Raw genomic sequence first — 57,671 nt, forward strand, 5'->3', positions numbered from 1 at the left:
CCCACGACGGTGTCCGCTCCCCGGACGGCCCGGGAACGAGCCCGGCCGGATGCCGCTCCCCGGCACCCGTTCCGCCCGCGCCGCCCGTTCCGCTTCCGTCGCGCGCGCCGTCCCTGTCGCCGTCGAAGGCCAGCAGCGACTCCGGCCGGAACAGCGCCTCCGGCAGCGAACCGGACCGGAACAGCGACTCGGGGAGCGACTCCGGACCGAACATCGCCCTGCACCCCGGCGACTCCGGCCCCGCCGACGCCCCACGCCCCGACCCCGTGCCCGATCCCGACCCCGCCCCGGGCCCCTTCCGCGCCGCCGGCGGCACCCGCCGCACCGGCCCGGCCGGGCCCGGCACCGCAGCTCCACCCCCGCCACCCCCGGAACCGCCCTCCGCGCCTTCCGCGCCCTCCGCGCCTTCCGCGGCACCCCCACCGCCTGCGGCAGCACCCTCGCGATCCGCCGGGCCGCCTGCGCCGCTCGTCTCCACGCTTCCGCCGTCTTCGGCAGCACCCTGGCGGTCGGCCGGGTCGTCCTCGCGGTCCACCGGGTCGCCTGCGCGGTCCGCCGCCGTGGCTCCGCCGTCTGCCTCGGCGCCCTCGCGGTCCGCGGCGCCCGCCTCGCCGTCCGCCTCGGCGTTCGCCGCCGCGTCGGCCTCCGGCGGCGTCCCGACGGCGGCGACCGACGCCGAACCGGAAGCCGGGCCGGACACCGAGCCGTGCCCGGAGCCGGACGTGGTGCTGTGCCCGGAGCCCTGCACGGAGTCGGGCGCGGAGCCGGGTGCCGCCGAGTCGGGCGCGGAGTCGTGCGCGGGATCCGGCGGGGGGTCGGGTGCCGGGGTGGTGTCCGGGCCGGGGTGGGCCGGTCCGGGTTCGGGCTGTTGCCGGGGGCGGCGGTTGCGGCAGGCAGCGGAGCGGGGCTGCTTGCCGCCCTTCCCGGTGCGCTTGGCCCGCGGCAGCTTCCCGACGGGCTGCTTGCGCGTGCGCCGGGGTCCGCCCCCGCGCGCGCCCCCGCCCCCGCCGGGCTCCGGGTGCGCGTGCCCGCCCCGGACGGGCGCGGACGGGGCCGAGGGGGTGTCACCGGCCGTACCGGATCCGGGCGCGTACCCGGTCGCGGGGCCGGTGGCGGGGCCGGATGCGGACGCGGATCGGGCGCCCTTCCCCGGGCGCTGAGGGCGGGCGGTGGGCCTGGTCATCGGAGCGCCATGAAACTGAAGGAAAGGTGCATAACGCCTAGCTTGGGCGACACAACGATGATTCGCCTGCTACTAGGGCAAAACGGGTGTTCTTGGCAGCATGACGACGTGAGCCAATTGACGCACCGTGGCCCGATGTTGTCCGCCCGCCGAGGCACCCGCCGGCACCTCCCCCTCACCAGCGGATGGCTGGTGGGCGGCGCGTGTGCCGCGGGCGTCGGCCTCGGCGTGATCGCGGCGGTCGTCCTGCTGCTGTGGACGGTCTCGCCGTATCCGGACGGCGGTGCCGGGAGCGCGCTCCATCTGGCCGCCGATCTGTGGCTGCTGGCGCACGGGGCGCAACTCGTCCGGCACGAGACACTTTCGGGGATCCCGGCACCCGTGGGTGTGACCCCCCTGATGCTGACCGCGCTCGCCGTCTGGCTGCTGTGCCGGGCGACCCGGGAGGGGCTCGACGCCCGGGTGGAGGCCGGGTCGGGGCCGGGCGCCGCGGCCGTCGCCGGCTGGGTCTCGGGCGGCTATCTGCTGGTGGGCGGGTTGGTGACCGGTTACGCCGCCGAGGGGCCGATCCGGGTCGACGTCCTCAGCGCCGTCTGGCACCTGCCGCTCCTGGCCGGGCTGGTCACCGGCGTGTGCGTCCTCGTCTGCGGGGGAGTGGGCCCGATGCCGCTGGCACCCGGACGGCGCGGCGGCCGGCTGCTCGCCCGGCTGGCCGCCCTCCCGCCCAAGCTGCTCGCCGTCCGCCTGCCGCGGGACACCGGCCACGGTGGCGCGGGGGAGACGGCGGCGGACATCGCGCCCGAACTGCTGCTGCGGGCCCGCGTCCGGGAGCGCCTGGCCGCCGCGGCCGGCGCAGCCAGCGCCGCCACCGTCGTGCTGTGCGGTGGCGGCGCGCTGCTGCTCACCGGGGCGGTGCTGTGGCACGCGCCCGCCGTGGGCGAGGCGTTCCCCCGGCTCTCCCCGGGCCCTTCCGGACAGTTCGCGCTGCTCATGCTCTCGGTGGTGCTGCTGCCCAACGCGGTGGTGTGGGCGCTCGCGTGGGCGCTCGGGCCGGGGTTCGTGCTGGACGGCAGCGTGCTCGGGCCGGTGCTGGGACCGGACGGGCCGCTCGCCTCGCTCGGGCTGCGGGCGAGCCCCGGAGCGGGCGCGGAGCTGCCGCCGTTTCCGCTGCTGGCCGCCGTGCCGGGGCAGGACGGCGGCACCGTGCCGTGGTGGCTGGCGGGCGCGGCGCCGCTGGTGGCCGGGCTGGTGTGCGGACGGTGGGTGGGCAGGGCGGGGGTGCCGGCCGACGGCGGCGGGGCGCGGTGCCGGGCGCCCGTGCCGAGGGATCTGCGCGGCGTTCTGGTCACCGTCCCGCTGGCGGCCCTGCTGTGCGGGGCCGTCCTCTCCCTGTTCGCCGCGTACGCGGGGGGCGCGCTCGGCAGCGGCACGCTGCGGTACCTCGGTCCGCGCTGGTGGGAGACGGGTGGTGCGGCCTGCCTCTGGGTGCTGGTCGGCGGGCTGCCCGTCGGTCTGGTCGTGCGGTGGCGCACGGTCCGCCGTGCCCGCCGGGCCGCGGCGACGGCCGCGCTGATGAACCGTGCGCCCACGCCGGTCTCCGAGGTGCGCGGCCCGGACTCCGGCTGGCACACGGAGGAGGTGCGCCGGGTCCGCTGGTCGGTGATGAAGGCCGCGTCCGGCGGCCTCATGGCCGAGTTCCCGCCCGAACCCCCCGTCGGCAGGTCGTACTTCGCCGCCCGGGACACCGGCGCGCCCGCCCCGGGGCCCGCCGGTGCGCCCGGCCCGTCCGGGGACGACGAAGCCGATACGGATCCCCGGCACCCGGCGCCCGACGCCCCGTCCGGACCCTCGCCCCGTCCCTCGTCCGGACCGTCGGAGCCCGCCGGTGCGGAGCAGGGGAGCGGTGGAGCCGGGCGCACCGGCGGCGCCGCGGGGGAGAGCGGGAAGGGCGGGAGCGGTGGCGCCGACGGTGGTGCGGGCGCGCAGGGAGACGGCGGGCGGGCCGCACCCGGGACGGACTGAGCCGCAGCCCGCAGTCCTCAGCCCGCAGGTCAGGAAACGGCGGCCAGGGAACGGCGGTCAGGGAGCGGCGGTCAGGGAGCGGTGGTCCGGGTGGTGGCGGCCCGGGGCGCGGTGGTCCGGGCGGTGACGGTAGCGGGGGCGCCGGTCACAGTGCCCGGTTCTCCAGGAACGGGCGCAGATCCTCGGGCAGATGCTTCTTGCAGTCGGCGCGGGAGGACTGGGTCAGCGCATCGTCCCGGCAGGTGTAGTACTCGCTGTAGACGGAGCGGAACGTGAACGTCGCCGCGACGAGGGCCAGCGTGAGGCCCGCGGTGACCAGCCCGCCGATGGCCGCCGTCCGCTTGGCCTTGGCCGCCTGCTCGGGGGTGACGGCGAGCGGGATCTTCGGCGCACCGGCCGCCGTGCTGCCGGGCTCGTCCGCCCCCGCGGCACGCGAGGTGCCCGCGACGTCCTCGGCCGTCGCGCGTGCGCCGCGCTTCCCGCCCTTGCCCGGCTTGCCGCCCTCGCCCGCCCCGGACGCCGATTTGGGCGGCTTGTTCCGCAGGGCGCTGATGCCCCAGTACACCGAGAGCGCGCCGAGCAGCAGCCCGGCCTGCGGAACGCCGAGGAGGACGAAGAACAGGCCCCAGATCCCGGCGTGCAGCGCGTAGCGCGCATGCCGCTGGAGGGGGTCGGTCGGATCCCAGCGCATCCCGCGCGGGCCCTGCGGCTCCTGGCCGTCGCCCTGGCCGCCCGGGCGCGAGGGGCCGCCGAAGCCGCCGCTCTGCCGACCGGGCTGCTGCCGGGACCAGCGGCCGCCCCAGGGATCCTGGCCCCGACCGCCCTCGCCCGAGCCGGACTGCGAGCCGTCGCCCGAGTCGTCGCCGGGGCGCGGTACCGCGTGCCGGTCCGGACCGGCGTGCTCGTCCGAGCCGGGGTGGTGGCGGTCGGGGCCCGCGTGCTCGTCCGACCCCGGGTGGTGGCGGTCCGGGCCCGCCCACGCCGGTGTGCCCGGGCGCGGGTGACGCGGCTGCCACGGCTGGTCCGGCTGCCCCTCCGGCGGCGGCGCGAAGGGATTGTCCTCGCGGGAGGAGCTGTCGGAGGCAGCCGCACGGCGGCGTCGGTCGGTCATCAGGTGTGTGTCTTCCTCGTCGCTTCCGCGTCGCTTCCTCGGTCTCCGGCCTGTCGGGCGGCCCCTGTCACGGCCCCGCCGGGACCGTGCACTCGACGCTACCTGGCCCATCGGCCCCCGTCCCGTGGGGGCCGTTCGCGCTGCCGGTATCGTTGCCGACGGTCGGACGCTTCGTAGAGTTCCCCGGAAATCGCCGGATCACGTCCTCGTACGACCGCACAAGACCGTCCCCACGCAACAATCCGTCTCCCGCGAAGAGAGAACCCGTCGTGGCCGCGCAGTCCTTCCGTCCCGCCCGTCCCGCGCGCCTCGTGGTCCTGGTCTCCGGATCGGGCACCAACCTCCAGGCGCTGCTCGACGCCGTGGCCCCCGGGCGGGAGGCGCGCCCCGGGGACGCGGACCCGCCGTACGAGATCGTCGCCGTCGGCGCCGACCGGCGCGGCATCACCGGCCCGGAGCGTGCCGAGCGGGCGGGGATTCCCACGTTCGTGTGCCGTGTGCAGGACCACGCCACCCGCGAGGAGTGGGACAGGGCGCTCACGGAGGCGACGGCGGCGTACGCGCCGGATCTGATCGTCTCGGCCGGCTTCATGAAGATCCTCGGCCGTAGGTTCCTGGAGCGGTTCGGGGGACGGGTGGTCAACACCCATCCCGCGCTGCTCCCCAGCTTTCCCGGTGCCCACGGCGTCCGCGACGCGCTCGCGTACGGCGCCAAGGTCACCGGGTGCACCGTCCACTTCGTCGACGACGGTGTCGACACCGGGCCCGTGATCGCGCAGCGCGCCGTCGAGGTCCTGGACGAGGACGACGAGTCCGCACTGCACGAGCGGATCAAGGAAGTCGAGCGAGGGCTGCTCGTCGAGGTCGTGGGCCGGCTCGCCCGCGACGGCTATTCCCTAGAGGGGCCCGAGATGAGAAGGGTACGACTCGGATCATGACCGAAACCGCCGACAACGGGCAGGGCGCCGAGGGCGCGCAGGGGGCACAGGCCGGTGGGGGCGAACGGCGGCCCGTCCGGCGCGCGCTGATCAGCGTGTACGACAAGACAGGTCTGCCCGAGCTGGCGCGCGGGCTGCACGAGGCCGGCGTCCAGCTGGTGTCGACCGGATCGACGGCCCGGCAGATCGCGGACGCCGGGGTCCCGGTGACGCCGGTCGAGGAGCTGACCGGTTTCCCGGAGTGCCTGGACGGCCGGGTCAAGACGCTGCATCCGCGGGTGCACGCCGGGATCCTCGCCGACCGGCGTCTGGCCGCGCACCGCGAGCAGTTGGAGGAGCTGGGCGTCGAGCCGTTCGAGCTGGTCGTCGGCAACCTGTACCCGTTCGAGCAGACGGTGGCCTCGGGCGCCTCGCCCGACGAGTGCGTGGAGCAGATCGACATCGGCGGCCCGTCGATGGTGCGCGCCGCGGCCAAGAACCACGCGTCGGTGGCGGTCGTCGTCAACCCGGCGCGGTACGCGGACGTGCTGGACGCCGTCGCGCGGGGCGGGTTCGACCTGGCGGCACGCAAGCGGCTGGCCGCCGAGGCGTTCCGGCACACCGCCGAGTACGACGTGGCGGTGGCCTCCTGGTTCGCCGCCGGGTACGCGCCCGAGGAGGGCGAAGGCGCCGCAGGCACCGAAGGCGCCGGCAACACCGCGGACGGCGGGGCGTTCCCCTCCTTCCTGGGCGTCACGTACACGCGCAAGAACGTGCTGCGCTACGGCGAGAACCCGCACCAGTCGGCCGCGCTGTACTCCAGCGGCGGCGGCGGACTGGCCAACGCCGAGCAGCTGCACGGCAAGGAGATGTCCTACAACAACTACGTGGACACCGAGGCCGCCCGCCGTGCCGCCTACGACCACGAGGCGCCGTGCGTCGCGATCATCAAGCACACCAACCCGTGCGGGATCGCGGTGGCCGCTGACGGTGAGGACATCTCCGAGGCGCACCGCAGGGCGCACGACTGCGACCCGCTGTCGGCCTTCGGCGGCGTCATCGCCGTCAACCGGCCGGTGTCCCTCGCGATGGCGGAGCGGGTCTCGGAGATCTTCACCGAGGTGATCGTCGCTCCCGGCTACGAGGACGGCGCGGTGGCCGCGCTCACCCGGAAGAAGAACATCCGGGTGCTGCGCTGCCCCGAGGCCCCCTCCGTTTCGTCGGAGTTCCGGCCGATCGACGGCGGCGGTCTCGCCCAGGTCAGGGACGGCCTCCAGGCCGCGGGCGACGACCCGGCCGGCTGGACGCTCGCGGCCGGCGCCGCGCTGGAGCCGGCCGAGCTGGAGGAGCTGGCCTTCGCCTGGCGGGCCTGCCGGGCCGTGAAGTCCAACGCGATCCTGCTGACCAAGGACCGGGCGACGGTCGGCGTCGGCATGGGCCAGGTCAACCGGGTCGACTCGGCGCGGCTCGCCGTCCAGCGCGCGGGGGAGGAGCGGGCGCGCGGCGCGTACGCCGCCTCGGACGCGTTCTTCCCGTTCCCGGACGGCTTCGAGGTGCTGGCGGAGGCCGGTGTCCGTGCCGTGGTGCAGCCGGGCGGCTCGGTGCGGGACGAGCAGGTGATCGAGGCCGCGAAGGCCGCCGGCGTCACCATGTACACCACCGGGGCCCGGCACTTCTTCCACTGACGTTCCGGGGTTCCACCGACAACCGGAGCCGAACGGCTCCCCGTGCGACGGGCCCGGCGGTGCCGCAACCGCCGGGCCCGTCTGTGCGGCGCCCCCTGATACCTCCGGCGCCGCCGGGGTGTCCTCGCGGAACCGCGCCTGGCCCGGCCCCCCGTGCCGGCCGGACGCGGTGCTCTCCCCCGTGTTTCCCCCGATGATCCCTCCGGGACGTTCCCCCGTGGGTCCCGTGATCGACGTGTGCCCGGACTGCCCCGTGCGGGAGTCACGCCGTGTTCCCCAACTGCCCCTTGAGGGAGTGCCGTCGAGCGGCACGACTCCACGGTGCACCGCGCCGCCGGCGCCGGGTACCTCGCAACTCTCAGGGTGCGAGGCCCAACAGGAGAGGTGCAGACTGGTTCAGCAGTGGGTGACCCAGCTGTGGGAGCGCAGCTTGGGCAGGTCCTCGGGCAGGTCGGCGCGGCTGAGCCGGGAGATGCAGCCGACCTTCTTGTGGTGGTCGTCCTCACGGAAGTAGGCGACGGCGGTGTACTTGCCCTCCACCCCGTTGTTGAACACCGAGCGGGGCGCCTGCCTGCCGCTCCACGGACAGGAGATGGTGCCGGTCTGCCAGTCCTCGTCGAACCCGTACCAGCTGCACATCTTCCCCGCACCGGCGGGCTCGGTGAAGAAGCACACATAGCCCTTCTTGCACCGGTCGTAGCCGTGCGGCTCCACGGTGTCCTGCGCTGTGCTCTCCCGCGTCCCGGCGTTGCCGTCGACGACGAGCGAGGTGACGGTGGCCGTCCCGGCGATCAGGGCCAGCCCGGCGGCGGCCAGCAGTGCGCCGAGCCGGACCCGGCGGCGCCTCGACAGCGGCAGCCGCGGGGCCGGGGAGGTGCCGGCGGCCTCCTCGCAGCGGCGCAGCAGCGAGGCCGCGTCGAAGGAGGCACGCTCCTCGTGCGAGGGCGCCAGGCAGTCGATGACGATCTGCCGCCAGGAGTCCGGCAGTTCGGGCGAGAGCCGCAGCCCCTCGCCGCCCTGCGCATACCGCAGCGCCGCGTCACGCCGTGCCGAGGAGGTGCCGCCCGGGAACGGGAACGCGCCCGTCAGCACCCGGTGGACGAGGACGCCGAAGGCCCACATGTCGGTGCTGGGCCGGATGCGCTGGCCGCGCTCCCCGATCTCGGACCACAGCAGCTCCGGCGGTGTGTAGTCCGGCGTGGAGAACGCCGGCGAATAGGCGTGGGTGCCCTCCAGCTCGGCGGCGAGGTTGAAGTCGCACAGCCGTACCGTGCTGTCCCGCATCAGCAGCACGTTCGCCGGTTTCAGATCGCCGTGCACCCAGCCCGCGGTGTGCAGTTGGGCCAGGCCCTCGCAGACCTGGACGAGCAGCGAGGACGGGATGAGGCCGCCGTCGGCCAGCAGCCGGTCCAGGGAGGTGTGCGCCTGCTCCAGCACGAGGACGCAGGCGCCGTCGACCTCGGGCCGCTGCGGATCGTCGACGGTGAGCACCTCGTGCATCCGGATCAGCCGGGGGCGTTGCAGGGTGCGCAGCAGCGAGACCTCGCGCTGGGTGAGGTCGCGCAGATGGTGCAGCTGGCGGGGTGTGCGGGTGCCCGTCGGCAGGAACTTCAAGGCGGCGCGCTGCGGTTCGCCCTCCTCGCGTCTGCCCTCGTAGACGCTGCCGAAGGCGCCGCTCGCGATCGGTTCGCGCACCTCCCAGGACCCCACCCGGTAGCCGGGCGGCAGCTCCATCGTCATGCGAGCACCCTTCCGGGCGCCCTGCCGGTGCCGTTCAGCAGTTCCAGGTCGTCCTCGTGCACCAGGTCGAAGCGGAGCGCCAGCGCGACGAGCATCTCCTTCTTCCCGTTCAGCCGCGCCCGGCCCTCGGCGGCCTCCTCCGGGCCCGGCTTGAGCCGCAGTTTGACGGCGAGGTAGTCGATGTTCCACTGCACCGAGGCCCGGCCGGCCTCCGGCCACACCGGGCGCAGCCGCTCCAGCAGCTTCTCCGTCGTCGGCAGCGGCGCGTACGGTTCGCCGCGCAGCCGCGGTTCGCACAGCGCCGCGAGCACGAGGAAGTACCGGGAGCCGCGGTCGAGCGGGAAGGCGGGCGTGGTGAGCGAGCCGTCGTCGCCGCTGGGCGCGGTGGGCAGGTAGTCGTGCCGCGGCGCCCACACCTCGAAGGTGACCAGCTCGTCCCCGGCGGGCAGCACCACGCGGGCGAACTCGAAGGGCACCGGGGCGTCCACCCGGCCCGGTGTCACCTTCATGTGCTCGCCCGCGCCCTCCGGGTTCTCCACGACGTAGGTGCGGTCCCGGGTGTGGTTGGCCAGCGTCCAGAACGAGCCGGAGGCGGTGATCCGCCCGGCGTTGCGGGAGACGCCCGCGTGCGGGATGACGAGCCCGCGGCCCCCGTCCCGGCCGAACGTGAGGCTCTCGCCGGGGGCCATCCGGATCTGCTCGTCAGGACCCCGGCATCCGGCCGGCACCACGATGATGCTGTGCATATCCATCCTTCCCCCGATGGCTGCGGATCAGGGTAGGGAGCTGACCGTGCCCCGGCCATCGCCGGGGCACAGAACGAGACACCAGCAACATGCCCGTTTCGGAAGGCGGCATTCGGGCCGCTTCCCGGCGTCCGGGCGGGCGCGGGCCGACGGCCCGCGGGGCGCCGGCGGCCGGGATCGCCGGGGCGCCGCCCGCGGGCAACGGGCTCAGTAGCGCGGCCTGTTGAACCAGTGGCCGGCCTGCGACATCGAGCAGAAGATGATCGTGAGGACGGCGGTGGCGAGCCACAGCAGGGCGATGACCATGGAGCCGCCGGCGCTGCTCTCGTCGGAGCCGATGGAGCCGAAGAAGGCGAGCATCGCCACGATGGTGTTGAGCGTCGCCCCGATGATCGCGGTGACCCGGGTGCCGGTCGCGCCCTTGCCGAACATCGAGGCGGGCACGATGTGCAGGGTGGCCATGCCGCCGAAGACGACGAAGCCGATCAGCGCGGCACCGAGCGCGCCGGCTCCGACGCTGTTGGCCACCGGCACGTCCCTGATCATGCTGTTCGCGGCCAGCCCGCCGATGAGCATCAGGACCGCCAGCAGCCCCCACAGGGAGCCGGCTATGAACAGCAGCACCCGCGCGGTGACGACCTGGCCCGGCATGGAGACGAACGGCTGCTGCATCGGACCGCCCGGGTAGGCGGGCATACCGGCCTGCGGGTAGCCGTAGCCCGGAGCGCCCTGCTGCGGGTAGCCGTACGGGGCACCGCCCTGCGGGGGCGCGTACGGGTTGTGCGGGTCGGGACCCGGGCTGCCGGGGGGCGGTGGGTAGCTCACGGACTGTTCCTCCGAGCGGTGTTGGGGACGGGCGGGCCGTGGGACTCGGGGGAAACCTCGCCCCTGCCCCTCGTGCAGATGCCGCCTTCCCCCGGTGGCGCCGTACCGCCGGCCCTCCCTTGTCATGCCCGGCGCCGTCGACCCATGGTGGTCGCCGCCCTGTGCCCTGTCCAGCCGGGTCGGCGGACTGTGGTGAATCCGAGACTCCGCAGCGCAGGGCCCTCGTGCCGGGCCTCAGCCGCCCGTCGGACCGTCCGGCGGCGCCAATTCACCGTCCAGCGCCCCGAGATGCTCCTCGCGCACCAGATCGAACCGGAGCGCCAGCTCGGCCAGCCAGCCGCTCCGGCCCGCCTCGTCCCCTTCGCGCGGCGGAGGAGCGCCCGGCATCCGCAGCCGCAGCTTCAGCGCCAGGTAGTCCAGGTTCCAGGTGACGGCCCGCTCGCTCACCTGCGGCCACACCCCGCGCAGCCGCCGGGCCAGCTCGCCGGGCGTCGGGACGGGCGCCGCGGCGTCGCCGCGCAGCCGCGGCTCGCACAGCGCGGCCAGGACGAGGAAGTAGCGCCGGGTGCGGTCCAGCGGGCAGGGCAGCGGCAGCGGTTCGTCCAGCCCGGGGCCGCCGGGCGGTCCGGCGGGCTCCGGCCCGTGCCCGGCCGCCGGCCCCGGGACGCGGTCGTGCCCGGGTCCCGCGGTCGCGGGCGGCGCCGCCCAGCGGGCCTCCGGGATGTCCGGCACCGTGGGACCGAACCCCCCGGCGGGGCCGGGGGGTTCGGGGTGCGCGAGGTAGTCGTGGCGGGGCGCCAGCACATCGAAGCCTGCTCTGCGGTCGCTCTCGCACAGGATGACCCGGGCGAACTCGAAGGGAACGGGCGCATCGGCCCTTCCCGGTGCGACCCGGATGCGCTCCCCGGCGCTCTCCGGGTTCTCCACCACATAGGTCAGGGCGCTGCTGAAGTTCGTCAGCACCCAGAAGGCGCCCGTCGCGGTCAGCTCGCCGGCCGCGCGCGGGACGGAGGAGTGCGGGACGCTCAGCCCGGCACCTGCCGGGAGCGTCCTGCCGAAGCGCAGCGTCTGTCCGGGCTCCAGCCGGTGCTCACCGGCCGGGCTGCGGGCACCGTCCGGGATGATGATCACGCTGAACACCCTCAGAAGACTATGACGGTGTGTGGCGTATCACAACGGAGCGTAGGGGTATCAGGGGTGCACACGCCTGTTCGGAAAGGTCGTCCGTGCGGCCGTCCGGTGATCGACGCGGGACCGCTTCCGCCCGGCGGCGGCACCCCTGGCCTGCGGGCGGCCGGCAGCCGACTGGTAACGGCGGCGCCGCATCCGCGAGGATGGGCGCATGACCGCCCAGATTCTCGACGGCAAGGCCACCGCAGCCGCCATCAAGACCGACCTCACCGCGCGAGTCGAGGCCCTCAAGGCCCGGGGGGTCACACCCGGGCTCGGCACCCTGCTCGTCGGGGACGACGTCGGCAGCCAGAAGTACGTCGCCGGCAAGCACCGCGACAGCCGGCAGATCGGCATCAACTCCCTCCAGCGCGAACTGCCCGCCACCGCGACGCAGGAGGAGATCGAGGCCGTCGTCCGCGAGCTGAACGAGGACCCGGCCTGCACCGGCTACATCGTCCAGCTGCCGCTGCCCCGCGGTATCGACACCCACCGCGTGCTGGAGCTGATGGATCCGGACAAGGACGCGGACGGCCTGCACCCCACCAACCTCGGCCGCCTCGTGCTGGGGCAGCCCGGTCCGCTGCCGTGCACGCCCGAGGGCATCATCGTGTTGCTGCGCCGCTACGGCGTCGAGTTGAACGGCGCGCACGTGGTCGTCGTGGGCCGCGGGGTCACCGCCGGCCGGCCGCTGCCGCTGCTGCTGACCCGGCGCAGCGAGAACGCCACGGTCACCCAGTGCCACACCGGCACCCGCGATCTGCCCGCCCTGCTGCGGCAGGCCGACATCGTCGTCGCGGCGGCCGGCGTCCCGCATCTGATCAAGCCGGAGGATGTGCGGCCGGGCGCCGCCGTGCTGGACGTGGGCGTCAGCCGGGACGAGAACGGCAAGATCGTCGGCGATGTGCACCCCGGTGTGCACGAGGTGGCCGGCTGGATCTCCCCCAACCCGGGCGGCGTCGGGCCGATGACCCGGGCGCAGCTGCTCGTCAACGTCGTCGCCGCCGCCGAGCGCGGCGCCGCCTGAGCCGCGGTGGGCACCACGAACGCGAGGAACCGGAAGCGGAGAGGACGGAGATGGGCGCAGTGAAGCGCGGCACCCCGGGAGGGACACGCACCAGGAGCCGCCGCTTCCCGGTGCTGACCCGGGACACGGCCCGCCCCGAGGGCGGCGGCCGGGCCATGAGCGGGGAGCACGCGGCGCCGTACCGGCAGTGGCCGCTGCTCGCCGTGTGCGCGGGCGTGCTCGTCGGACTGCTGGTGACGATCGGCCAGTTCCGGGCCGGGACGCTGATCATCGCCGCGGCCCTGCTGGCCGGTGCGGGCATGCGCTGGTGGCTGCCGGAGGTCGGCATGCTCGCGGTGCGCTCCCGCTACACGGACGTCGTCACCTACGGCGTGCTCGGCGTCGCGATCGCGCTGCTGGCGATGATGGCCCAGCCCGGGCCCTGGATCACCATCCCGTTCCTGGGCCGGGCCGTGCACTTCTCCGTCGGGTAGCCCGGTCCGGGCCGCCGGGGGGCGCTCGGTCCGCTCCTTCGGGGGCCCGGTCCGTCGGGTGGCCCGGGCCGGTCCGTCGGGGGCCCGGACCGCTCCTTCGGGTGGCCCGGTCCGGTCGGCGGGTGGCCCGGTCCGCCCGGCGGCTCCGTCCGCCCGGCGGCTCCGTCCGCCCGGCAGCTCCGTCCGCCCGGCGGCTCCGTCCGCCCGGCAGCTCCGTCCGCCGGGCGGCTCCGCTCCTGCGCTCGCGCGTCTCCGGGCACCCGCGCTTCCCGCATCCCCGTGCTCCCGGCGCTCCCGCGCTCCCGGCCGCTCCTCTGCTTCCCGCGCTCCCTGTGCACCCGGCGCTCCCCGCGTTCCCTGCGCGCCCGGCGCTCCCTGCGGGACGGCGGCCCGTCCTACCCCGTGTCAGGACGGACCGCCGCCGTGGGCACCGCACCGCCCGCGGGATGCCCGGCGGGCGGTGCGGGCCCGGCGAGATTCACCGACCGTCGACGCGTGGGGCAAGGATCCGCCTGACGCTGTGGCGGGCCGGTGACCGTTCCGCTACGCAGGGCGGGAAGTGTCGCGGAACCGTCAGCGCGGTGTACCGGCAGCCCGGCGAACGATCCGGCACCCGAGAAGCGCACGGCTGTTCCCCCGCGAAGGATGTGTCCGCTGTGCTGGCAAACTAGGGAGGCGTCGTGAACGACGGGTGCGCACCGGCGGGAGCTCGGGGCCGGAACGCCCCCGTGCGCCCCGCATTCCGGAACTGACAACCTGGCTGTCTGCATCCCCCTGGGTAGCCGGTCCCCGGTCCGGGGGGCCGCGGCGCGGTACGGGGGACGTCAGCACAGTCGGGGGGACAAGGGGGAGGCCATGCCTCGTTGGAAGGCGCTGCCGGACGAACTCGATCCGCAGATCAAGGAGTTCACGAGCCAGCTGCGTCGGCTCGTCGACCGCAGCGGTATGAGCATCGCCACCGTCGCCGACCGCACCGGCTACAGCAAGTCGTCGTGGGAGCGGTATCTCAACGGACGGCTGCTGCCGCCGCGCGGCGCCACCCAGGCGCTGGCCGAGGTCACCGGCACGGAGGTGCGCCACCTCGGCACGATGTGGGAGCTGGCCGAACGCGCCTGGAGCCGCAGCGAGATGCGGCACGACGTCACGATGGAGGCCATCCAGGTCGCCCAGGCCCGCGCGGCACTGGGCGTCGACGAGGACGAGAGCGCCAAGGGCCGCAAGCGGCGCAGAGGCAAGGGCGCCGCGCCCTCCACCGCCACCCCCGGCACGGCGGCCCCCGCGCCGGCCTCTCCCTCCGCGGGCTCCTCCCCCTCGCACGCCCCGTCCCAGGAGAAGAGCACACCGGACGACGGCACGCAGGTGCTGCGACGCACCGCCCCGGCACCCTCGGACCGCACGGCCCAGCTGCGCAGCCAGCTCGGCGGCACACCGACCGTCGCCCGGCCCGGGCAGCAGCGCGTCGACGTCTCGGCCTGGGGCGCCAAGCAGGACGCCCAGGCGCCCGCCACCGCAGCGCCGCCGACGGCCGCGATGTCGGCCACCACCGTCCAGCCGTCCGCCGCTTCCCCCGCGGCGGCCGGGCAGGGCGCGCCCCCCGGGAGCGGCGGGGGCGGTGACGGCGGCAGGAGCACCAAGAGCCCGGGGCGCCGCCGGACGACGATGTTCCTCGCGGGGCTCGTGGGCGCGCTCGTCGTGATCGCGGGCGCGGTGCTCTTCCTCGACCTCGGCGGCGGCGACGACGCCTCGGCCAAGCCGTCGCCCTCGCCCACGCAGAAGCACCGCGATCTGCCGGCGGGTGTGAAGTGCTCCGGCTCCGACTGCTCGGGCAAGGACCCGGAGGCCATGGGCTGCGGCGGGCAGCACGCCGCCACCAGCAGCTCCGGCTGGGTCGGCCCGTCCTTCGTCGAGGTCCGCTACAGCAAGGTGTGCAAGGCGTCCTGGGCCCGGATCACCAGCGCCACCACCGACGACGCGCTGCGCATCACCGGCCCCGACGGGCAGTCCGAGCGCGACGCGGTCGGCACGACGAACGACGCCTACACGCCGATGGTCGCCGTGCGCGGCCCGGACGACGCGCGGGCCTGCGCCACGCTCAAGGCCGGCGGCAAGGGCTGCACCGTCCCCGGCAGGATCGCCCGCTGACGCCGCCGGTCCCGCACCGCGCCCGTCCCGCGGCGTCCCTCGGCGGTCCGCTGCCGAACTCGCGTGCCCCCGGTGTCGCCTTCCGGCGACCCGGGGGCGAGCCGTGTGCCGGGTCGGATAGCCTGGCCACGGGTCTCTTGACGTAGAGAGACTTCGGCCACCCGCCAGCCACGTCAGGTACTACGGAGAACGCCATGACCCGCACTCCCGTGAACGTCACCGTCACCGGCGCAGCCGGCCAGATCGGCTACGCGCTGCTCTTCCGGATCGCCTCCGGCCAACTGCTGGGCGCCGATGTGCCGGTCAGGCTGCGCCTGCTGGAGATCACTCCGGCGCTGAAGGCCGCCGAGGGCACCGCCATGGAGCTGGACGACTGCGCCTTCCCGCTGCTGAAGGGCATCGACATCAGCGACGACCCGAACGTCGCCTTCGACGGTGCGAACGTCGCCCTGCTCGTCGGCGCCCGCCCCCGCACCAAGGGCATGGAGCGCGGTGACCTGCTGGAGGCGAACGGCGGCATCTTCAAGCCGCAGGGCAAGGCCATCAACGACCACGCGGCCGACGACATCAAGGTGCTGGTCGTCGGCAACCCGGCCAACACCAACGCGCTCATCGCGCAGGCCGCGGCGCCGGACGTGCCCGCCGAGCGGTTCACCGCCATGACCCGCCTCGACCACAACCGTGCGCTGACCCAGCTGGCGAAGAAGACCGGTTCGGACGTCGACCAGATCAAGAAGCTGACGATCTGGGGCAACCACTCCGCCACCCAGTACCCCGACATCTTCCACGCCGAGATCGCCGGCCGGAACGCCGCGCAGGTCGTCGACGACGAGAAGTGGCTGGCCGACGAGTTCATCCCGACGGTCGCCAAGCGCGGCGCCGCCATCATCGAGGCCCGCGGCGCCTCCTCGGCCGCGTCCGCCGCGAACGCCGCCATCGACCACGTCCACACCTGGGTCAACGGCACCGCCGACGGCGACTGGACCTCGATGGGCATCCCCTCCGACGGCTCCTACGGCGTGCCCGAGGGCATCATCTCCTCCTTCCCGGTCACCACGAAGGACGGCAAGTACGAGATCGTGCAGGGCCTGGAGATCAACGAGTTCTCCCGCACCCGGATCGACGCCTCCGTCAAGGAGCTGACCGACGAGCGCGACGCGGTCCGCGGCCTCGGCCTCATCTGAGCCGCACGGCCACCGCACACCGAAAGGGCCGGTACGGAACCCGCGTTCCGTACCGGCCCTTCGCGCTGTCGTGGGGACGCAGCCGTGCTGTCGTGGGCGCCGGACGTCTGCTCAGCCGTTCTCGCCCCGCGGTTTCTCCTCCTGCGCCGCCTGCTGCGGCTCCCGCTCCGGGCCCTCGTGCTGCGGCTCGCCCTGCTGCGGCGCGTCCTGCTCGGCGTCCTGCTTCGCCGTCCGTCCGGGCTCGACGGGGAAGTCCTTCGTCTCCAGCACCAGACCGACGACGGTGCCCGTCAGATCGACCGGCTCGCCGTACTCCACCGTGCAGTCCTGCTTGTACTCGCGCCCCTGCGGCCGGGTGAACACCCGGCACCTGCGCAGATAGGGGTCGGCGACGACGTACACCGGGACACCGGCCTGCGCGTAGGCGTTCATCTTGGGGCCGTAGTCGTTGTGCGCGGTGCCGCGCGAGATGACCTCGGCGACGAACTCGACGTCCCGCGCCCGCCACCGGCCGAGCCCGTCCTTGCGGGCGCCCCGGCTCAGCAGCGCCACGTCCGGTGCGAAGCCGTTCCTGTGGCCGGGGAAGTCGATACGGACGTCGGACAGTACGTTGACGTCCATCCCGAATCGGTCCTCCACGGCCCGGATGATCCGACGGATCGTCTGCCAGTGTGTGTCCCGCTGCGGCGTCATGAAGACGGTCCCCTCGACAATCTCGACCTTGTAGCCGTCGGGGACGGGCATGTGCTCCAGCAGCTCGAACAGCTCGTCGAGGTCGGGCTCGTCGCTGTTCGCCATCCTGCTCTCGATCCGCTCAGGTGCGATGGTCACGGTGCGCTCCTCCCCACTGCCGCGCGTCCGGCGCATGCAGCCGCATAGGTCAACGATACGCAGCCGGACGGAGATACGAGGGAGCGCTGCGCGAGGGATTGATCGGAGCTGTGGGGGAGGGGGCGGCTCGGGTGGTCGGGTTCGGGTGCAAGAAATTGCGTGGTTTCCGGCTCTTGATGGCGTCAACTGGCGCCAGTACCTTCTGCGTTCAGGAGTGAAGCTCTCATTCATGTAGTCGAACCTCCCCAGACATCGGATATCTGAGGCTGAACGGCACGTCCCCGAACCCCTTTTTCCGGAGGACCGCGTGCACTTCTCCAGGGCAGGAACAGGCAGCAGCAGACGCATCCGGCCGGTACGGCGCAGGCTGCGCGGGGCGCTCGTGGCCGTGCTCGCCGCCGCGGTGGGCGCGACCCCCGTGGCGGCGGGCGCGGCGGACACCTCCCGCGCCCCGCGCGGAAGCGGCACGGACGCCTTCGTCGTCCACGCGGCGCCCGACGGACGGGGCGCGGCGTGCACCGCCGAGGCCCCGTGCGGGCTGACCGCCGCGCGGGACGCGGCCCGGGAGCACACGGCGGACGGCGATGTCACCGTTCTGCTCGGCGGCGGAAGCTACCGGCTGACCGGGCCGCTGAAGCTGACCGCACGGGACGGCGGGCGCGCGGGCCACCGGGTGACCTGGCGCGCCGCGCCCGGCGAGCGGCCCGTGCTGGACGGCGGGGTGCGGGTCACCGGCTGGGAGCGCAGCGGGAAGCGGGCCCGGGGCCGGGAGGTCTGGCAGGCGCGGGTGCCGGAGAAGCTGGCCGCGCGGCAGATCTATGTCGACGGGAAGCGTGCCGTGCGGGCCCGCAGCGGGCGGTGCGCGAAGGACGCGTGCAAGGTCACGGCGGACGGGCTGACCGGGGTCGACGCGGCCCTGCCCGGCCTGGACGACTTCGCGCACCCGGAGGATCTGGAGGCCGTCACCCATGTGCAGTGGCGGGAGTTCCGCTGCGGCGTGGCGAAGGCGGACGGCGCGTCGGTGCGTCTGGACAAGCCGTGCTGGGACAACCAGGCGCTGAAGACCGAGACCGGCTGGGAGACGGCGGCGCCGGTCAGCGACCGCTACGACGGCATCGACTGGTTCGAGGGCGCGTACGAACTCCTGGGCACGCCGGGGCAGTTCCATCTGGACCGGCGCGCGGACACCCTGTACTACGTCCCGCGCGCGGGTGAGGACATGGCGCACGCCGATGTCCGCGCGCCCGTCGCGCGGCAACTGCTCACCGTCACGGGCACGGTGGACCAACCGGTACGGAACCTCACCTTCGAGGGGATCGGCTTCGCGCACACGGCCTGGAACCGGACCGACGGGCCGGACGGCTATGTCGCCGGGCAGGCCGGGCACCACGTCCAGGGGGCGCCCACCGGTATGCAGCCGGGGGACGGCGAGCAGTACGCGCGCATCCCCTCGGCCGTGCAGGTCACCGCAGGGCGGAACATCGTCTTCCGGAAGGGGAGTTGGCGGCATCTCGGAGCCGGCGGGATCGATCTGTCGGGCGGCACCGACGACAGCACCGTCGAACGGAGCACGTTCACCGATCTGTCCGGCGGCGGCGTCTTCGTCGGTGACACCGTCGCCCGGCCGAAGGACCCGCGCACCCGCTCCCGCGACAACGTCGTGCGGCGGAACGAGTTCACGCACGTCGCCCGCGAGTACCGGGACAACGTCGGCATCTTCGGCGGCTACAACGACGGCCTCGCGATCGACCACAACACCGTCAGCCAGCTGCCCTACACCGCGATCTCCGTCGGCTGGGGCTGGAACCACGTCGGCGAGGAGGACGTCCAGCGCGACGTCGTCGTCTCGCACAACCGGATCCACGACCACATGCGCACCCTGCGCGACGGCGCCGCGATCTACACCCAGGGCCAGTCGCCCGGTTCGAAGGTGTACGCCAACTCCATCGACACCGCGCAGGCGGCCACCGGGAACGGCATCTACCACGACGAGCGCAGCCGGCACTGGACGACCACGAAGAACGTCGTGTGGCACATCACCGACCACGACCTGGAGAAGACCGACGTCAAATGGCTGTCCGCCTGGGCCTCCTGGGGCGGCTGGAACATCGCGAAGGACAACTGGACCGACGACCCCCGGCCCGGCAAGTCCGGCTCCGACAAGAACATCTTCGAGCCCAACCATCTCGGCTTGAAAACGCTCCCCGCCGCCGCCCGCAGGGTGGTGCGCGCAGCCGGGCACGACGCGCCCGAGGCGGACCGCAGCGTGCGGTTCATCAGCCCGCGCCCCGGCAGCGCCACCGTGCGCGGCACCACCGACATCGAGGTCACCGCGCCCTACGACACCCGCACCGTGCGGTTCTCCGTGGACGGCGTCGCCCTCTCCGAGATGACACGGAAGTACGCGGACGGCACCGGGCGCGACGCCCTGTGGCGGGTCGCCGCCGAGGCCGACTGGCTGCCGCGCGGCACCCGCACCCTGCGCGCCGAGGCCGTCACCGGCCAGGGAACCCTCGTCGCCGAACAGCGGATCCGGGTCGGCCGCTCCGCACACGCGCGGCAGGCCGCCGCCCAACGCCCCGCCGGGAGCCGCTCCCTGAACGGTGCCTGGCGGTTCGCCGTCGAGGACGAACTCCCGGACGGCGCGCTGGAGGGCGGGACACCGCCCGCCGCACGGACGGACTTCGACGAGTCGGACATGACGCGCATCCAGGTGCCCAGCTCCTTCGGCGCCGTACGGGAGAAGTGGAACGCGCACGAGGGCCATCTCTCCGCCTACCGGCGCACGTTCGCCACCCCGCGCGGGCACGCGGCCGGGCAGGACGGAGGCCGGGACGCGGGCGGGAAAGCGGGCACGGACCGGGCCCGGAGCGGCGAGCGGCTCTCCCTCGTCGCCGAGTCCTGCTACTTCCACTGCCGCTACTTCGTCAACGGCGAGGAGGTCGGCACCTCCACCGGCGGCCATCTGCCCGAACGGCTCGACGTCACCGACGCCGTGCACAGCCGGCCCGGCAGCCGCAACCAGCTCACCGTCCTCGTCGACAACCGCAACAGCGAGACCATCAAGCCCTACGGCATCAACCAGGACCTGTACTGGAACTGGGGCGGCATCCAGCAGGAGATCCGGCTGGAGCGCACCCGGCCCGCCCAGCTCACCTCCGTCACCGCGCAGGGCGCGGCCGACGGCACCCTCCAACTGCGGGCCACCGGCGTCAACACCACCGGCGGCGAGCGGCGCGTGCCCGCGCGGGTACGGCTCACCGGGCCCGGCGGCAAGGCGACACAGCACCGGGTGACCTTCACCCTGCCGAAGGGCTCCGGCCCCGGCGGCGTCGCCGCATCCGGCGCGGAGACACTGCGCCTCGCCGACCCGCAGCTGTGGACGCTGGAGAAACCCCGGCTGTACGACGTGCGGGTCGACCCGCGGAACGGCCCCCGGCTGCACACCCGGACGGGCTTTCGCACCGTCTCCGTGCGCGGCGGCGACGTCCTGCTGAACGGACACGTCGTGCACAACCTCAAGGGCTTCAACCGGCACGCCGACTACCCCGGGCTCGGCCGCACCGACCCCGCCGGGCTCTCCCACCGGGAGCTGAAGAAGCTGCACGACGACGGGTTCCGGCTCTTCCGGCCCGGGCACTACCCGACGACGCCGGCGCTGCTGGACGCCGCCGACGAACTCGGCTTCCTCGTCGTCGAGGAGATCAACGTGACCCAGGCGGACGCCGGACAGCTCGCCTCCGCGAAGACCCGCACCTTCGCCGAGGACCGGCTGCGCCGCATGATCAGCCGGGACCGGGGACACCCCAGCGTGTTCGCCTGGAGCGTCGGCAACGAGAACCACACCCAGACCGACGCCGGGGCCGACTACGTCCGCGACCTCATCGCCTACGGCAAGAAGCGCGACGACAGCCGGCTCTACACCGAGGTCAGCGCCTGGCACACGGACGACAGGTCCTACGCCTACCAGGACATCGTCCTCGCGAACATCTACTCGGGCTGGTACTACGGCGACGCCGACGACGTGGCCTCGCTCACCGACGCCATCCAGCGCAAGGCCGGCGGCAAACCGCTCGTCGTCAGCGAGTACGGGGCCGAGGCGGTCAAGGGACGGCCCGGCACCGGCAAGGGCACCGAGGAGTACCAGGCCGAACTCGTCGCCGCCTACGCCCGGCAACTCGACCACCGCCCGCACACCCTCGGCGCCATGTACTGGCCGTCCAGCGAGTTCATGCTCACCCCCGAGGGCGGCGGCGGAAACCCCGTCACCGTACGCGGCTTCCACAACAAGGGCCTGCTGACCTGGTTCCGCGAACCGAAGAAGGCGTACGGCGTACTGACAGGCACATCCTCCTGAACGGCCCGGTCGCGCGGGGCCCGGACCGATCGCCACGGGGTGGCGATCCGAAACGGGCCCCGGGCGGCGGACGGTTCGGCGTGCGCGGCCGGGTGCCGGTGGGGACGCCGTGCCGTGTTCGGTTCCGGTGGGCCGCGTAACGTTTCGCTGTATGACGTCGTCTGGCAGGGAGCGAACGGGGTGGCGGGCCGGCAGGGGGCGGGAGGCCGGTTGTGAGGCGGGGCGGGCGGTGTATCTCGTCACGGGGATTCCCGCTGCGGGGAAGTCGACCGTCGCGCAGTTGCTGGCGGAGCGGTTGCCGAGGTCGGTGCATGTGCGCGGGGACGTGTTCCGGCGGATGGTGGTCAGTGGGCGGGCGGAGATGACGGGTGAGCCCTCGGCGGAGGCCGTGGAGCAGCTCCGGCTGCGGCATCAGTTGACGGCGCAGGTCGTCGACGGCTACTTCGCGGCCGGGTTCACCGTCGTCGCGCAGGACGTCCTTCTCGGCGAGCACCTGGCGTGGACGGTCGGGCGGATCCGCAGCCGGCCGCTCCATGTGATCGCTCTGGCCCCGCGTCCGGAGGCCGTCGCCGCGCGGGACGCCGTCAGGGCCAAGACCGCCTACGACGCCTGGGAGGCGGGCCCTCTCGACCGTGTGCTGCGGGAGGAGACGCCGCGTCTCGGGCTCTGGATCGACAGCTCGGAGCAGACCGCCGAGCAGACCGTCGACGAGATCCTCGCCAAGGCGCCCGCGCAGGCGCGCATCGCCGCCCCCGGGGCCTGAGCCGTCGCGCTTGTGCTCACTGCGGCCGGGGCCGCGGGCCGATCAGTTGTTCGTAGGCGCGGCGCTTGGCCGAGACGGTCGTGGCCGCTTCGAGGTCCCGCTCCCAATCCTGCTGGATCTCCTTCAGGAAGACCCGCCAGTCGCCGCTCTCGTGGGACGCGCCCATCGCCCGCAGATCGACGAGGCGTTCGTTCTTGCCGGTGCCGCCGGAGCCGATCTTGTCGCCCTTGTGGCCGTGCAGGACGGACTCGGGGTTCGCGGTGGCCTCGGTGGAACGGAAGTCGTGCGTGTAGCCGACGGGGCTGCGGGCGTGCGGCGCGATGGTCTCGATGCCGATCTGGAGGGAGCCGTCCTTCTCCATGGTCGGACGGTGGTAGACCAGCAGGATGTGGCCGTACGAGCCGTTCGGCAGCACCATGTCGCCGTTCCAGTCCTTGGATCCGAGCCCGCCGCCGGAGATGTCGCGGCCCCACAGCTTCGGCCGGGAGGCGCCGACGGAGACCGCGTTCGTGATAGCTGCCAGGCCGCCGCCCTTCTCCTTGAAGGCGCCCTCCTCGCCGTCCTTGTTGGCGCCGATGGAGGTGCGGTGCGTGGCGAAGCCCCGCTTGGACACGTTCTCCGCGACCTCCCCCTCGGTGGCGCTCCGGGTCGCGCCCAGGAAGTGGGGCAGCCAGTAGGCGGCCTCGTCCTGCGAACTCAGCGCGGGAATACGTACGTTGACGCGCCCGCCGTGGGCCAGCGCGCGGATGATGTCCTTCTCGTGGTCCACCACATGCTTCTTCTCCTTCGCGTCGTACAGCTGGAGCCCGTGGCGCAGGACGAGCAGGATCCTGGTGAGCATCTCGCGGGCCTCGGCGTCCTTCTTGCCCGTGGCGGAGTCCGCCTTCGGGGCGGCGTCGCGGTGCCGGCGGGCGTCGGCCATGCCGTCCGGGTGGAGGGTGTCGAGGGCGGTGTCCCGGATCTGCTGGTCGCGCTCGCGCTTCAGCTCCGCGCGGGTGTCCGGCTCGGTGTTCTTCCCCTGGGTGATCATGAACCGGCCGAGTGTGTAGGCCGGGTCCGTCGGCGTGAGGGCCTGTGCACCTCTCTTGCTCGGGAGGTTGTTCTCGTACGCCACTGACGCGGTGAGCAGCCGCTTGCCCGCGGGCAGTTTCAGCCAGTCGTCGAACCGCCCGGCGGTGTACTTCTCGGCCTCCTCGTAGGTGCCGATGCCCACCGCCCGCAGCCACTTCGGTGCGCTTGTGGACAGCGACTTGATCTTCTTCAGGTCGTCTTCGCCGAACACCTCGCCGCGCATCACCCGCCGGTCCAGGGCCTTCCGCAGCCGGGCGGGCCCCTGGACCATCCACTGCTCGGGCCACCAGGTGCCGGGCGCGAAGATGTTCCGCTTGTTCTTGTCCTGGATCGCGCCTTTCGCGATCGACCTGCTGAGCTCGGCGATGAGCTCCTTGACCCCCGGGGCGGGTTCCGTCACCGGCTCGGCCGCCCCGGCGGCGGGTTCCTCGGCGGTGGCCGGCTGCTCGGTGCCGGCCCGTTGGACGGTGGCGGTCCGCTGGACGGTGGAGTGCCGGACGGTCGGCCGCCGGGCGGCGGGCCGCTGGGCGGTCGGCTGGTCGGTGGCCTCGTGCTCGGCGCGCAGCATCGCCAGCACCGCCTGGTTGCCGACGCGGGCCTGCATACCCAGCAACCCGCCGGGGAGGGGCGCGCGTTCGGCGTTCTCCCGACTGTCCGGCGCGGTGGAACGGCTCCTGTCGTGCGATCTCATCGACGCCCCTTGACCGAGAGCAGTGCAAGGAACGTAGACCGCCGGCGTCCCCACCGAAACCCCCTGCCCACCGGGGCCGGCCGGCCGACCGGCCCCGGCGCGCGGCCGACCAGGGACGTTGCATCTTCGGACATCGGCCCCGCCGGAAGATGTGCCCCGCGGGGCAGCCCTCCTGCCCCGCGGACGTGCGGCGCCTCCTGCCCCGTGGGCCCGCGGCACCTCCCGTGCCGGGCACACAGCCGAAGCCCCGTGCCCGGCTGCGGAGTTCGCCTCCCCTCTTACACGTCGCTCCACAACTCGGGGCCGTGGGCGGCGGCACGGGCGACCAGACGGGCCAGGAGTTCATCGGTGGGGCGTGGGGCGAGGCGGCGGCCGTCGCGCAGGCGGAGGGCGACCAGGCCGGCCGAGGTCTCCCGGGGGCCGAGGACGGCCTGGTAGGGGACGAGGCGTGCGGTGCGGATGCGGGCCCCCAGGCTGCCGCGGTCGGGGGCGGCGACGTCGGCGCGGAGCCCGAGTTCGGTGCAGCGCCGGACGAGGGCCTCGGCGTGGGGCAGTTCGGCGTCCGAGACGGGCAGGGCCACCAGCTGGGTCGGCGCGAGCCAGGGCGGGAAGGCGCCACCGGTCCGTTCGACGAGGTGGGCGACGGCGCGCTCGACGCTGCCGATGACGCTGCGGTGCACCATGACCGGCCGGTGCCGGGCGCCGTCGGCGCCGATGTAGTGCAGCGCGAACCGTTCCGGCTGGTGGAAGTCGATCTGGACGGTGGAGAGGGTGGACTCCCGGCCCGCGCCGTCGGCGACCTGGACATCGATCTTCGGCCCGTAGAAGGCGGCTTCGCCCTCGGCCGGCTCGTAGGGGAGCCCGCTGTGCTCCAGCACCTCGGTCAGCAGGGCGGTGGACCGCCGCCACAGTTCGGGGGCCGCGACGTACTTCCCGCCGGGCCCGGGCAGGGAGAGCCGGTAGCGGGCGGGGGTGATGCCCAGCGCCCGGTGGGCCCGGCGGATCATCTCCAGTGCGCCGCGGGCCTCGTCGGCGGCCTGCTCCAGGGTGCAGAAGACATGTGCGTCGTTGAGCTGGATGGCCCGTACGCGGTTCAGGCCGCCCAGCACGCCGGACAGCTCGAAGCGGTACATGCCGCCCAACTCGGCCATGCGGTAGGGGAGTTCGCGGTGGCTGCGGGAGCGGGACCGGAAGATCAGCGCGTGGTGCGGGCACAGGCCGGGCCGGAGCACGATCTGCTCGCCGTCCAGGTCCAGTGGCGGGAACATGTCGTCGCTGTAGTGCGACCAGTGTCCGGAGATCTCGTACAGCTCGCGCTTGCCGAGCACGGGCGAGTACACGTGCCGGTAGCTGGCGCGCCGTTCCTCGGCCCGGATGTACTCCTCCAGGGCGTGCCGGACGGTGGCGCCGTCGGGCAGCCAGTAGGGGAGTCCCGCGCCGATGAGCGGGTCGGTGCCGAACAGGCCGAGTGCGCGGCCGAGTCGGCGGTGGTCGTGCGGGGCGGTCATCGCGGTCTCCTCGCGGTGGGGCGGGGCGGGCGAGGGGTTCCCGTGACGACACGACGAAGCCCCGGGTGCTCGCCCCGGGGCTGGTCGAAAAGGCTGTCAGCGCGCCGGGATCTCGTCCGGCGTCGTCGTCAGTGCGGAGTGCTGTGCGGTGGGCATGGACGGACCCTAACCGGGGCCGGGGGCCCGGGTCGCTGGATTTTCCGGTGCGGCCCCGGGGCGCCCGCCGGGTGCGGGTCAGACGGACTCCTTCGGGGTGCTGTCCATGTGGGAGAAGGCGTCGCGGAGTTCGTCGGCCGTCATGGTGCGGTCGGCCGGCGGGGTCCGGGCGGGGACGTTCCTGTCGTAGCGGTCGAGGGTGATGCGGTCCTCGTTGCCGTCGGCGGTGCGGTCCAGCCGCAGCGGCTGGGGTTTGCCGTCGGCGGCGACCAGCATGCGGACGCGTACGTCGTCGCGGGCGCGGGTGACGGGCACCGCCTTGCGGCCGTCGACGTCGGTGACGGGGCCGCGCTTCCAGTGGGGCCCCGGGCTGTCGAGGGCGCCGGAGGCGGAGCGGAAGGCGTCGAGGTCGCAGGCGTTCGCCAGGCCCTTGCTGCCCAGTTCGTCGTCCTGCGTGGAGCCCTTGATGTAGCGGCCGCGTACCCGGTCAGCGGCCTGTGCGCCCTGCTCCTCGCCGAGCTGGGCCTTCCAGAAGGCGGCGTCGGGCTTGAGCCAGATCGTGCCGCCGCGTTTGACGATCTGCACCGATCCCTTGCGCGGAACCTGGATTTTTCCGGCGCAATTCGCCTTCTCGTCGAGGGCCAGTTTCAGCGTGAGATCCGGTGCTTTCATCTGTAGTCGGAGCGATCGTGCGGAATTCAGCTGTTTCGATGCTTTCTCCGCTATTTCCTCGCCGGACAACTCTGCGGTGTCCGCGCCGTCACGCTCGGTTCCGATGCTGGGCGGGGCGGCGTTCGCCGGCGTCACCAGCCCGCCTCCCGCCGCCGTCGTCGCAGCGCAGGCGACTGCGAGAAGTGCTGTGCGGTGCCGCTTTCGCATGTGGTGGCTCCGATCGGCCGTCGGTCACGCAGTCCGTTGCCGTACCGAGTCCCGAGCTGCCCCGTACTGACAAATGCGGACATGGGCCTACTTACCGTACGTTGCGCGCTCGGCTGTCGCACCTCGAACAGTGAGGAAGACCACTCGCCCGCGAATTCCAGACATGGTTTCGCGGAGACGGGGCAGGGTTCCGTCTTGCCATCTGCCCAGGTGCAGGGCAAAAGCCCCCAGGCGGGGGCACCGGGGACCCCCCGGAGGAAAGCAGTGCAAGGGAAGGCAGTACCCAGGTGTCCGTAACGGAAAGCATTCATATCGACGGTGAGTGGCGGACGGCCGCGGGTGGCGGGACGCGGGACGTCCTGGACCCGGCGGACGCCACCACGCTCGCCGTCGTCGCCGAGGGCGACGCGAAGGACACCGACGCAGCCATCGCCGCGGCCCGCCGCGCCTTCGACGAGGGCACCTGGCCGCACACCGCCACCGCGGAACGCGCCGCGCTGCTGCGCCGCGTGGCCGACCTGCTCCAGCGCGACCGCGAGGAGATCGCGCTGATCGAGTCCCGGGACACCGGCAAGACGCTGGAGGAGGGCCGCGTCGACGTCGACGACGTGACCGCCGCCTTCCGCTACTTCGCCGACCTCGTCGTCAACGAGACCGGCCGCGTGGTCGACGCCGGGGACCCGGACGTGCACAGCGTCGTCGTGCACGAGCCCGTGGGCGTCTGCGCGATGATCACGCCCTGGAACTATCCGCTGCTCCAGGCCAGCTGGAAGGTGGCCCCGGCGCTGGCGGCGGGCAACACCTTCGTCATCAAGCCCAGCGAAGTCACCCCGATGTCCACCGTGCACCTGGTGAAGCTGCTGGCCGAGGCGGGGCTGCCGGCAGGGGTGGCCAACCTGGTGACCGGCGCCGGCGACCCGGTCGGCGCGCGGCTGTCCGAGCACCCGGACGTCGACCTCGTGTCGTTCACCGGCGGGCTGGCCAGCGGCACCAAGGTCGCCCAGGCCGCGGCGCCCGGCGTCAAGAAGGTCGCGCTGGAGCTGGGCGGCAAGAACCCGAACGTGGTGTTCGCCGACGCCTGCGCCACCGACGAGGGCTTCGACACCGCCGTCGACCAGGCGCTGAACGCGGCCTTCATCCACAGCGGCCAGGTCTGCTCGGCCGGCGCCCGGCTGATCATCGAGGCGTCCGTCAAGGACCGCTTCGTGGCCGAACTCGCCGAGCGCGCCCGGAAGATCCGGCTGGGCCGCGGCACCGCGGACGGCGTCGAGTGCGGCCCGCTCGTCTCCCGGCAGCAGCTGGAGAAGACCGAGGGCTATGTGGCGAGCGCCCGCGAGGAGGGCGCGACGGTGGTGTGCGGCGGCGCCCGCCCCGAGCCGTCCGAGGTCCGCCCCGCCGAGGGCTACTTCTATCTGCCGACCGTGCTGGACGACTGCCACCGCGGGATGCGCGTCATCCGCGAGGAGACGTTCGGCCCGATCCTGACCGTCGAGACCTTCACGACGGAGGACGAGGCGGTCGCGCTGGCCAACGACACCGACTACGGCCTGGCCGGTGGCGTCTTCTCCGGCGACACCGCGCGTGCCCGCCGCGTCGCCGCGCGGCTGCGGCACGGCACCGTGTGGATCAACGATTTCCACCCCTACCTGCCGCAGGCCGAGTGGGGAGGCTTCGGAAAGTCCGGCGTCGGCCGGGAGCTGGGCCCGCACGGCCTGGCCGAGTACCGCGAGACCAAGCACGTCTACGAGAACCTGCGGCCCACCCCCGTCCGCTGGTTCGCCGGCTGAGCCGGCCGTGCGCGCGCGGCGGCCGGTCGACCACCGTCCGTCGCGCCGGCGGCCCCTCCGGCCGGGACCCGGGCCCGGGCCCGGACACCGCCGGGACGGATCCGTCCCGGCGGCGGCCCGCCCGTATCCCGTGAGGTCCCGTACGCCCGGCAGCCCCGCGCACCCGACCCCCACGACCCCGCACGACCCCCGAACGTCCGCGATCCTTCGCGGACGTGTGGACCCCCTCAAGGAGCAAGACCCGCATGTCCAGCCCCCAGTCCCCCTACGACTACGTGATCGTCGGCGGCGGAACGGCCGGCTCCGTGATCGCCTCGCGGCTCACCGAGGACCCGGACGTCACCGTCGCGCTGATCGAGGGCGGCCCCTCCGACATCGACCGCCCCGAGGTCCTCACGCTGCGCAAGTGGCTCGGCCTGCTCGGCGGTGAACTCGACTACGAGTACACGACGACCGAACAGCCCCGCGGCAACTCCCACATCCTGCACAGCCGGGCCAAGGTGCTGGGCGGCTGCTCCTCGCACAACACGCTCATATCCTTCAAGCCGCTGCCGTCCGACTGGGACGAGTGGGAGGCGAACGGCGCCGCCGGCTGGGGCGCCGAGGCGATGGAGCCCTACTTCGGCAAGCTGCGCAACAACATCGTGCGCGTCGCCAAGAAGGACCAGAACGCCATCGCGCAGGACTGGATCGACGCCGCCAAGGACGCCCTGGACGTGCCCGAGGTCGTCGGCTTCAACGACCGGCCGTTCGAGGAGGGCGTCGGCTTCTTCGACCTCTCCTACCACCCGGAGAACAACAAGCGCTCCTCCGCCTCCGTCGCCTACCTGCACCCGCACATCGAGGCCGGCGACCGCCCCAACCTGCACATCCTGCTGGAGACCTGGGCGTACAAGCTGGAGCTGGACGGCAAGCGCGCCACCGGCGTCCATGTGCGCCGCAAGGACGGCACCGAGCAGCTGCTGACCGCGAAGCGGGAGGTGCTGGTGTGCGCCGGCGCCGTCGACACGCCGCGGCTGCTGAACCACTCCGGCATCGGCCGCCGGCAGGACCTGGAGGCGCTGGGGATCCCGGTCGTGCACGACCTTCAGGGCGTGGGCGAGAACCTCATCGACCACCCCGAGTCGGTGATCGTGTGGGAGACCGACGGGCCGATCCCGGAGAACTCCGCGATGGACTCCGACGCCGGTCTGTTCGTCAAGCGGGACCCGGACCACAAGGGGCCCGACCTGATGTTCCACTTCTACCAGATCCCCTTCACCGACAACCCCGAGCGGCTGGGGTACGAACGCCCCGAGCACGGCGTGTCGATGACGCCGAACATCCCCAAGTCCCGCTCCCGCGGCCGCGTCTACCTCACCTCCGCCGACCCGGAGGTCAAGCCCGCCCTCGACTTCAAGTACTTCGAGGACGAGGACGACTACGACGGCCGCACCCTCGTCGACGGCATCAAGCTGGCCCGCAAGGTCGCGCAGGCCGAGCCGTTCGCCAAGTGGCTCAAGCGTGAGGTCTTCCCCGGCCCCGAGGTCACCTCCGACGAGGAGATCAGCGAACTGGTGCGCAAGGCAGCGCACACCGTCTACCACCCGGCGGGCACCTGCCGCATGGGTGCGGCGGACGACGAACTCGCCGTCGTCGACCCCGAGTTGCGTATCCGGGGACTGGAGGGCATCCGTATCGCGGACGCCTCCGTCTTCCCGACCATGCCCGCCGTCAACCCGATGATCGGCGTGCTGATGCTCGGTGAGAAGGCGGTCGATCTCATCCGGCCCGACGAGACCACGGCACCGGGAGGTGTTGCGTGATGTCCGAGACCACCGAGGCAGCCACCGCGGCGGAGCGGAACACGAGCGCGGACGAGGCGGGCAAGGCCGTCTTCTCCGTCCGCAACCTGTGGAAGGTGTTCGGCCCCAAGGCCGAACGGATCCCGCACGACGAGTCCGTGACCGGCCTGTCGCAGGCCGAGCTGCGGGAGAAGACCGGCTGCACGGCGGCCGTCCGCGACGTCTCCTTCGACGTGCGCAAAGGCGAGGTCTTCGTCGTCATGGGCCTGTCCGGCTCCGGCAAGTCCACCCTGGTGCGCTGTCTGACCCGGCTGATCGAACCCACGGCGGGCACCCTGGAGTTCAACGGTGACGACGTCATCGGCATGGACAAGGACCGGCTGCGCGAGCTGCGCCGGCACCGGGCCTCGATGGTGTTCCAGAACTTCGGCCTGCTGCCGCACCGCACCGTCGTCGACAACGTCGCCTACGGCCTGGAGATCCAGGGCGTCGGCAGGGCCGAACGCCGCGCCCGCGCCGCCGAGATGGTCACCAAGGTCGGCCTCGACGGCCTCGGCGAGCGCCGCCCCGGCCAGCTCTCCGGCGGCCAGCAGCAGCGCGTCGGCCTGGCCCGCGCCCTCGCCGTCGACCCCGAGGTCCTGCTGTTCGACGAGCCGTTCAGCGCGCTCGACCCGCTGATCCGGCGCGACATGCAGGAGGAGGTCATCCGGCTGCACAGCGAAGAGGGCCGCACGATGGTCTTCATCACCCACGACCTCAACGAGGCGCTGCGCTTGGGCGACCGCATCGCCCTGATGCGCGACGGCCAGGTCGTCCAGCTGGGCACCCCCGAGGAGATCGTCGCCAACCCCGCCGACGAGTACGTGCGCGACTTCGTCCGCGACGTCCCCCGCGAGCAGGTCATCTCGGTGCGCCGCGCGATGCGCCCCTGCAAGAAGGGCGAGGCCGACACCGGCGCCGCGCTGGAGCCCGACACCCTCGTCGTGGACGCCGTCGAGGCCGTCGCCCGCAGCGGCGAGCACTGCCGCGTCGTGGAGAACGGCCGCACCCTCGGCGTCGTCGACAACGCCCGCCTGCTGAACGTCGTCGCCGGGCTGACCGGCGAGGAGGACGGCGGCGAACAGAAGGCGGTGGCCGCCGTATGAGCAACCACCGCCTCGCCCCCGCCGCTCGGCCCGCCGCCCGCCGGACGCTCCGCCGTACCGGCCCGCGCAAGGGGCTGATATGAGCACCACCACCCTGACCCAGGGCAAGGACGGCGCCCCGGCCGCCGGCGCCGGCGAACAGCTGCGCCGCGGCCTGGCCGGGCGGCCCGCGCTGATGGCGCTGATCGTCGTCCTCGTCGCGCTCGTCGCCGGTGCCGTCGCCTTCGACGGCACCTGGCCCAAGGCCCTCACCTTCGACGTGAAGGGCCCGCTGGACGACGCCAGTAACTGGCTGACGGACAACCGCGCCACCAGCCCGCTGTTCCTGTACTTCCTGCTGCACATCTCCAACTGGTCCGAGGGCGGCGTCGACTACGTCTTCACCTTCCTCAGCAACCTGGGCTGGCTGGGCGTGACCGTGCTGGCCACCGCCGCCTCCTGGTGGGTCGCGGGCGCCGGACTGAAGGCGCGTGCACTGCGCATCGCCCTGCTGACGGCCTGCATCTTCGCCGTCTTCGGCGTGCTCGGGCTGTGGGAGTACGCGATGTCCACGCTCGCGCTGATGATCGTGGCCGTCGCCGCCTCCGCCGTCATCGGTGTGCTGCTCGGCCTGATCGCCGGGCTCAGCGACCGCGGCGACCGCATCCTGCGCCCCGTGTTCGACACCATGCAGGTCATGCCGGCCTTCGCGTATCTGCTGCCGCTGGTGCTGCTGTTCGGCATCGGCTCGCCCGCCGCGCTGGTGTCCACCGTCATCTACGCCGCGCCGCCGATGGCCCGCCTCACCTCGCTGGGCCTGCGCGGCGCCGACCCGGCCGCGCTGGAGGCGTCCCGCTCACTGGGTGCCGGCTCCTGGCAGCGGCTGTGGACGGCCCGGCTGCCGCTGGCCCGCAAGGAGATGCTGCTCGGCCTCAACCAGACGATCATGATGGCGCTGTCCATGGTCGTCATGGCATCCGTCATCGGCGCCGGCGGCCTGGGCGACAAGGTCTACCAGGCGCTCGCCAAGGACAACGTCGGCATGTCGCTGATCGCCGGTGTCTGCATCGTGCTGATCGCCATCTGGCTCGACCGCGTCACCGCCGCGGCCGGCGACCGGCTGGAGTCCTCGCCCGGCTCCGCGCCCGCGGGGGACACCGGCGCGCTGACGCTGGAGCGCCTCGGCGCCCGGCTGATCGCCGCCGCGCTGGTCGTCTTCGCCGTCGTGGCCAGCCTGCTCGGGCCGGTCGGCGAGCGCTCCTGGCCGACCGACTGGACCGCCTCGGTGTCCGCGCCGATCACCAACGCCATCAACTCCTTCACCAAGGCCATCTCCGACGGTGTGCCCGTGCTCGGCGGCACCGACGTGTGGGCCGCGCACTTCACCTCCTGGGTGCTCAACCCGATGCGGGACGCCATGCAGGCCGCGCCCTGGTGGGGTGTGCTGCTGCTGGTCGCCGTGCTGGCCTGGCTGGCCGGCTCCTGGCGGGCCGGGATGACCGGTGTGCTGTCGCTCGCCGTCATCGGCGTGCTCGGCCTGTGGGACAAGTCCATGGACACCCTGTCCCAGGTGATCGTCTCCATGGTGTGCACGCTCGTCGCGGGGCTGGTCATCGGCATCCTCGCCGCACGCTCGCGCTGGGTGATGCGGCTGATCCGGCCCGTCCTGGACGTCATGCAGACGATGCCGCAGTTCGTCTACCTGGTGCCGGTCGTGGCGCTGGTCGGCGTGGGCCGCCCCGCGGCCATCCTCGCGGCCGTCATCTACGCGCTGCCCGCCGTCATCCGCATCACGGCGCAGGGCCTGCGCACCGTCGACCCGGCCGCGCTGGAGGCGTCCCGCTCGCTGGGCGGCACCGGCTGGCAGCAACTGCGCCAGGTCCAACTGCCGCTGGCCCGCCCCTCGCTGATGCTCGCCTGCAACCAGGGTGTCGTCCTGGTGCTGGCCATCGTCGTCATCGGCGGTCTGGTGGGCGGCGGCGCGCTCGGCTACGACGTCGTCTACGGGCTCCAGAAGAGCGACCTGGGCGTCGGCCTCTCGGCCGGTGTCGCCATCGTCTGCCTGGGCCTGCTGCTCGACCGGCTGACCCAGTCCGCGGGCGCCGGCAAGCGCGGAGGTACGAAGTGAACCCCAGCATCCTCACCCGGCTGCGGGGCGCCCGGCGCTCCCGGCTGCTGAAGTCCACCCTGGCCGCGACCGGGGCGCTGGCCCTCACCCTCGGCCTGACCTCCTGCGGCAAGGCCGACCCGTACTACAGCGGGAGCCCGAACACCGTCACCCTGCCGGTGGCGGCCTGGGCCGGGTCCGAGGCGAACGTCGCGGTGGCCAAGCAGATCCTCGAAAAGCAGATGGGCTACCGGGTCAAGACGCTCCAGATGGACGAGCCCGTCATGTTCGACGCGCTCAACACCGGGCGTGCCGACGCCATGCTGGAGGACTGGCGCGGTGTGCCGAAGAAGGAGAAGAAGTACGTCGAGGAGCTGAAGACCGTCGTCAACGCCGGGGAACTCGGCGTGACCGGTCACATCGGCTGGTACGTGCCGACGTACTTCGCCAAGAAGCACCCCGAGGTGAAGGACTGGAGGAATCTTCCCAAGCTGAAGAAGTACTTCCAGACCCCGGAGAGCGGCGACAAGGGCCAACTCCTGGAGGGCTCGCCGTCGTTCAGCACCTACGACGACGCCATCATCAAGAATCTGGATCTGCCGTACAAGACGGTCTACGCCGGCAGTGAGGCCGCGCAGACCAAGGAGATCCAGAAGCGCGCCGCGAAGAAGGAGCCGTTCCTCACCTACTGGTGGATTCCGCAGTGGCTCAATTCGAAGGTGCCGATGACGGAGGTCAAGCTGCCCAAGCGCACCAAGGGGTGCGACGCGGTGGCCTCCAAGGTGGACTGCGCCTATCCGTACACGCCGCTGACGAAGTTCATGAACCGGGACTTCGCGGAGAACGGCGGAAAGGCCGCGGAATTCCTCAAGAAGATGAACTGGACGACCGAGCAGCAGACCGAGGTCGTCAAGTGGATGACCATCGACAAGATGGACACCGACGAGGCCGCGGCCAAGTGGGTCAAGGAGAACCGCGACACCTGGGAGAAGTGGCTGCCCGACAAGTGAGCCGTCACAGGCGGACCCACTGATCCGGCACAGGTGATCCGGCACAAGTGATCCGGCACAGTGAGTCGGCACAAGTGATCCGGCACAAGTGAGCCGGCCCGCAGCGGAATTCCGCGCCGGCCGCGCCGCACACACCCGCCCCCGCTCTCCGCATCCCCCTCGCGGAGGGCGGGGGCGCTGTATCTCCGGGCGGCCCGCCGCGGTGTGCATGCGGTCGCACACCGCGGTTACCCCCGGTTTCAACTCCCCCAGGAAAGCGGCGTATTACGGCCCCCGTTAGAATCGAGCCGGTCACGTTCCGAATTCCTACACCCAGGATCAGCGCGTCCCATGTCTGCGGCACCCCGCACCAGAATCCGTCCCCTGCGCATGTCCCGCCTCCTGCGCCGCTCCCGCGCGAAGACCGCCGCCCTGGCCTTCGCCCTGCTCGCACCGCTCACCCTCGGCGCGTGCGCCGGCGACCCGGGCTCCGACGAGGCCGGCACCGTCCGGCTCACCGTGCCCACCTGGACCGGCGGTGAGGCCAATGTCGCCGTCGCCGCCTACCTCCTCGAACACGAGCTGGGCTACCACGTCACCACGAAGAAGATGGAGACGGACGACGCCTGGCGGTCCGTCGGCGCCGGCAAGGCCGACGCCATCCTGGAGGACTGGGGCCACCCGCAGCTGGCCCGCCGCTACGTCTACAAGAAGAAGACGATGGTGCCCGCCGGCGACGTCGGCATCACCGGAAAGATCGGCTGGTACGTCCCCGCGTACCTCGTCGACAAGCATCCGGACATCACCGACTGGCGGAAACTCAACCGGTACGCACCGCTGCTGCGCGGCGGCAGGAGCGGCGACCGCGGCCAGCTCATCGAGGGCTCGCGCGGCTTCGTCACCCACGACGAGGCGCTCCTCAAGAACCTCCACCTCGACTACGACGCCGTCTACACCGGCTCCGAGTCCGCACAGATCGAGACCATCCAGGAGAAGGTCCGCAAGCACGAACCGTTCCTCACCTACTGGTGGCGCCCGCACTGGCTGGCCGCCGACGCCGGGCTGAAGGAGGTCCGACTCCCCGAGCACTACGCCGGCTGCGACGAGGACACCGAAGCGGTCAAGTGCGGCTACCCGTCCTCGTCGCTGAAGAAGTACCTGTCCAAGGACTTCAGCAGGAAGGGCGGCAAGGCCGCCGAGTTCCTCAAGAACTTCCAGTGGAGCGAACAGGACCAGAACGAGGTCGCGCGCATGATCGCCGAGGACGGGATGACGCCCGAGGCCGCGGCCGGCAAGTGGGTCAAGAGCAACCCCGAGACCTGGAAGGTCTGGCTGTGGGGGCTGAAGGGGGAGTAGCCCGACGGCGCCCGGCGGCGCCCGGCGGGGCCCAGCGGGGCCCGGCCGGAAGCGGGGGCTTCGCAGCGGCGGCGTCCGGGCGGCGGCGTCACGGCGTCGGCGTCACGGCGTCGGTTGCGAGGCGTCGCCTCCGGTGTGGTGGGTCCGCGGTGGTGGCTTCGGGGTGGTGGCTCCGAAGCGATGGCTCCGAGCGGTGGCATCGAAGCAGCGTCGTCCAGGCGGCGGCTCCGAGGTTGCGGCTTCGACGTGGTGGCTTCGAGGTGTCGGCTCCGAGGCGTTGGCTTCGGGACAGCGATTTCGACGTGATGGCTGCGAGGTGTCGGCTCCGACGTTGGTGGCCTCGAAGTGGCGGCTTCAAGGTGTCGGCTTCGAGGCAGCGGCTCCGACGCGGGGCCCCAGCAGGGTGGCGTTGGCGTGACGGTCTCGACGTGACGGCCCGGAGGCGACGGTCTCGACATGACGGCCTCGGCGTGACGGCCTCGGCATGGCGGTCTCGACGCGACGGCCTGGACGTGGCGGCTCCCCACCCCGGCTTCGTGGCCGGGCCGTGACCGGGGCACTGTGGGCCCGTGGCCCCCTCCGGGCAGAATTGCGCTGTGACCCAGCCCGATTCGTCTCCCCACGTCCCGCCTGCCCGTAAAGCGCCCGCCCTCGCCAAGGGCCGGGGGCGGCACCGGGCACCGCGCGGGACCCGGCAGGGAGGCGGCCGAAGACGAGCCGCGCTGCCCGCCGTGCTGGTCACGGCCTGCGCCGCCGTCCTGGCCGTCCTCGCCCTGTACGGCACGGACCTCGCCACCGACAGCACGCACGATCTGCACATACCCGGCGGCGGAAGCACGACCCTGCTGCGCTCCGTCCTCTTCGTCGCGCTGTGCATCCAGCTCGGCGAGATCGCCGGACGCCGCCTCGCCCGGGACGTCGCCGCGTCCCTGCCCGGCGGGCCCGCCACCCCCGGCGTCGCCGACCCCTCCGGCAACGGACCGCGCCAGCCCCGCGAATGGGCCGCCGGCGCCGCCTTCGCCGGAATGATCGCCGCGCTCGGCCTCGCCTCCATGGCCGCCGCCGGCGACGGCACCCTGACCGCCGGGCTCCCCGAACTCAGCGAGATCTACGCCACCCGCGACGGTCTGCTGGCCTTCCTGGAGGCCAACGGCTTCCTCCTCGCGGCCCTGTGCGTGTTCCTCGGCCGTCCCGTGTGGGCCGCCGTCCCCCTGGCCGGAGTCGTCCTCGGCGAGGCACTGCGCGCCCACCCCGAGGCGGACACCCCCGCCATCGGCGTCTGCCTTACCCTCGTCCACCTCACCTCGACCGTGCTGTGGACCGGCGGACTCATCCACGCCCTGCGCACCATGCGCGCCTGGCACGGTCAGCCGGGCGCCGCCCGCGCCCTGCTGGCCGCCTACGCGAAGCGCGCCTTCTGGCTGTTCCTCGCCATCTGCGTCACCGGCACCTTCAGCACCCTGCGCCGCCTCCCGCTGGACGCCGCCCTCTCCTCCGCCTACGGGCGCACCCTGCTCGTCAAACTCGCCGTCGTCGCCCTCGTCGCCGTCTGCGCCCTCGTGGCCCGCCGCGTCCTGATGCGCGACCGCACCCGCCTCACCTACACCGAGGTCCTCCGCCCCACCGCCTGGGAACTGGCCTTCCTCAGCGCGGTCCTGGTCCTCTCGGCCCTGCTGACCGTGGCACCGGTACCGCCTCGGACGTGATGCCACCGGGGCGGACGGGCACCGGTTGCGCTACTCCTCGGCGCTGCGCGCTGCGTTGCACGACCGACGACTTCGCCGCCCAGTGCGCCAAGTCGAGCAGCAGGACGTCATGGAGGTCCGCACCCGCCCAGGGCCGGGCCTCTCCGATCTTCCGGTACCCCCACGACCGGTACGCGGCCAGGGCTGCCTTGCCCTCCGGGTGGACGTTCAGCAACACGCGCTCGGCCTCCAGACCGCCGAGCAGCGTCCCGTGCAGCCGACGCGCGACGCCGCGCCCTCGCCATCCGGCACGCACGGCAAGCTCCATGAGGCCGAAGGTCCGGCGCCCGTCCTCGCGCCGCATCTCCTCGGGCACGGGCTTGGTGAGCCGGTCCCACCAGCCCGTGCGGGGACCGAGAGGGTAGCCGTACGCCATGCCGACGGCCTCGCCGCCCGCCGCGCGGGCCAGCGCGGCGTGGAAGCCCTCTTTGCGGGTCTGCGAGCGGAAGCGCCGGAAGGCGGCTGCGGCGTCCTCCTCGGTCTCGGAGTACGGCGGCTCGGCGAACACCTCGGCATAGACCTGCCGGAACGCCCCCTCGGCCCGCGCCGCGCCCACCCCGTCCAGGAACTCGACCTCGAAGCCCGACCGCTGCGTCATGTCCTGCCTTTCTGGACGGTCCCGGACGCCCTCCAGTGTCGGTCCTGGTCCTCTCGGCCCTGCTGACCGTGGCACCGGTACCGCCTCGGACGTGATGCCACCGGGGCGCCTCGTCACCCGCCGGGCGGGAGCATGTGCCGATCTGCCCCGTCTCGTAGGGGCGCTCGCGGAATCGGACGCGGCCGAGGCGGAGCCCACGCGGGCGCCGTTGGGCGGGCCGGGGTCATCGGCAGGGGATGTGCGGGCGGGCCGGGACGGAGCGCAGGACGTGCAGGAAGCCGCCCGCCCGCTCGACGGTGCGTGCGACGTCGTCGTACTCCTGCGGAACGGTCGAGATCATCGAGCGCAGGGGCGTGAGCACCGCGCTCGCTTCCTCCTGCTCGACCAACTCGACGGCGCGCGCTCGCTGAGCGTGCTCGGATCCCCCGTGCCTCGCCGGGCGTCGAGCGCGCTGTCGTGCACCGCGTCGGAAAGCCGCCGAACAGCGGCCCTGGTGTCCCTGCTCATGCCTCGGCGCGGTGCCTGCTGGCCCAGGATCACGCCCACGTCCGTACACAGCGCGGCGGCGAGCTTGAGCAGGGAGCCGACGGACAGCTCGCCGCGGTCCTGCTCGGCCTTCTGGACCAACGCGTAACTGACGCCCGCCGCTTCGGCCAGGCCCTGCTGCGTCAGATCGGAGCCCCGCAGGGCCTTGATGCGCCTACCGGTGGTCAGATCGGCCCAGTTACTCACGGGTGTACCTCAACGGGGTCTCGGGCGTGGGGCGTTGCCTCCGATGGTAGGGCCGCGGGGGCGAGACGTCCGCTGGCGGACGGACCGAGAGGTGTGGGGGCCTGACACTCTGACCGGACGCGGGCCGCGAGCCAGGAGGACGCCACCGTGGTCCGCGCGATGAGCGTCCGGATGTGCCGCACGACCGAGTCCGGGGCGCCGTCGCACGGCGCGGGGCGGTTCACCCGTGTTCCCTCTCGTGCTCCCGCCACAGCCCCAGCGCGAAGCCCATCAACATGCCCCGCTTCGGCGCACCTTCGGGCATCCGTCGATAGCCGACATAGAGCTTCGACAGGTACTCGCACTGGGAACAGCCCCGTGTCATCTCGGGAAGGACGAGCCCTTCCGGCAGGGCAAACGGGACGACGTGGAGCCGTCGGGTCCGGGGCACGGTCCCTTCCATGTCGTCCTGGAAGGGCGATCGCGTACGCGGCTTCATGGCTGCCTGGCTCCTTCAGCTGACAGGTGGTCCACGCCCCGGCCGTCACGCCGTGCGGGGGGTTCTTGGCGTGCTGAACGACAGTCTTGCTCCGCCGGGCGAGCGCGGCTGGTGACCGGGCGGTGACTCCGTGGTGACGGTTACTCTTGGCGCATGGGGCACGCCGAGGAGTTCGTGGAGCGCGTCCGGGAGGCGTTGCAGGACCGACGTATGTCCATCCGTTCTGCCTCACGCGCACTCAGTTACGACCACGCGTATCTCTCCCGCGTCCTGGCCGGGAAACAGGAGCCTTCCCCCGAGCTGACAGACCGACTGCGCCGGTTGCTGCGGCTCGGAGAGGACGACCTTCCGGCTGGAAGAGCGCCGGCGCCCCCGGCGTCCGTAGCGGATTTCCTTCCGGCCGGCGACCCCTTGGCGCCCCTGGACGTTCGAACCGGTCGCCGCATCGGGACGAATGCCGTGTCCGCCCTGTCCCAGCGGGTCCACGCTCTCCGCTTGGCGGACGACGTGGTCTACGGGCACGACTTGATCGGCCCGGCCCTCCGAGAACTCCGGGGAGCCGTCCGCCTGTACCGGGAGAGCACACACACGGAGGACGTGGGCCGTGAACTCCTGCGCGTCATCGGAGAACTGGGCCAGATCGCCGGCTGGGTGGCGAGTGACGCCGGACGGTACGACGAAGCGGAGCGCATCTACCGCCTGGGGCTGTCCGCCGCACACACAGCCGGGGACGCAACGCTGGCCAGTCAGCTTCTGGGCTCTCTGGCCTACCAACTCAGCAACACGGGCCAGGAGTCGGCTGCCAGGGAGATGGCCTTGGCCGCCCTGGACGGTGCCCCGGGCGCTCCACCTCGGGCCCGCGCCCTCAACTTCGACCGCGTGGCGTGGGCCTACGCCATGACGGGTCAGGCGCAATCCGCCATGCGCGCGGTGGGGGATGCCGGGGAGGCCCTGGCGGGGCACGGCGGAGAGAGCGAGCCGAGCTGGTTGTACTGGGTCGACGCCGGGGAGCTGGAGGTCATGGAGGCCCGGGTCCACACGGAACTCCATCGCCCGCTCAGGGCCGTGCCGCTCCTCCGCCGGGTTCTCGACCAGTACGACACCACACACACCCGCGAACTGGCGCTGTACTCCTCCTGGCTGGCCATGGCGCTGGCCGACGCCAACGAACCGGAGGAGGCAGCCGCGACGACTCAGCGCGTCATCACTCTCTCGTCCGCCGGGTCGTCGGAGCGCGCCGCTCTGCGGTCCTCTGCTCTCCTCCACCGGCTGGAGAAGTTCCGCGACGTGCCGGAGGTCGCGGCGCTCCTGGCAGAGCACCGGGTGGCGTGATCACTCCGGGGGCGGTGAAGAGCCTGCCTTGACGAGGGGAGACGGCTCGGGGACCCGGCGGGCTCCGCGGTGTCCACCGCAGGGGCGGGCCCGCTCAGGAAGTGCGACGGTCGTGAACCGGGTCTCACTGATCGCTGAGCCCCTGCTTGATCACACCCCCGGAAAGGACCGTCCCCGCCCCATGACCGGACCACCCCCCCGCGTGCACGAACTCCACCTCTACCGCCGGTACTTCGGCCTCGTCGCCGCGGGCAGGAAGACGATCGAGGGGCGGGTCAAGTACCCGCGTCTCGCCGGTCTCGTCGCAGGGGATGTGATCCGGTTCCGGACCAAGGGGACGGAGGAGACCGTCGATGTGCGCGTGGCCCGGGTCGGCGAGTATCCGTCGTTCGAGGCGCTGCTCGACGGCGAGGGGCCCGAGAACGTCAATCCGACGGCGTCCCGTGCGCAGCAGCTCGCGCAGATCCGGGAGATCCACGGTCCCGAGAAGGAAGCACTCGGTGTCCTCGCGATCGGTATCGAGCTGCCGGTGCCCTGACCTTCGCCTGAAGGCGCGTCCCCGAACCGCCGGTCGCCTCGTGCTCAACCCCCCGTCAGGGCCCCCTTCACCAGCTTGCCCGTGGCCGTGCGGGGCAGTGTGGGGACGAAGTCGACGGACTTGGGGGCCTTGTAGTGGGCCATGCGGGTGCGGACGGAGGTGATGATGTCGTCGGCGAGTGCGGGGGAGGGGGTGTGGCCGTCGCGGAGTTGGACGACGGCTTTCACCTGCTGGCCCATCTCCGGGTCGGGCACGCCGATCACGGCGACGTCGCGCACGGCGGGGTGCAGGGCGAGCACGTTCTCTATCTCCTGCGGATAGATGTTCACCCCACCCGAGATGATCGTGAACGCCTCGCGGTCGGTGAGGAACAGATAGCCCTCGTCGTCGACGTAGCCGAGGTCGTCGACGGCGGTCCAGGACGGGTGCCGGGGGTGCCGGGAGGCGGCGGTCTTCTCCGGGTCGTTGTGGTAGCTGAACGGCGCCTCGTCGCGGGCGAAGTAGACCGTGCCGACCTCGCCGGGCGGCAGCTCGGTGCCGTCCTCGGCGCAGATCTTCACCTCGCCGAGCAGGGCCCTGCCGACCGAGCCGGGCCGCTGGGCCCACTCCGGGGAGGTGATGAGCGTGAGGCCGTTGCCCTCGGTGGAGCTGTAGTACTCCACGAGGACCGGGCCCCACCAGTCGATCATCGCCTGTTTGACGTCGGGCGGGCAGGGCGCCGCCGCGTGCACCGCGTGCCGCAGGGTGCTCACATCGGCCTTCTCCCGTACGTCGGCGGGCAGTTGGAGCATGCGGACGAAGTGGGTCGGTACCATCTGGAGGACCGTGACGCCGTGCTCCCGGATGGCGTCGAGCGCGCCCCGCGCGTCGAACTTCTCCATGAGGACGACGGTGCCGCCGTGGCTGTGGGCGACACCGCACCAGCGCAGCGGCGCCGCGTGGTAGACGGGCGCGGGGGAGAGGTAGACGTCGTCGGCGGTGAGCCCGAGGAGCTGGCCGGCGACGGCCGTCAGGGGGTCCCCGGGCTGGTCCACGTCGAAGCCGGGCAGCGGGGGTTTGACGCCCTTGGGCCGGCCCGTCGTCCCGGACGAGTAGAGCATGTCGGCGCCGCGCGGCTGCTGTTCGAGCCGCTCGGGCGCGCTGCGCAGCAGCTCGCGGTAGGAGGCGTGGCCGGGGATGTCGCCGCCGAACGCGAACCGGTGGCGGACGCCGGGCGTGGCGGGCACCAGTTCGGCCGCGAGCGGGGCCACTCCGGCGGAGGCGACGAGGACGGCCGCGCCGCTGTCCTCGACGATGTACGCCGCCTCCTGCGGCGTCAGATGGTGGTTGACGGCGGTGATGTACAGGCCGGATCGGAGCGCGGCCCAGTACACCTCGAACGCCTCGGGGACGTTGTCGGACAGGAGCGCGATCACATCCCCGGGGCGCAGGCCCGCCCGGTGCAGGGCCGCGGCCAGCCGCGCGGAGCGGTCGTCGAGTTCGGCGTAGGTGAGGGTGCGGCCCGACCCGGCCATGACGACGGCGGGCTTGTCGGGCGTGGTGGCGGCGTACGTACCCGGATACACGAGGTGGTTCCCTTCGGCGCGGCGGAGCGGGACACGGGGCGTTCGGCGGTGGGCTTCTGTGGGCTTCAGCGGGCTTCAGTGGGCCGGTGCGGTGCCGGCCGGGTCCGGGGTGCCGGCGGCGACGGGCGCGGTGGCGGGGGCGGGTGCGGTGACGGGAGCAGAGCCGGGGCCGGGGCGCTGCCGGGCGAGCCACCACCGGTCCAGGGCCTTCTCGGCACGGCGCTGTGCGGAGACCTGTGCGCTGGTGGGGGTGCGCAGCGGCGGCCGGGGCCGTCCACCGGGCGGCGGGCCCGTCAGGGCACGGTGGGCGCGCAGCAGCACCGCGAGGGCGCGGCGGGTCTGGGCCGGGTTGAGTTCGTGGCCGGCGTCCGGGAGGAAGAAGGTGCGGGCGTGCGGCACGGAGTCGTAGACCGCGCGCACATCGGTGCGCCGGATCCAGGGGTCGCCTCCGGCGTGGAAGTCGACGAACCGGGTGCGGGACGCGGTGCGCAGATCGCGGACGGTGCCGGCGGTGCCGGCCCAGTCGTCGCGGACGAGCCCTTCGACGCCGCGCAGCCGGATGTCGTGCCCGAACAGGGTGCCCACGCCGTCCAGTCCGGACGCGTCGCCCCGGTGCAGCTGCCCGACCAGGTCCCGCCCGCTGAGCAGCGCGGTGAGCGTGGCCCGCACGTCGACGACGCCGCACAGGGTGCCGACGAGCGCGAACAGGTCCGGCTCCAGCGCGGCGGCGCGCAGTGCCGCCCGGCCGGTGATGCTGGCCGTCACGGCGGTCACCCGCTGGGTTCCGCACCGGTCCCGTGCCCACCGGGCGACGTCGCACAGGTCCTCGCAGGCCCGGGTGAGGGTGAAGTCGAGGATGTCGCCGTCGCTCACTCCCACGGAGTTGGTGAGGTCGAAGCGGACGACGGTGAAGCCGTTCGCGAGCAGATGCAGCCCGGGCAGCGCCGTCCACAGCCGTGGCCGGCCCAGCCCGGCCACCACCACGGCCACCGGCGGCGGCCCGGTGCCGGCCCGGCTGCCGGAGCGGCCGTCGGCGCCGCTGTCCGTGCCGCCGTCCGCACCGCCGTCCGCACCGCCGTCTGCACCGTCGTCCGCACCGCCGCCGTCCGCCCGGCGCGCGGGCCGGGAGAGCGTGCCGCGGACGGTGGCACCGTGCCGGTTGCGGACGGTGAAGGGCTCGGTCACCGAGTCGAACGGGCCGCGGAAGGCGCCCGGCCACTCCTGCCCGGCCGGCTCGGCGCTCAGGGGTTCGTGACCAGCTGCCATCCCAGGCTCCTGTGCAGATAGATCAGGGGCGCGCCGCCCTCGGACTCCATGCGCACGACCTCGGCGACGACGAGGCTGTGGTCGCCGTGCCGGAAGACCGCCACCGGCAGGCACAGCAGATAGGCGAGCGCCTCCGGCAGCCGCGGCACCGACCCGTCCCACGACCAGTCGAGCCCGCTGAACTTGTCGTCGGCGCGGCTGGCGAAGACCTCGGCGACCTGCCGCTGCCCGGTGGTGAGCAGATGCACGCCGAGCGCGTCGGCGCGGGTGACCGGCCCGTGGGAGCGGGCCGTCACCCCGACGTTGAAGCAGACGGTGGGCGGCAGTTCGCTGAACGACGTCAGCGAGGTCACCGTGAGACCGGCCGGCCGGCCCCCGCCGTCGGCGGTCACGACCGCCACGCCGGCCGCGTGCCCGCTCATCACCTGCCGGAAGTCCGCACTGCCGGCGTTCGGTGCGCCCGCGGCCTGTGGTGCGCCCGCGGCCTGCGGCGTGCCGGCTGCCCGCGGTGTGTCCGTCGTGCCTGACGTGCCTGACGCGCCGGACGCGCCCGACGCGCCTGTCGGGCCCGTCCCGCTCGTCGTGCCGTCGGCGCTCGGCGTGTGCGGGGGGCTCGAAGTGGCGCCGCTCTCCCGGGTGTTCGGGGCGTTCGGGGCATGCGGGGCGGTGCCGCTGGTCCTGGTCGTCCTGGTGGTCCGGGAGTTCCTGGTGGTGCTGGCGGTCCGGGCGGCCGGGGAGGCCGGGCCGGCCGCGGCGGGGGGCGACCCGGCCGTCGGGTTCTGCCCCTGTCCTGAGCGCATCATCGGCACCCTTCCTGCCTGTCCCTGCTGTCGCTGGTGTGTCTCAGGCCCGGGGCGCCGGGTCGCCGGCCGGGTGCCCGCCGCTCTCGGCGAGCTCCTTCAGATCGTCCAGGTAGCCGGCGAACTGCCGGGTGGCGAACCGGGCCATGGCCTGCCCGGACCAGCCGCCGAAGCTGATCCGGGCACGTACCTCGCAGCCGTCGTCGGCGGGCGCGCAGGTGAAGACGCCCGCCATGTCGATCGGGCCGCGCAGGGAACGGAAGCCCCAGACCATCGGGCCGGTGCCGTCCGTGCCGTCCGTGCTGTCGGTGTGCTCGGTGATCTCGTACTCGGTGGTGACCGAACGGCCCATCACCCGGCGGACCTCGCGGCCCCGGCTGCCCGCCGTGCCGTCCCCGGAGACGAGGCCGTCACTCGTCAGATCCTTCTGCCACAGGGGATGCCGGTCCGGCTGCGCGATGAGCGCGAACACCTCCTGTGCGGGCAGCGCGATACGGGTCTGCACCTCGGTCGTCGCCATCTCCTCCACCCTTCTGTGCCGTCGTCTTCCCGGCGGCGGGGACGGCCGCGCGGCTGCCGCCGCCGTCCCCGCCGGTGCGGGCCGGCCGCCGCTCGCCCGGCCGCGCCCGCTCCTCCCTCCCCGGCTCCGTGCCGCCGAGCCGGCCGTCCTGCCGCCGGTCACGGGGGCTTCCCTGCTGCCCGGCCCGTCGGCCGTCCCGCTGTCCGGGCCGGGCGCCGCCCTGCTCGTAGTGCGGGCGCACGGCGGCCCAGCGGCGCAGTGCCTCGGTGCGGACCAGCGCGCCGGCCTCGCGCAGCGTCGCCCCGGCGGGGGCCGCGCCGGAGCGCAGCCGGGCGGCGATCGCGGCGGCGAACCGGTACGGGGCGATGAACCGCCGCACCGGGTAGCGCCTGCCCAGCACCTCCTGGAGCCGCAGTTTCCGGCGCTCGGAGGCGGCGATGCGCTGGAAGAAGCTGCCGAACAGCGCCGGGGAGACGCCTGCCCTGCCCATGTCCTGGGAGAGCCAGTACATGGGCGCCGCGTCCCGGTCGCGGGCGTGCCACCAGGTGCGGGTCGCGGCGTCCAGCGCCCGGTCGGACCGCCAGGCGGGCATCACCCGCGCGGTGAGCCGCTCGGCGTGCCGCATGGCGTCGCAGATGCCCTGCCCGGTGACCACGTCCTTGACGTGGCCGGCGTCGCCGAGCAGCACCCAGCCGGGGCCCGCGCTCTCCCGGAAGAAGCAGGCGTAGCGCAGCACCATCCGGGCCGCGCCGTCCGGTTCGGCGTGTGCGAGCAGGTCGGACCACTCGTGGCCGTCCCGCCCCCACGGCCGGGCCGCCCGGCGGAAGGTGCGCTCGATCTCCCCGTCGGCCCGGTACCGGGACGCGTCCTCGACCGCCGGCTGGACGGCGAGCAGCACCCGGCCCCGGTCGCACGGCGCTGCCAGCAGCAGATCGTCGCCGCGCCGGCAGAAGAAGAACTCCGGGGGCGCGGGCAGCCCCTCGAAGTACCGCCACACCGCGCCGCGTTCGTTCCAGCTCTGGTGGTACTTGCGGGCGCCGGTCAGCTTGGCCACCGTCGAGCTGCGCCCGTCGGCGCCCACGACCAGCCGGCTGGAGACGGTGACCTCGCGGCCGTCCGGGCCGGTGTAGCGCAGCCCGTGCACCCGCTCGTCGCGGCCGTCCCGCAGCAGGCCGGTCACCTTGCAGCCGAGGCGGACCTCGGCACCGGCCCGCCGTGCCGTCTCCAGCAGCAGCCCGTCCAGCGTGGCGCGGCGTACCGAGAGCCACGGCTGCTCGGGGTGGCCGACGGACAGGTCGCAGTCGTCCATCCACAGCGTGGAGCGCGGCATGGGCGGCGGGCCGGTCGCCAGGACCCGCTCCAGGACGCCGAGCCGGTCCAGGCAGTCGAGGTCCTGCATGGTGTGTGTCGAGAGGATCTCTCCGGGGCTGTCCGCCCTCTCCAGCAGGAGGACGGAGAGCCCGGCGCGGGCGAGGTGGGCCGCGGCCGAGGAGCCCGCGACCCGCCCGCCCACCACCGCCACGTCGAAACGTTCCCTGGTCGCTTCGCGCACGTCGGGCGCCGCCCTCAGTTCCGCGTCGCCGCTGCCGGGGCCGCCGCGTCCCGCGCGAGCGCCGTCTCCTGTTCGTGGCGCCGGGAGACGAACGCGCCGACGAGCCCGATCACCACGGTGACGAACAGCGTGCCGGCCTGCGGAATGGTGTCGACGAAGCCCGACATCCGCCAGTGGTAGATGTGGTAGCACATGTGCGGGAAGGCGGCGACGGCCTGGGCGATGCAGATGCCCTGCACGTAGTCGGGCGTCATCCGGCGGGCCGCGTGGAACGTCGCGACGGTCATCCCGAGGTACAGCGCACCGGCGTCCATGGTGAGGTGCTCGCTGTAGGGGCCCATCGCCTTGAGCCAGCCCGCGCCGAGGAAGAACTCCTCGTAGAAGTAGCGCGGGAAGAACAGCGCGTGGACGCCGATGACCAGTCCTTCCAGGATGAGGAAGAGCAGGCACAGCCGGATGATCAGCGGACGGTTCGGCGCACGGGTCAGGTTGGGCATGTTCGTCGTCCCCTTCTCTCCTGTCTCGCCTGTGGTCATGCCGGGCGGGTGGCCGGGCGCTGCCGCAGCCCGTAGGCCGACTCCCTCGGGTCGTCGCCGTTCGCGACGCTGATGCCCTGGAGATGGGTGGTGCTGACGACCGGCAGGTTCGACTCGCCGAAGGGGCCGCCGGACAGTCCGGTGCCGCCGTGCGCCGGCAGCGGGGCCACGGTGCCGATGTGCGAGTCGTTGACCTTGAGCAGACCGCCGACGGACAGCTCGGAGCAGAACCGGTCGATGATGTGCGGGTCCCGCGCCCACAGGGAGTTGCGCAGCCCGTAGCGGTTGGCGCCGAGGAAGTCGAGCACGCTGCTGAACAGCTTCTCGTCGTCGCCCGGGTCCTCGGGGACGACGACGGGCAGCATCGGGAAGAACGTCTCCTCCCGGACGGCGCGCACCCCGTCGGCGTGCTCCAGGCCGTCCACGCGCAGGACGGTCGGTGCGATGAAGGAGCCCGCCTCGTCCGGGTCGCCGTCCAGGTCGCAGCGGTGCCCGCCGGTGAGGACCTGGGCGCCGGACTCCACGGCCTCGCGGAGGAACTCGAAGTAGTTGTCGGACTTCATGACGGGGCTGAGCCAGGCCGTCTCGTCCTCCGGCCGGCTCGGCCGGATCCGCTCGACCTCGGCGCGCAGCCGCTCCAGCAGCTCGTCGGCGACCGCCGGGTGGACGATGCCGAACTTCGGGACGAGGCAGACCTGTCCGGAGCCGATGAAGCTCTCCGTCAGGGCGCGGGCGGCGTGCGTGAGGTCGGCGTCCCGCCACACCACCAGCCCGTCGTTGCCCGCCAGTTCGAGGATGGGCTTGGTGCCGGCGGCCACGCACTCCTGGCCGATGGCGATACCGCGGGTGCTGTCGCCGAAGTAGAAGATGTCGTCGACCAGCGGGCTGTCGATCCAGTGCCGCAGCGTCAGCGCCGTCGGCGCCGTGACGATGTTCAACGTGCCGGGCGGCGCGCCCAGTTCGTCCAGCAGCGGTGCGACCAGTTCCCGGTAGAGGAAGTGGGTGCCGGTGGGGCAGCCCTGCGGGGCGCGCAGGACGAGGGTGTTGCCGGCGGCGAGCACGGGCACCCCGACCGCGCTGTTCGTCGTCGCCGCGTTCTGCGGCGGGGTCAGGCCGACGACACCGTCGGGCTTGCGGACCATCGCGAGCCGGCGCTGCGGGGTCTCGATCTCCTGGACGAGCTGGCGGCGGTAGAAGTCGACCGCCTCCGGGCCGGTGGAGTCCAGGATGCTCATCGCCTCGATGTCGGCGAACCGGCGCGGATGGCCCTCGGCGATCAGCAGCGCGGTGAACTCGTCGATACGGCGGTCCAGTTCCCGGTGGAAGCGGCCGATCAGTTCGAGGCGCCGCTCCAGGGGGACGGCCGCCCAGGCCGGTTTCGCGCTGTGCGCCGCCTCGGCCGCCGCCCGGAGCTGGTCGGGGCCGGCCATGGCGCAGCGGGAGAGGACCTTGTCGTCGGGCTGGAGCTCGCCGCCCTTGTCGAGCCGGCGCTTCATGGAGACCGCGGTGAGGACGTCGTCGAGCATCAAGCTGGTATGGACGGCGTGCACATGGCCGGTCCCCGCGGTGTCCTCGCCGCCGATGTAGAGGGAGTAGTCCTTCACGAGGCCACCGCCCCCTGCTCGGCTGCCGCCACGGTGTCCGCCGTGGCGTGGTCGAGGACCGCGTAGTCGGGCGCGACGGACTCGTCCGGCTGCTCGTCGGGCGGGAAGTGGACGGTGTCGCCGAGCAGTCCGAGGAGGATCAGCTCGAAGTTCTCCTTGAGCACCCGTGCGGCGATGGGCTCGACGATGGACTCGATACTGCTGACGCCGAAGTCGAAGGTGGACTCCATGTAGATGTCGCAGCCCTCCGCCGTGGGCACGACGCGGTAGGCCCCGGTGAGGATGTCGAAGTCGCCCTCGTCCTGTTCGAAGGTGAGGGTGAGGGCGTCCCGGTTGATGTGGTCCTTCTCGGACCAGTTGAGGATGCCCTTGCGGAAGATGACGGACCAGCGGCTGTCGAAGTCGTCGGCCGAGGTCCGCTCGATCTCGATGGTGCGGACGGGATCCACCAGTTCCGGGTACTTCTCGAAGTCGATGATCTTCTCGAACGCCTCGCTCGGGTCTCCGCCGGGGAACCGGGCGAGCAGCCTGGCATGACGCATGGTGGGGCCTCCGGTGACGCGAAGGGGCAGGGGAACGCGGCCGCAGCCGCGCGGGAATGCGGGGACGGGCGGGGGACCGGCCCGGACGCCGGCCGTGCGGCGGCGGGCGGGCCGCGGCCGGGCCGGTCAGCGGCGGGCGGGGAAGAGCCCGGCCAGGTGCTCGGCCGTGCCCTCGACGGCGCTGAACAGCCAGTCGAGGTCGGCCTCGCTGAGGCAGGCCGGCGGGGTCACCCGGATCACGCTGGACGCGTTGAGCGAGTGGTTGGTGACGACGCCGCGGTCCAGCAGCTCGAAGAGGAACTCGCCCGCGTACTCGCCCGACTGGAACTCCATGGCGAACAGCAGCCCGGTGCCGCGCACCTCCTTGACCAGGTGCGGGCAGACCCGGTCGAAGATCTCGCGCAGCCCCGCGAGGATGCGCGGGCCCAGCTCGGCGGCGCGCTCGGGGATCCGCTCCTCGACGATGGCGTGCGCGGCGGCCTCGGCGGCGGCCATGGCGATCGGCGCGCAGGAGAACGTCGAGGAGTGCAGCAGCGGGTCGCGGTTGATGAGCGCGTACGCCTCCGGGGTGGCCACGGCCGCCGCCACCGGCACCACGCCGCCGCTCAGCCCCTTGCCGATCAGCATGATGTCGGGCGCGACGTCGCCGCAGGCCCACAGCTGTCCGCAGCGGCCCATGCCGGTGAGGATCTCGTCGAAGATGAGCGTGGCGCCGAACTCGTCGCAGGCCTCCCTGACCTGGCGCAGATAGCCGTCGGGCGGCAGGATGACGCCGCCCTCGCCCTGCACCGGCTCCATGATCACGCAGCCTTCGCCGGGTGCGGCGGCCAGTTCGCGGCGGAGCGCGTCGATGTCGCCGAAGGGCACATGGCTGCGGTCGGGCAGCAGCGGCTCGAACGGTGTCTGGTAGATCTCCCGTGCGGTGACGCTCAGCGCGCCCATGGTCTTGCCGTGGAAGCCGTTGACGGTGGAGATGAGCCGGCGCTTGCCCAGGCCGCGCGCCATCTTGATGGCGGCCTCGGTCGCCTCGCTGCCGGAGGGCACGAAGTGCACGTACTCCAGCCCGGGGTGGGTGAGGTCGGCCACGGCCTTGGCGGCGCGGGCCGCCACCGGCTCCAGCAGCACACGGGTGGCGAGGGGGTGCGTGGTCACCTGGCGGACCACGGCCGAGGTGACGGCCGGGTGCCGGTGTCCGAGGATGAAGACGCCGTACCCGCCGCACTCCAGATAGCGGCGTCCGTCGTGGCCGAAGAGGTAGGCGCCCTCGCTGGCGACCTCGCTGTGCCCGCCGAGCATCTCGGCGACGGAGGCCCGGCCCTTGTTGAGGTGGGAGCGGGAGATGTTGACGATCTCGTGGAAGTCGAAGCCGGCTGCGTCGGCCTGCTCGTCGGCCGGAGCCGGGGCCGCGTCGATGGTCATCGGTTACGTCCTCTCACTTCTTTCGGGCATGCGGCTTCTGGGCGTGCGGGCCGGGGTGGTCAGGTGACGTTGATCCGGCCGCCGTTGATGTAGTCGGTGAAGGAGTCGATCGAGCCGGTGCGGTTCGGCGGGTGCAGGGCCAGGGCGTGCGAGGAGGCCAGCAGCAGGGCGACATCGGGCGAGGAGACGAACGCGACCCCGCCGAGCAGCTCGATGCAGCTGGACGCGGCCCGGGCGAGGGCGTCCTGGATGGCGAACCGGCCGATGAGCAGCCGGGCGAACGCCTCGTTGTCGTGCTCGGCGGCCTCGTGCTCGCGGGCGAGGCCCTCCAACTGGAGTGCGGCGCCCTCCACTTCGCACAGCAGCTGGACCTGGTCCGACTTCGGCGCCCGGCCCTTCTCGAAGACCCGCTCGGCCAGGGCGCTCACGGCACCCACATAGCTCGCGGTGATCAGCAGCTCGAACCACAGGAAGCTGTACAGGGTGAGCTTGTCCAGCTGGTGGCCGAAGCCGACGGAGGTCTCGATGACGAGGTCGCGGTGGACGAAGGCGTCCTCGATCACCACCTCCTCGCTCTCCGCGCCGGCCAGCGCCCACGAGTTCCAGAAGGGTTCGATACGGACGCCGGGGGTCTCGGTGGGGATGACCGCCACGGCCATCACGGGCTTGCCGTCGTCCCCGTCGACGGCGATGCCGGCGGTGATCAGATCCATCGAGCGGGACAGGCTGCACGGCTTCTTGCGCCCGCTGACCAGGTAGCCGTCCTCGACCGGTGTGGCCTGCATACCGGGGCTGAGGATGGGCTGTCCCGGCTTGCCCTCGGCGAAGGCGGAGGAGACCAGCCGGTGGTCGCGGGCCACGGCCTCCAGCAGCAGCCACTCGAAGCCGGTGCTGTCGTCGCCCAGCGAGACGATCGAGGCCATGCTGAAGTGGTGCATGGTCGTCGCCACGGCCAGGCTGGGGGAGCGGGCACCCAGCGCGCGCTGGACCCGCACCGCGTCCACGGCGTTGGCGCCGGAGCCGCCGAACTCGGTGGGCACGAGCAGCCCCGGCCCGGCCGAGTCCCGGAACAGCCCGATGCCCGGGCTCTCCTTGCTCTCCAGGACGTGCAGCGGCACCTCGGCCAACGCCTTGTCGAGATGCGGAATGTACTGCTCCAGTGTCTGGCGCTCCCGTTCGAGGAACTTCACCCCACACCTCCGGCTTCTCGTCGTGTGCTCGTCCGTTGTGCGCCCGAGGCCGCTTCCTCGGCCGCCAGCCGCTGCCGCAGCAGCCCGGCGCCCTCCCCGTGCAGATCCGCACCGGCGTCGGCACGTCCGCACACCGCCATGACCAGGGCCTCCGCCGGGCCGCGTACCTCGGCGCCGGTCCCGGCCCGGTACGGCACGTCGTCCGCGACCAGCCGCAGCCCGCGCAGCCGGGCCGCGCTGCCCACCCGGCCGCTCAGCTTCCCCAGCGACTGGAGAGCGGCGAGCAGCCGGGCCTCCGGGATCCGCCGCGGCAGCCCCAGGGGACGGCGGATGTCCTGGTGGTGGACCAGGTGGTCGGTGAACAGCTCCGCGCGGGGGATCAGCGCCGTCGGCCCCTTCGGCCGGCCGCTGGTGCCCTCCCGGAAGGCCGCGAGGATCCGGGCGGGGTCGTGCCGGGCGGCGAACCGGCGGGCCAGCACCTCCGACGCCTTCTCGACGGAGCCCCCGCAGCGCAGGACGACGCCGAGATAGGCGGGCAGCGAGGCGTTGTGGCCCGCCGCCATGTGGCTCACCACCTCGCGCACCCGCCAGCCCGTGCACAGCGTGGGGCTGTTCCAGGCGGAATCGGGCAGGTCCGCGAGAAAGCCGGCGAGGTCCCGGCTCTCCTCCTGCATCAGTCTCAGGTAGTCGAACTTCACGTACACCTCCTGGGGCACGGATGACGCGGTGTCGCGGGACGCCCGGGCGGACGCGCGCGGCCGTGCGGCCGGCCGCACGGGGGACTGCGCGGGGGGCCGGGCGGCGAACGGTGCGGGTGGCGGTGCGGGTGGTGGTGCGGATGGTGCGGCAGGCGGGGCGGGAAGCCGCGCGGGGTCACCGGCGGCCGCGCGCCGGGAGCCCGCGCAGCCGCTGCACCAGCGCGCCGCCGCGGTCGAGGGCGTCCATGGCCGTCACATAGCTCCTGACGAACGCGGGGCGCAGCGGCCCCAGTCGGGGGGTGCCGGTGCGCACCCGGTACCAGGGGCGGCTCTCGTGCTTGCGGCCGCCGGTGAGCAGCTCGGCGACGGCGGGACCGCAGCCGACGGACATCGCCAGCCCGTGCCCCGTCCACGCGCCCGCGAACAGCACCCGCGGCTGCCCCGGCACCGGCCCCAGCACGGGGATCCGGTCGAGCGTCGCGCCCGTCAGCCCCGACCAGCGGTGGGTGAACGGCACATGGCCGAGCGCCGGGAACCGCTGCCCGAACTCGCCCTCCAGCCGCCGCCACAGCTCCTCGGAGAAGGAGCGGGGGGCCTCGGCGCCGCACACCGGTCCGCCGCCGAACAGCAGCCGGCCGGCCGCGTCGAAGCGGTAGTAGGAGAAGAAGAACCGCTGGTCGATCACGGCCTCGTGGCCGCTCCAGCCCAGCGCCGCACGCTCCCCGGACGACAGCGGCCGGGTCGCCAGCACATGGGTGCGCACCGGCACGATCCGCCGCCCGTGCGGCAGCCCCGGCGGGGTGTAGCCGTCCGTGGCGATCACCACCCGGCGCGCGTCGACCTGCCCGTACGGGCCGACCTTCAGCCGGCTCCCGGTGCCCTCCGGCGCGATCCCGGTGACGGGGCTGCGCTCGACGATCCGGCCCCCGGCCCGCTCGACGGCCTCGGCCAGCCCGAGGGTGAGCCCCAGCGGGTCCACCTGGACGACCGGCTCGTAGGCCAGCGCGCCGAAGTACCCGTCGTGGCCCAGCCGTTCGGCCAGCACACCGCGGTCCAGATAGGGCACGTCGATGCCCAGCTCGGCGAAGGAGCGCTCCTCGCGCCGCAGCATCGCCGCCTGCGCCCCGGTGGCCGCGCACAGCACATGGGTGCTCGGCGTCATCGCACAGTCGATGCCCTCGTCCTCGACGAGGCCCCGCACCGTCTCCACGCACTCCTGGCTGTAGCGGAAGACCTCGCGGGCCGTCTCGTCGCCGTAGCGCCGGCGCAGCGGCCCGATCCGGCCGCCGACGCCGGGGCCGACGATCCCGGTGCTGCGCCCGCTGGCGCCGGCACCCACCCGGTCGGCCTCCACCACCAGCACCGACAACTCCGGCTTGCGGCGCAGCAGGTGCAGCGCCGTCGACAGCCCGGTCAGCCCGGCGCCGACGACCGCGACATCGACGGTGGTGCGGCCGGTGAGGTGCTCCCGCTCCGGCGCGGGCTCACGGTCCTGCTCCCAGACGGGCATCTCGTGCGGCGCGATCCGGTGCCGGACCGGCCGTGCGGCGCTGCTCGCCGTCTGCGGGGCCTGCGAGGTCGTCATATCAGGTTCGCCACCTTCATCAGCCGCCACACGTCGATGAGGCGCAACCGCCCCGGGAACGCCAGGTACTCGGGCGTCTCCAGCTGCGGGCGCCATTTGCGTTTGAACGACGCCTGACTGGCGGCGGGGTAGAGGGACTGGCCGCGCTCGGCGAGCAGCCGGATGGCGCGCGCCGCCGACGGATGGCTGCTGTCCAGCTCGTTCTGTGGATCCAGGCCGATGAACGGGGTCAGGCCCAGGTGCAGCCACGGGTCGCCCTGCTCCTGCATCCGCTCGGCGGCCAGCGCGAAGGCCATCTCGATGGCGCCGCGCGCCCCTTCGGGCCGGCGCCGGGTCAGGTCGTAGAGCCAGCCGGGTCGGTTGCCGAGCACCGGCGAGTAGGAGATGTAGGCGACCACGTCGTCCTCGCCGGTGCCGCCCTCGCGGCGCGCGATGAAGGTGCGCCGCAGATCCTGATAGGCGCCGGTGCGCTCGCCGACGAAGAACCGGATCTCCCGGGTCAGCCGCCCCTTCTGCCGCAGCCACGAGGCGTCGATGGCGTCCAACTGCCGCTTCAGCCCGGCGACTTCCTCGTCCGCGACATCGCGGCCGAGTTCCTGCACGGTGATACCGTCCCGCCGGGCACGCGAAACCATGTTGCGGGTTTTCACGAAAGCCCGGCCGCGCAGCGTGAATTCGGGCAGCGCAATACTGAAGGACGTGCCGAACTGGTTGGTGTGGAAACCGTGCGCGGCCTGCAATTCGGCGTCCTCGCGCAGCAGCTGGACGGCGATGACACGCACCCGCTGCTCCTTTGCCCGCCGCACGAATGCAGCCAGCAATTCGTGCCGGGACTCCGGCGGCGCCACCGGGCCACCGAACTGCACCCAGATGCGCCGCGCCGGCCGATAGGCGATGAACCCCTCGATTCCCGGCTCGGTGAAGTAGTGGTTGCCTTCGTTCAACGAGAGAAAGCCCGAGGGATTGGTGCCGTACCGGTGCATGGCGCGCAGCCGGACATCGTCGAGGACACGGGGAGGCTCGGGTGCTGCGGTCATATGCGGCCGGCCTCCGTACGTGCGGGCTCGCCCGCGGCCCGGGGGTGCGCACCGGTCGCCGCGTGGCCGGACTCGACCGCCCAGCGCGGCGGGCGCGGCCGGTCGAGAAGGGGCTTGGCCGCGTAGTAGGCGGGGTGCTCCTGCGGTTCGAAGCGGACGCCGAACGGCTTCAGGAAGTTGCCGACGACCGACCGGTCCGTGAACAGGTGCAGCGGCAGCGCCAGCAGCGCCCACTCGGGGCCCTCGATCAGGCACCACAGCCCGGCCACGGCGGCGGCCGTGAGCAGGGTGTGCATCACGTTGTAGAGGACGTAGTAGCCGCGGTGGATGTAGCCCGTCCTGCTGCGCCTGGCCGCGATGGCGCCGGGGATGTACCCGATGACGTCGATGTAGGCGAACAGGAGCACGAAGGGGATCCAGCGGATCTCGTGCCAGTGCAGGACGACGAGCACGGCCACGGTGACGAGCGCGGCGAAGTACTCCAGCCTGATGATGCGGTAGGTCGTCGGTGTCTCGAACAGGTTCCGGCTGTCCATGGATGAACGTCCACCTCCCGACAGTCTGTCACATACTCTAAGTATCTGACATAACGAGGGGAGCCTAACACCCTCCCGAGGCGCTTGCCTAGGGCGGCGAGGGGCACTTGCCAGAGGCGGCTGCCGGTGCGCCACGGCGGGCGCGGTGAACGGCCGTGAGGGCGCGGGGGGTTGGCCTTCCGGAATGTCGTCCGGTGTCCGGCATGGCGGGGCGGTTTCCCCCGCGGGCGCCTGTGGAGGGGGGCCGTTGGAACGGAAAAGAAACGGGCGCGTCAATTCGGCGTACGGGCCCGCGTGTTCGCGCCCGTGTGAAGGTGTCGGGGAGGGCTCCGAGGGGCCGCCGGAGCCGGGACCAGCCAAGGTTTACCTGTGTCCGGTGTGCGGCAAGACTAGGCGAGTGATTTCCTATGCGGCCCGGCGGATGGGTGTGAACGGAAGCCGAAGAGGATCATGCTCCGGCGGGGTTCGGGCACGGTCTTGCGCCCGCACCCGGAGCGGTGTACCGCGAAGACGGCACGCGCCTTTCAGCACGTGAACATCCGATGCCTGTCGCTTGTGTAAGAACCGTGAAAGTTTCGCCCGGCAATCGGGCCACCGAGGGCGTTGCAGAGCGACTCGCGCTTCGCCTAGGCTTCCCAACCGTCAAGTTTTGACCGGGTTCCCGACGGGGAGGCCCGGACGTGCAATACCGGGGACTTCGTGACGGCAGGAAGAAGCCTGGCCGAGCCCAACCGCCCCTGTATTGCTCCCTGTCACGCGATTGGGACGCCAACGCGCTGACCTCTACGGCGCCTTGTCCGCTTTCGCTGGAGTCGAGCCATCCAGTATGTTGTTCGACGTATTCGGGAGCGTCTTGATGAGCAGTCTCCATCAGTTGGTCAATCTTCCGTCATCCCGAGCAGGAGAGGTGGGGCTGCCACGCCTGATGGCCAGCGGTCTGACATTTTCGGAACCCGGACACAGTCGATTAACAGGCGTATCCCTCGCCGTTTCCGCGGGGGAGCAGGTGGGTTTGGTCGGCGGCATGGAGGCCGGCCGGTCCACATTCTTGAACATACTCACGGGGCAACTCAGGCCCACCTTCGGGATATTCAAGATCAACGAAACGATCGTGCGCGGTGACGGGCCCCCGCCGGGGCTGGTGGGCACCGCGGTCCCCGAGGAGACCATGGAGCCCGGCCTCTCCGGACGGGAGTGGCTCGCGCGCGTGGCGTGGCGGGCCGGGCTGGACGAGCCGGCCGCCGGCCGGTGGCTGTCCCGACTGCTGTGGCGGACGGGGCTGTCCGCTTTCTCGCTCACCCGGCTGGGCTGCTATCCGCCCGGGGCGCGCAAGCTGCTCTCGCTCGCGGCAGCCTCCGCCGGGTCGCCGCCCGTCATCGTCCTCGACGAGCCCGCTTCCGGGCTGACCGGGCCGCACCTCGCGATACTGCGCCGGCTGATCAACACCTGGTGCGCCGAGGGGAGCGCGGTCCTGGTCGGTGCGGAGCGCCGGGACGTGGCAGCCCTGGGCTGTCACCGGCTCTACATCATGGAGTCGGGCACCGTCGTCGCCAGCGGCACCCAGCACCAGTTGTACGGAACGGATGTACTGCCGCCTCAGCATCTGATGCCGGTGCGGGTGCCGGCGTCCGGTGCCGGTGGGGCACTCGATGTGAGAGGAATGCATTGACCAGGACCGCGACCCTCGGCGAGGCGCACCACGTCCGGCTGCGGCAGGGCCCGCTCAGGTACCACGAGCGGGGGCGGGGCAGACCGGTGGTCTTCGTGCAC

General features: G+C 72.9%; 46 protein-coding genes and 1 pseudogene (2 of these 47 cut by a window edge). 20 read left to right on the plus strand and 27 right to left on the minus strand.

Annotation, left to right across the window (positions count from 1 at the left end):
* Positions 1–214 carry the start of a sigma factor-like helix-turn-helix DNA-binding protein gene (locus SCA03_RS06935; protein WP_141275254.1) on the minus strand. 1,151 nt of this gene lie to the left of the window's left edge, so 214 of the gene's 1,365 nt are visible here — the first part of the coding sequence; it begins with the start codon at positions 212–214; its stop codon lies beyond the left edge, outside the window.
* 1,104 nt (positions 215–1,318) lie between these two features.
* Between SCA03_RS06935 and SCA03_RS06940 the strand changes: the two genes are divergently transcribed.
* On the plus strand, positions 1,319–3,205 hold the full coding sequence (locus tag SCA03_RS06940; protein WP_174864483.1) for a cell division protein PerM: 1,887 nt from the start codon (positions 1,319–1,321) through the stop codon (positions 3,203–3,205).
* A 145-nt stretch (positions 3,206–3,350) separates the two neighbouring features.
* Here the strand turns inward: SCA03_RS06940 and SCA03_RS06945 are convergent, their stop codons facing one another.
* Positions 3,351–4,316: a hypothetical protein gene (locus SCA03_RS06945; protein ID WP_037865387.1), complete on the minus strand. Its 966-nt coding sequence runs from the start codon at positions 4,314–4,316 to the stop codon at positions 3,351–3,353.
* Between the two features lie 269 nt (positions 4,317–4,585).
* Between SCA03_RS06945 and purN the strand changes: the two genes are divergently transcribed.
* A complete protein-coding gene (purN, locus tag SCA03_RS06950; protein ID WP_030874605.1) occupies positions 4,586–5,254 on the plus strand; it encodes a phosphoribosylglycinamide formyltransferase in 669 nt (222 codons plus the stop codon).
* Entirely contained in the window at positions 5,251–6,918 is a 1,668-nt protein-coding gene (gene purH / locus SCA03_RS06955) for a bifunctional phosphoribosylaminoimidazolecarboxamide formyltransferase/IMP cyclohydrolase (RefSeq protein WP_086817329.1), read from the plus strand. Before purN ends, purH begins: the two co-directional genes overlap by 4 nt.
* A gap of 396 nt (positions 6,919–7,314) precedes the next feature.
* Here the strand turns inward: purH and SCA03_RS06960 are convergent, their stop codons facing one another.
* From SCA03_RS06960 to SCA03_RS06975, 4 genes are all read right to left on the minus strand, one after another.
* Positions 7,315–8,652 carry a protein kinase domain-containing protein gene (locus SCA03_RS06960; RefSeq protein WP_371863901.1) on the minus strand — a complete coding sequence of 446 codons (1,338 nt, stop codon included), beginning with the start codon at positions 8,650–8,652 and terminating at the stop codon, positions 7,315–7,317.
* A 2-nt stretch (positions 8,653–8,654) separates the two neighbouring features.
* Complete coding sequence (locus SCA03_RS06965) at positions 8,655–9,404, minus strand: FHA domain-containing protein (RefSeq protein WP_030874598.1); 750 nt, start codon at positions 9,402–9,404, stop codon at positions 8,655–8,657.
* A gap of 207 nt (positions 9,405–9,611) precedes the next feature.
* Positions 9,612–10,229, minus strand: a complete 618-nt coding sequence (locus tag SCA03_RS06970) for a hypothetical protein (protein WP_086817333.1) — start codon at positions 10,227–10,229, stop codon at positions 9,612–9,614.
* A 234-nt stretch (positions 10,230–10,463) separates the two neighbouring features.
* On the minus strand, positions 10,464–11,360 hold the full coding sequence (locus SCA03_RS06975; RefSeq protein WP_051846232.1) for a hypothetical protein: 897 nt from the start codon (positions 11,358–11,360) through the stop codon (positions 10,464–10,466).
* 211 nt (positions 11,361–11,571) lie between these two features.
* On the opposite strand from SCA03_RS06975, the gene SCA03_RS06980 reads away from it, so the two are divergent.
* The 4 genes from SCA03_RS06980 (at position 11,572) to SCA03_RS06995 (ending at position 16,225) form a co-directional block, all read left to right on the plus strand.
* Positions 11,572–12,426 (plus strand): bifunctional methylenetetrahydrofolate dehydrogenase/methenyltetrahydrofolate cyclohydrolase, encoded by an 855-nt coding sequence (locus SCA03_RS06980; RefSeq protein WP_030874593.1) that lies wholly within the window; start codon positions 11,572–11,574, stop codon positions 12,424–12,426.
* Positions 12,427–12,476: 50 nt separating this feature from the next.
* On the plus strand, positions 12,477–12,899 hold the full coding sequence (locus tag SCA03_RS06985; RefSeq protein ID WP_030889039.1) for a DUF3017 domain-containing protein: 423 nt from the start codon (positions 12,477–12,479) through the stop codon (positions 12,897–12,899).
* 855 nt (positions 12,900–13,754) lie between these two features.
* Positions 13,755–15,041, plus strand: coding sequence for a helix-turn-helix domain-containing protein (locus SCA03_RS06990; RefSeq protein WP_030874588.1), 1,287 nt, complete (start codon positions 13,755–13,757; stop codon positions 15,039–15,041).
* A gap of 194 nt (positions 15,042–15,235) precedes the next feature.
* Complete coding sequence (locus SCA03_RS06995; protein ID WP_030874586.1) at positions 15,236–16,225, plus strand: malate dehydrogenase; 990 nt, start codon at positions 15,236–15,238, stop codon at positions 16,223–16,225.
* Between the two features lie 111 nt (positions 16,226–16,336).
* Here SCA03_RS06995 and SCA03_RS07000 read toward each other — a convergent pair whose 3' ends face one another.
* Complete coding sequence (locus tag SCA03_RS07000) at positions 16,337–17,056, minus strand: Uma2 family endonuclease (protein WP_308697570.1); 720 nt, start codon at positions 17,054–17,056, stop codon at positions 16,337–16,339.
* Between the two features lie 307 nt (positions 17,057–17,363).
* Here SCA03_RS07000 and SCA03_RS07005 point away from each other — a divergent pair, with 307 nt between their 5' ends.
* Positions 17,364–21,413, plus strand: a complete 4,050-nt coding sequence (locus SCA03_RS07005; protein ID WP_141275255.1) for a glycoside hydrolase family 2 TIM barrel-domain containing protein — start codon at positions 17,364–17,366, stop codon at positions 21,411–21,413.
* Between the two features lie 229 nt (positions 21,414–21,642).
* On the plus strand, positions 21,643–22,176 hold the full coding sequence (locus SCA03_RS07010; protein WP_086818027.1) for an AAA family ATPase: 534 nt from the start codon (positions 21,643–21,645) through the stop codon (positions 22,174–22,176).
* Between the two features lie 16 nt (positions 22,177–22,192).
* On the opposite strand, the gene SCA03_RS07015 is transcribed toward SCA03_RS07010, so the two are convergent.
* From SCA03_RS07015 to SCA03_RS07025, 3 genes are all read right to left on the minus strand, one after another.
* Positions 22,193–23,938 (minus strand): PE-PGRS family protein, encoded by a 1,746-nt coding sequence (locus SCA03_RS07015; RefSeq protein ID WP_230988511.1) that lies wholly within the window; start codon positions 23,936–23,938, stop codon positions 22,193–22,195.
* A 278-nt stretch (positions 23,939–24,216) separates the two neighbouring features.
* The gene (gene thrS, locus SCA03_RS07020) at positions 24,217–25,446 is read right to left on the minus strand and encodes a threonine--tRNA ligase (RefSeq protein WP_086818025.1); all 1,230 of its coding nucleotides are present in this window, start codon (positions 25,444–25,446) and stop codon (positions 24,217–24,219) included.
* Between the two features lie 234 nt (positions 25,447–25,680).
* Positions 25,681–26,274, minus strand: coding sequence for a hypothetical protein (locus SCA03_RS07025; protein ID WP_230988512.1), 594 nt, complete (start codon positions 26,272–26,274; stop codon positions 25,681–25,683).
* A 494-nt stretch (positions 26,275–26,768) separates the two neighbouring features.
* Here SCA03_RS07025 and SCA03_RS07030 point away from each other — a divergent pair, with 494 nt between their 5' ends.
* The 7 genes from SCA03_RS07030 to SCA03_RS07060 all read left to right on the plus strand — a co-directional run bounded on the left by SCA03_RS07030 (position 26,769) and on the right by SCA03_RS07060 (position 37,334).
* Positions 26,769–28,268: an aldehyde dehydrogenase family protein gene (locus SCA03_RS07030; RefSeq protein ID WP_030874571.1), complete on the plus strand. Its 1,500-nt coding sequence runs from the start codon at positions 26,769–26,771 to the stop codon at positions 28,266–28,268.
* A 245-nt stretch (positions 28,269–28,513) separates the two neighbouring features.
* A complete protein-coding gene (locus tag SCA03_RS07035; protein WP_086818212.1) occupies positions 28,514–30,073 on the plus strand; it encodes a GMC family oxidoreductase in 1,560 nt (519 codons plus the stop codon).
* Positions 30,073–31,197 carry a quaternary amine ABC transporter ATP-binding protein gene (locus SCA03_RS07040; protein WP_030874567.1) on the plus strand — a complete coding sequence of 375 codons (1,125 nt, stop codon included), beginning with the start codon at positions 30,073–30,075 and terminating at the stop codon, positions 31,195–31,197. Before SCA03_RS07035 ends, SCA03_RS07040 begins: the two co-directional genes overlap by 1 nt.
* Positions 31,198–31,276: 79 nt before the next feature.
* The gene (locus SCA03_RS07045) at positions 31,277–33,304 is read left to right on the plus strand and encodes an ABC transporter permease (RefSeq protein WP_030874565.1); all 2,028 of its coding nucleotides are present in this window, start codon (positions 31,277–31,279) and stop codon (positions 33,302–33,304) included.
* Positions 33,301–34,293 (plus strand): ABC transporter substrate-binding protein, encoded by a 993-nt coding sequence (locus SCA03_RS07050; protein ID WP_230988513.1) that lies wholly within the window; start codon positions 33,301–33,303, stop codon positions 34,291–34,293. The genes SCA03_RS07045 and SCA03_RS07050 overlap by 4 nt, the downstream gene beginning before the upstream one ends.
* Positions 34,294–34,662: 369 nt before the next feature.
* Complete coding sequence (locus SCA03_RS07055; protein ID WP_030874561.1) at positions 34,663–35,628, plus strand: glycine betaine ABC transporter substrate-binding protein; 966 nt, start codon at positions 34,663–34,665, stop codon at positions 35,626–35,628.
* 596 nt (positions 35,629–36,224) lie between these two features.
* Entirely contained in the window at positions 36,225–37,334 is a 1,110-nt protein-coding gene (locus tag SCA03_RS07060; RefSeq protein ID WP_078874860.1) for a CopD family protein, read from the plus strand.
* A gap of 88 nt (positions 37,335–37,422) precedes the next feature.
* Here the strand turns inward: SCA03_RS07060 and SCA03_RS07065 are convergent.
* The 3 genes and pseudogenes from SCA03_RS07065 to SCA03_RS07080 all read right to left on the minus strand — a co-directional run.
* A pseudogene (locus tag SCA03_RS07065) lies at positions 37,423–37,971 on the minus strand (GNAT family N-acetyltransferase); the annotation flags it as partial.
* A gap of 336 nt (positions 37,972–38,307) precedes the next feature.
* Positions 38,308–38,703: a helix-turn-helix domain-containing protein gene (locus tag SCA03_RS07075; protein WP_371863899.1), complete on the minus strand. Its 396-nt coding sequence runs from the start codon at positions 38,701–38,703 to the stop codon at positions 38,308–38,310.
* Between the two features lie 220 nt (positions 38,704–38,923).
* A complete protein-coding gene (locus SCA03_RS07080; protein WP_086818215.1) occupies positions 38,924–39,181 on the minus strand; it encodes a hypothetical protein in 258 nt (85 codons plus the stop codon).
* 153 nt (positions 39,182–39,334) lie between these two features.
* Here SCA03_RS07080 and SCA03_RS07085 point away from each other — a divergent pair, with 153 nt between their 5' ends.
* Complete coding sequence (locus SCA03_RS07085; protein WP_503827388.1) at positions 39,335–40,513, plus strand: NsdA family TPR-like regulatory protein; 1,179 nt, start codon at positions 39,335–39,337, stop codon at positions 40,511–40,513.
* A 181-nt stretch (positions 40,514–40,694) separates the two neighbouring features.
* Positions 40,695–41,051 carry an ASCH domain-containing protein gene (locus tag SCA03_RS07090; RefSeq protein WP_086818216.1) on the plus strand — a complete coding sequence of 119 codons (357 nt, stop codon included), beginning with the start codon at positions 40,695–40,697 and terminating at the stop codon, positions 41,049–41,051.
* 44 nt (positions 41,052–41,095) lie between these two features.
* Here the strand turns inward: SCA03_RS07090 and SCA03_RS07095 are convergent, their stop codons facing one another.
* The 14 genes from SCA03_RS07095 to SCA03_RS07165 all read right to left on the minus strand — a co-directional run bounded on the left by SCA03_RS07095 (position 41,096) and on the right by SCA03_RS07165 (position 55,901).
* Positions 41,096–42,616, minus strand: coding sequence for an acyl-CoA synthetase (locus tag SCA03_RS07095; RefSeq protein WP_086818217.1), 1,521 nt, complete (start codon positions 42,614–42,616; stop codon positions 41,096–41,098).
* A 75-nt stretch (positions 42,617–42,691) separates the two neighbouring features.
* Positions 42,692–43,882, minus strand: coding sequence for an alpha/beta hydrolase family protein (locus SCA03_RS07100; protein ID WP_141275258.1), 1,191 nt, complete (start codon positions 43,880–43,882; stop codon positions 42,692–42,694).
* A complete protein-coding gene (locus SCA03_RS07105; protein WP_078872703.1) occupies positions 43,858–44,304 on the minus strand; it encodes a flavin reductase family protein in 447 nt (148 codons plus the stop codon). Before SCA03_RS07105 ends, SCA03_RS07100 begins: the two co-directional genes overlap by 25 nt.
* Positions 44,305–44,725: 421 nt before the next feature.
* Complete coding sequence (locus tag SCA03_RS07115; protein ID WP_078874862.1) at positions 44,726–45,202, minus strand: SRPBCC family protein; 477 nt, start codon at positions 45,200–45,202, stop codon at positions 44,726–44,728.
* The gene (locus SCA03_RS07120) at positions 45,093–46,754 is read right to left on the minus strand and encodes an NAD(P)/FAD-dependent oxidoreductase (protein WP_141275259.1); all 1,662 of its coding nucleotides are present in this window, start codon (positions 46,752–46,754) and stop codon (positions 45,093–45,095) included. Before SCA03_RS07120 ends, SCA03_RS07115 begins: the two co-directional genes overlap by 110 nt.
* A 14-nt stretch (positions 46,755–46,768) precedes the next feature.
* Positions 46,769–47,251: a hypothetical protein gene (locus tag SCA03_RS07125; protein WP_051846237.1), complete on the minus strand. Its 483-nt coding sequence runs from the start codon at positions 47,249–47,251 to the stop codon at positions 46,769–46,771.
* 35 nt (positions 47,252–47,286) lie between these two features.
* Positions 47,287–48,894 (minus strand): aldehyde dehydrogenase family protein, encoded by a 1,608-nt coding sequence (locus SCA03_RS07130; protein ID WP_030874536.1) that lies wholly within the window; start codon positions 48,892–48,894, stop codon positions 47,287–47,289.
* On the minus strand, positions 48,891–49,436 hold the full coding sequence (locus tag SCA03_RS07135) for a type II toxin-antitoxin system RatA family toxin (RefSeq protein ID WP_051846238.1): 546 nt from the start codon (positions 49,434–49,436) through the stop codon (positions 48,891–48,893). The genes SCA03_RS07130 and SCA03_RS07135 overlap by 4 nt, the downstream gene beginning before the upstream one ends.
* 126 nt (positions 49,437–49,562) lie before the next feature.
* On the minus strand, positions 49,563–50,855 hold the full coding sequence (locus tag SCA03_RS07140; protein ID WP_078872701.1) for an aspartate aminotransferase family protein: 1,293 nt from the start codon (positions 50,853–50,855) through the stop codon (positions 49,563–49,565).
* A gap of 59 nt (positions 50,856–50,914) precedes the next feature.
* Positions 50,915–52,045: an acyl-CoA dehydrogenase family protein gene (locus tag SCA03_RS07145; RefSeq protein WP_030874529.1), complete on the minus strand. Its 1,131-nt coding sequence runs from the start codon at positions 52,043–52,045 to the stop codon at positions 50,915–50,917.
* Positions 52,042–52,743 carry a maleylpyruvate isomerase family mycothiol-dependent enzyme gene (locus SCA03_RS07150; RefSeq protein WP_051846239.1) on the minus strand — a complete coding sequence of 234 codons (702 nt, stop codon included), beginning with the start codon at positions 52,741–52,743 and terminating at the stop codon, positions 52,042–52,044. Before SCA03_RS07150 ends, SCA03_RS07145 begins: the two co-directional genes overlap by 4 nt.
* 175 nt (positions 52,744–52,918) lie before the next feature.
* The gene (locus tag SCA03_RS07155; RefSeq protein ID WP_141275260.1) at positions 52,919–54,328 is read right to left on the minus strand and encodes an NAD(P)/FAD-dependent oxidoreductase; all 1,410 of its coding nucleotides are present in this window, start codon (positions 54,326–54,328) and stop codon (positions 52,919–52,921) included.
* Entirely contained in the window at positions 54,325–55,365 is a 1,041-nt protein-coding gene (locus SCA03_RS07160) for a bifunctional lysylphosphatidylglycerol flippase/synthetase MprF (protein ID WP_230988514.1), read from the minus strand. The genes SCA03_RS07155 and SCA03_RS07160 overlap by 4 nt, the downstream gene beginning before the upstream one ends.
* Positions 55,362–55,901: a hypothetical protein gene (locus SCA03_RS07165; RefSeq protein ID WP_063764648.1), complete on the minus strand. Its 540-nt coding sequence runs from the start codon at positions 55,899–55,901 to the stop codon at positions 55,362–55,364. The genes SCA03_RS07160 and SCA03_RS07165 overlap by 4 nt, the downstream gene beginning before the upstream one ends.
* 925 nt (positions 55,902–56,826) lie before the next feature.
* Between SCA03_RS07165 and SCA03_RS07170 the strand changes: the two genes are divergently transcribed.
* Positions 56,827–57,570 (plus strand): ATP-binding cassette domain-containing protein, encoded by a 744-nt coding sequence (locus SCA03_RS07170; protein ID WP_267883210.1) that lies wholly within the window; start codon positions 56,827–56,829, stop codon positions 57,568–57,570.
* Positions 57,567–57,671, plus strand: the start of a protein-coding gene (locus SCA03_RS07175; protein ID WP_030874521.1) for an alpha/beta fold hydrolase. It continues 762 nt past the right edge of the window; the window shows 105 of its 867 coding nt (coding positions 1–105); it begins with the start codon at positions 57,567–57,569; the stop codon falls past the right edge of the window. Before SCA03_RS07170 ends, SCA03_RS07175 begins: the two co-directional genes overlap by 4 nt.

It is taken from the genome of Streptomyces cacaoi (assembly GCF_006539165.1).
Classification (GTDB): domain Bacteria; phylum Actinomycetota; class Actinomycetes; order Streptomycetales; family Streptomycetaceae; genus Streptomyces; species Streptomyces cacaoi.

Coding starts and splice junctions, on each gene's coding strand:
- SCA03_RS06940 (WP_174864483.1), top strand. CDS start 1,319: ATGTTGTCCGCCCGCCGAGGCACCCGCCGGCACCTCCCCCTCACCAGC.
- SCA03_RS06945 (WP_037865387.1), bottom strand. CDS start 4,316: ATGACCGACCGACGCCGCCGTGCGGCTGCCTCCGACAGCTCCTCCCGC.
- purH (WP_086817329.1), top strand. CDS start 5,251: ATGACCGAAACCGCCGACAACGGGCAGGGCGCCGAGGGCGCGCAGGGG.
- SCA03_RS06960 (WP_371863901.1), bottom strand. CDS start 8,652: ATGGAGCTGCCGCCCGGCTACCGGGTGGGGTCCTGGGAGGTGCGCGAA.
- SCA03_RS06965 (WP_030874598.1), bottom strand. CDS start 9,404: ATGCACAGCATCATCGTGGTGCCGGCCGGATGCCGGGGTCCTGACGAG.
- SCA03_RS06980 (WP_030874593.1), top strand. CDS start 11,572: ATGACCGCCCAGATTCTCGACGGCAAGGCCACCGCAGCCGCCATCAAG.
- SCA03_RS06985 (WP_030889039.1), top strand. CDS start 12,477: ATGGGCGCAGTGAAGCGCGGCACCCCGGGAGGGACACGCACCAGGAGC.
- SCA03_RS06990 (WP_030874588.1), top strand. CDS start 13,755: ATGCCTCGTTGGAAGGCGCTGCCGGACGAACTCGATCCGCAGATCAAG.
- SCA03_RS06995 (WP_030874586.1), top strand. CDS start 15,236: ATGACCCGCACTCCCGTGAACGTCACCGTCACCGGCGCAGCCGGCCAG.
- SCA03_RS07015 (WP_230988511.1), bottom strand. CDS start 23,938: ATGAGATCGCACGACAGGAGCCGTTCCACCGCGCCGGACAGTCGGGAG.
- thrS (WP_086818025.1), bottom strand. CDS start 25,446: ATGACCGCCCCGCACGACCACCGCCGACTCGGCCGCGCACTCGGCCTG.
- SCA03_RS07025 (WP_230988512.1), bottom strand. CDS start 26,274: ATGAAAGCACCGGATCTCACGCTGAAACTGGCCCTCGACGAGAAGGCG.
- SCA03_RS07035 (WP_086818212.1), top strand. CDS start 28,514: ATGTCCAGCCCCCAGTCCCCCTACGACTACGTGATCGTCGGCGGCGGA.
- SCA03_RS07040 (WP_030874567.1), top strand. CDS start 30,073: ATGTCCGAGACCACCGAGGCAGCCACCGCGGCGGAGCGGAACACGAGC.
- SCA03_RS07045 (WP_030874565.1), top strand. CDS start 31,277: ATGAGCACCACCACCCTGACCCAGGGCAAGGACGGCGCCCCGGCCGCC.
- SCA03_RS07055 (WP_030874561.1), top strand. CDS start 34,663: ATGTCCCGCCTCCTGCGCCGCTCCCGCGCGAAGACCGCCGCCCTGGCC.
- SCA03_RS07080 (WP_086818215.1), bottom strand. CDS start 39,181: ATGAAGCCGCGTACGCGATCGCCCTTCCAGGACGACATGGAAGGGACC.
- SCA03_RS07085 (WP_503827388.1), top strand. CDS start 39,335: ATGGGGCACGCCGAGGAGTTCGTGGAGCGCGTCCGGGAGGCGTTGCAG.
- SCA03_RS07090 (WP_086818216.1), top strand. CDS start 40,695: ATGACCGGACCACCCCCCCGCGTGCACGAACTCCACCTCTACCGCCGG.
- SCA03_RS07100 (WP_141275258.1), bottom strand. CDS start 43,882: ATGGCAGCTGGTCACGAACCCCTGAGCGCCGAGCCGGCCGGGCAGGAG.
- SCA03_RS07105 (WP_078872703.1), bottom strand. CDS start 44,304: ATGAGCGGGCACGCGGCCGGCGTGGCGGTCGTGACCGCCGACGGCGGG.
- SCA03_RS07115 (WP_078874862.1), bottom strand. CDS start 45,202: ATGGCGACGACCGAGGTGCAGACCCGTATCGCGCTGCCCGCACAGGAG.
- SCA03_RS07125 (WP_051846237.1), bottom strand. CDS start 47,251: ATGCCCAACCTGACCCGTGCGCCGAACCGTCCGCTGATCATCCGGCTG.
- SCA03_RS07135 (WP_051846238.1), bottom strand. CDS start 49,436: ATGCGTCATGCCAGGCTGCTCGCCCGGTTCCCCGGCGGAGACCCGAGC.
- SCA03_RS07140 (WP_078872701.1), bottom strand. CDS start 50,855: ATGACCATCGACGCGGCCCCGGCTCCGGCCGACGAGCAGGCCGACGCA.
- SCA03_RS07155 (WP_141275260.1), bottom strand. CDS start 54,328: ATGACGACCTCGCAGGCCCCGCAGACGGCGAGCAGCGCCGCACGGCCG.
- SCA03_RS07160 (WP_230988514.1), bottom strand. CDS start 55,365: ATGACCGCAGCACCCGAGCCTCCCCGTGTCCTCGACGATGTCCGGCTG.
- SCA03_RS07165 (WP_063764648.1), bottom strand. CDS start 55,901: ATGGACAGCCGGAACCTGTTCGAGACACCGACGACCTACCGCATCATC.
- SCA03_RS07170 (WP_267883210.1), top strand. CDS start 56,827: ATGGCCAGCGGTCTGACATTTTCGGAACCCGGACACAGTCGATTAACA.